Genomic DNA, 56402 nt, shown 5'->3' with positions numbered 1-56402 from the left:
ACGATGACGACCGCGGGCCACACCAGCGTGCCGAGCCACTTCTCCCCGACCGTCCACGCCCGGCCGGTCCAGAGCATCACCACCCCGGCCAGCCAGCCGACGAACGGCAGCACGAAGCCGCCGAGCATCAGCATTAGGACGGTCAGTACGGGGTACGCGTCCGGGTCGCCCGCGCTGCGCGGTGCCGGGCCGTTCGGGTCGACGGTCATCGTGGTCATCTCCTGCTCCTCCGCTCTGCGCCGGGTCCCGGCGCCGTACCCACAGGTTGCCCCGGAGCAGGGGTGCGGAGCATCGGAGCACGGGCGGATCTTGGGCGTCGGACCGTGGTCGGACATCCCGGCCCGGGAGGTCAGCCCCGGTCGTCGAGCGCACCGCCGAGCACCGTGTCGAGCAACGCGGCCAGCTCGGCGGCGAGATCGAACGGCGCCGGCTCGACGTGGATCCAGCGCACCACGGCCGAGTAGTAGCCCAGCGAGAGCAGGCGCCCGACCTGGGTCGGGTCCGCCGACGGACGCAGTCGCGCCCCGGTGGCCGCGACCAGGTCGGCGAGCTCGCCACCCAGGTCGTGCCCGAGCAGGGTGTTGCCGTTGCGCAGCGCCACCTCCATCAGCGCCGCGGTCTCGACCCGGGTCGAGACGTTGAGCCCGGCGAGCGCGGCCAGGTAGCCACCGAGCAGCTCACGCAGCCGGCGCCCGGCGAGATCGGCGTCGTCCAGCGAGCGGGCCGCGGACTCCCGGCGCCGGCGGGCCCACTCGTCGAGGAACAGCGCCTTGCGCGGGAAATGGTTGAACACCGTCGTGCGGGCCACCCCGGACCGGAGAGCGATCTCGTCCATCGAGGTGGCCTCGAAGCCCTGCTCGACGAACAGCTCGACCGCTGCGGCGTAGACCCGGTCCCGGCGCTCGTTGCGCTTGCGGGTGCGCCGGGTCAGCGGCGGCGGGACGTGCACCGCGGTCGACTCCATCCGGACCAGTACAGCACAGCACATCGCACGAAGTTGTACTCGGGTCTTGCTTCGTCGGCGAACCGGCCCTACCTTCGGCGGCATCGAATCTGTACTCGGGTACGGGTTCATCGACGAGCGTCGAGGACGGTGCACCGTGGCATCAGCAACGACCACCCGGGCCGGGACCGCCCCGCCGGCCCACCGGCGGGTGAGCGCATGAGATGGGTGACCTACGACGCCGGCTCCGGGCCCAGGGCCGGCCTGCTGGACGGCGGGACGGTGCGCGGTCTGCCCGCCGACATCACCCTCGTCTCGCTGCTCGGCGACGACGGTGAGCAGCTCGCCGACGCCGCCGCCACAGCCCGGTCGCGGCCCGCCGAGGTGCATCCGCTGACCGGGGTCCGGCTGCTCGCCCCGATCCCCCGTCCGCCGTCGATCCGCGACGGCCTGTGCTTCCTGGACCATCTGCGCGGCTGCTACCGGGCGATCGGCCGCACCGAGGAGCTGCACCCGGCCTGGTCGCAGACCCCGGCCTTCTACTTCGGCAACCCGGCCGCGGTGATCGGGCCGCACGACGACGTGCCGATCGCCCCCGGATCACGCTGGTTCGACTTCGAGCTGGAGGTCGGCGCCGTCATCGGGCGGGGTGGCCGGGACCTGCACCCGGACACCGCTGCGCGGCACATCGTCGGCTACACCTTCTTCAACGACTGGACCGCCCGTGACCACCAGCTGCGCGACATGGCGCAGGGCATCGGGATGGGCAAGTCGAAGGACAGCGCGATCACCCTCGGCCCGGCACTGGTCACCGCCGACGAGATCGAACCCGGGTTCGAGGTCGCCGCCGCCGTCAACGGCCGGGAGATCGCCCGCGGCTCGCTGTCCGGGATGGACTGGAGCTGGGGCGAGCTGCTCGCCTTCCTCTCCCGCGGCACCGACCTGGTGCCCGGCGACGTGATCGGTTCCGGCACCGTGCCCGGTGGCTGCCTGCTCGAACACGTCGACACCCCCGATCCGGGGGCGTTCACCGGCTGGCTCGCCCCCGGCGACGAGGTCGTTCTCTCCTCGACGGCGCTGGGTGAGACCCGGCAGACCGTCCACCCCTCCGCATCACCGGTGCCACTGCGCACCGGGCACTGAGTCTCACCACCCGACGAATCCCACCACCCGACGTCAACGAAGACGGAGGACCCCGTGTCCGTCGTACCCCCCGCCGGCTCCGCCGCCCCGCAGGCGCCCGGACCCGTGGAGTCACTGTTCCTGGGCCGGCTCGCCGATCCGTACCCGGTCTACGCCGAGCTGCGTGAGACCGGCGACGGCGTCCACTGGTCCGATGTGCTGGGCGCCTACATCGTCACCCGCTACGCCGACGTCCGGCAGATCGGGACCGACCCGAAGCTCTTCTCCAGCGACGTCTTCCACGACTCCGCGCCGAGCACCCACGACCCGTCCGATCCCGAGCACCTGCGGTTCCTCGACGCCGCGTCGCGGCTGTTCATGTTCGCCGATCCGCCGGTGCACACCCGGATCCGGTCGACCTTCCGGCACGTCTTCACGGTGCAGGCCACGCAGCGCTGGCGCCCGCTGGTCGAGCGGGTCACCGCCGAGCTCATCGACCGCTACCCGCGCGGCGAGGAGTTCGACATCATGCCCGGCTTCGCCGCGGACGTGCCGGTCGCCGTGATCGCCGCGATCCTCGGCGTGCCCGACGAGATGCGCCCGCGGTTCCGGGACTGGTCCTACGCCTACGCGTCCACCTTCGATCCGGTCGTCCAGGGCCCGCGCCGGGACCAGGCGATCGCCACCTCGCTGGAGCTGTTCGACTACCTCGGTGAGCTGGTCGCGGCCCGCCGCGCCGAACCGCGCGACGACCTGATCAGCACCCTTGTCCGGACCGAGACGATCGACGGCGACACCCTCGGCGACATCGAGCTGCTCGCCCAGCTGGCCCTGCTGCTGGTCGCCGGCAACGAGACCACCACGACGCTGATCGGCGCCGGCCTGACCCTGCTGTTCGACCATCCCGGTACCCGCCGGCGGATCGAGGCGGACATGTCGCTGCTGCCCGCGGCGATCGAGGAGATGCTGCGGATCGACCCTCCGCTGCACCTGGTGATCCGCAAGGCCACCGCCGACGTCGAGATCGGCGACCACACGATCCCGGCCGGGAGCCTGCTGTTCCCCTGCCCGGCCGCGGCGAACCGGGACCCGCGCCGGTTCACCGAGCCGGACACCTTCCTGGTCCCCCGCGAGGACAACAAGCATCTGGCCTTCTACCACGGGGTGCACTTCTGCGTGGGCGCCCCGCTGGCCCGGCTGGAGGGCCAGGTCGTGTTCGAGAACATCCTGCGGTCGTTCCCGGACGCGCGTCCCGGAGCCGTCCCGGCGGTGCGCCGCACCACCAACTCCGTCGCCCGCGGCTGGGAGAGCCGGCCGGTGATCCTGTGATCGCGCCCGCCACCCACCCGAGAGGAATCGCCCGATGAGCACAACGGACTACCGCCGCGGCCTGCACGACCTGGGTCAGGGCTGCCACGCCTGGCTGCAGCCGGACGGCAGCTGGGGCTGGAGCAACGCCGGCCTGATCACCGGCTCGGGGACGTCGCTGCTGGTCGACACCCTGTTCGACCTCAAGCTCACCCGGGAGATGCTCGACGGCATCGCCCCGGTCGTCGACGAGTTCCCGCTGCGAACCCTGGTCAACACCCACCATGATCCCGACCACACCTTCGGCAACGAGCTGCTCGCCGCCCGCGACGTCGAGATCGTCGCGACCGCCGCGGCCGCCGAGCTGATGACCCAGGAGGCGGCCGACGCCATCACCGCGGTGAAGCGGCTCGACGGGACACTCGGCGAGTTCGCCCGGCACATCTTCGGTCCCTTCGATCTCGAGGGCATCACGATGACCGGCCCGGACCGCACCTTCAGCGGGCAGGAGAGCCTCGACGTCGGCGGGCGCGAGGTCCGGCTGATCCAGGTCGGCCCGGCGCACACCCCCGGCGACGCGCTGGTGCACGTGCCGGACGCCCGGCTGCTCTACGCCGGCGACGTCGTCTTCGTCGGCGGCACCCCGATCGCCTGGGCCGGTCCGATCGAGCGCTGGGTCGCCGCGCTCGACCTGGTCCTGGACATGGACGTCGACACCATCGTGCCCGGGCACGGGCCGGTCAGCGGCAAGCCCGAGGTCGCCGAGATGCGTGAGTACCTGGTGTTCGTCGAGGCGGAGGCCCGCAAGCGGTACGAGGACGGACTCGGCGTGGACGAGGCCGTCGCCTCGATCGACCTCGGCCGGTTCGCCGAGCTGCCCGAGTCCGGGCGGCTCGCGCAGAACGTGCTGAACACCTACCAGCACATCGACCCGACCGTGGCCCGGCCGGACCGGCTCACCGTGTTCACCAAGATCGCCGCGCTGGAGGGCTTTCCGGGCACCCTGTGACCCGGATGCCCGAGCTGCGACGAACGGAGCCACCCATGGCGCACGACGCCTACGACCTGCTGAGCGCGACCGCCACCACCCGTCCGGACGCGCCGTTCCTGCTGTTCGACGGCGACGACGCGCTCGTCCGGATCGGCTACGCCGAGCAGGTCCGGCGGGCCGACGCGACCGCGGGGCTGCTCGCCGGTCTCGGGATCGGCGCCGGCGACCGGGTGCACCTGATGACGGCCAACCGGCCGGAGTTCCTGGACGTCTGGTTCGCCTGCGCCCGGCTCGGCGCCGTCGTGGTTCCGGTGAACCCGCTGTCCACCACGGCCGAGGTCACCCACCAGCTCGACGACTCCGGCGCGGCGCTCTCGGTCGTCGATCCGCAGCTGTGGGAGACGGTCACCGCCGCGGCCGGCGACCGGACCGTGCTCGACGCCGACGAGCTGGTCGCCGCACGGGCCGATGCGCCACCGCCACCGCCGCACCGGCGCGCCGCGATCGCGGCGATCATGTTCACCTCCGGCACCACCAGCGCCCCGAAGGGCGTGCAGGTCACCCCGGCGAACTACCTGCGGTCCGGACGGGCCGTCGCCGAGCACCTGGGGGTCACCGGGGCCGACCGGTGGCTGGTCACGCTGCCGCTGTTCCACGGCAACGCCCAGTACTACTGTCTGATGTCCGCGCTGGTCGCGGGCGGCTCGATCGCGCTCACCCCGCGCTTCTCCGCGACCGGCTGGCCGCGCCAGGCCAGGATGCTGGAACCGACCCTGGCCAGCCTGTTCGCCGCGCCGATCCGGATGCTGCTGGCCCGCTCCGAGCCCGATCCGGCCGATTCGGACAACGCGCTGCGGCTGGTGCTCTTCGCGCAGAACCTGACCGATACTCAGGCCGCCACGTTCGAGGAGCGCTTCGGGGCACCACTGGTCCAGCTGTACGGGATGACCGAGACCGTCGTCCCACCGCTGGTGAACCCGCTCGACGAGCGGCGCCGATGGGATTCGGTCGGGCTGCCGCTGGCCGGCGTGCGGATCCGGGTCGTCGGCCCGGACGGCAGCCCGGTCCCCCGCGGCACCCCCGGCGAGCTGCAGATCGGCGGTACCCCCGGCGTCGATGTGACACCCGGCTACCACGGCCGGCCCGAGGCCACCGTCGCACTGTTCGACGACGGCTGGTTGCGCACCGGCGATCTCGTTCGGCAGGACGGGGCCGGCCGGGTCCACTTCGTCGACCGGGCCGGGGACCTGGTCAAGCGGGCCGGGGAGAACGTCTCGACCGGCGAGGTCGAGCAGGCGATCGGGGCGCATCCGGCGGTACTGGAGAGCGCCGTGCACGGGATGCCCGATCCGCTGTACGACGAGACCGTCGTCGCGCACGTCGTGCTGCGCGACGGCCACGCCGCCACACCGGAGGAGCTGATCGCCTGGTGCCGGGAGCGGTTGTCCCGGTTCAAGGTCCCGGAGCGGGTGCTCGTGCGCTCCGAGCTGCCCCGCACCACGATCGGGAAGATCCGCAAGGACGTGCTGCGGGCCGAGCTCGCGCCGGAGGGATGAGGCAGGCGCGTCGCGCCGGATCACGGCCGCTGCGGATCAGGCGATCGACCGCGAGATCCCCAGCGCGGCCGTCCGCACCGCAGGGGCCAACCGGTCCACCACGGTGTGCGAGTGCGCAACGATCCCCAGCGCGGCACACACCCCGCTACCGAGCAGCGTGACCGGGGCCGCCACCGAGACCGCACCGAGGGTCATCTCCTCGTAGGAGTAAGCGACGCCGGCCGTGCGCACCTCGCGCAGCGCCCGCGCGAGCCGGCCGGGCTCGGTGATCGTCTGCGGGGTGAGCCGCGCCAGCCCCGGCGCCACGACCTCCGCCAGCAGCTCGTGCGGGGAGAACGCCAGGATCGCCTTGCCGACACCGGTGGCGTGCAGCGGCAACCGGCCACCGACCTCGGTCCGCGTGGGCACCGCCCGGGAGCTCGAGATCTTCTCGATGCACAGCGCCCGCCCACCCTCCTCGACCACGAGCTGGACGTTCTCCTTGGTGGCCTGAAAGAGGTCGTGCATGTAGGGCAACGCGGCCTCTCGCAGGTCCCGCTGCCGGGGCGCCAGGCTGCCGATGGTCCAGAGGCGCATCCCGATCCGGTACCGCCCGTCGGCCGTCCGCTCCAGCCCGCCCCACGCGCAGAGCTCGCCGATCAGCCGGCGCGCGGTCGACACCGGCAGGCCGCTGTGCCGGGCCACCTCGCTGAGGGTCAACGCGGGACGCGCGACCGAGAAACAGTCCAGGACGGACAGCAGGCGGCCGGAGACCGTCTGCCCCGGGGAGTTCGTGCGACCGGCCATGCCTCGCAGAATAGACCCGAGATTGCCACTGGACGGCAACAATGCCTGGTCCCGGGAGTTCGCACGGTCCAAGCTCGGTTCCGGCCGCAGGGCGACACGCCCACGGTCGACGTTACCGGGCGATCCTGTCGCCGTACGAGACGAGGAGGTCAGACACGCTGCCACAGCGGTACGAGGATGCACTTGCTCTGCGTAACCTGATCGACAACTGGGCACTCTGGCGGGACGCCGGTGACTGGGAACGGTTTGCCACTGTGTGGACACCGGACGGCTGGATGACCGCGACCTGGTTCCAGGGGTCGGCCCGCGAGTTCATCGCGGCCAGCCGCGACGGCTTCGAGCACGGGGTGAACATCCTGCACTTCCTGGGCGGGCACACGGCCGACGTCGCCGGTGACCGCGCGACGACCCAGACGAAAATGTCGATCAGCCAGCGGGCCGTCGTCGAGGGGATCGAGGTCGACGTGGTGTGCACGGGCCGGTTCTACGACTTCTGCCTGCGCGACGACGAGGGATGGCGGATCGCCCGCCGGCAGCCGATCTACGAGAAGGACCGGCTGGATCCGGTCGATCCGTCGGCCTCGCTCCGGCTCGACCGGGAGCTGCTGGACCGCTTCCCGGCCGGGTACCGCCACCTCGGCTACGTCCAGACCCGCTCCGGGTTCACCGTCGCCGACGGGCTCCCGGGGCTCACCGGCGAGGCCGTCCACCGCCTGTACGCCGAGGGTGCGGCCTGGCTGTCCGGATCCGCCACACCGGGTGACCCGCGACGGACGGCCGTGTCCGCATGAGCACCGGATCGCCGTCGCTGGCCTGCAGCGCCAACACCCTTCGCCGTGCCGACCTGGACACCCGCGTCCGTGCGGCGGCCGCCGCCGGGTTCACCGGCATCGGTCTGCGCGTCTCCGACTACCGCGACGCCGGGCGCGAGGACGCCGCGATCCGGGACCTGCTCGCGGAGCACGAGCTCCGGGTCCTCGAGCTGGAGCACACCTGGGACTGGTCCGGGGCCGGTGATCCGGTCGAGGACGTCGTGTTCCGGTTCGCCGACCGGATCGGGGTCCGCCAGCTGAACGTCCCGATGTTCGTCGACCATCCGGTCGCCACCCTCGTCCGCGGGTTCGCGGGCCTGTGTGACCGGGCCGCGGCGCACGGCCTGCTGATCGGCCTGGAGTTCCTGCCCTACGCGCACGTCCGGACCCTCCCCGCAGCCGCCGAGATCGTCGGCTCCGCCGACCGGCCCAACGGAGGGCTGGTGATCGACCTGTGGCACTGGTTCCGCTCCGGTGCCACCCCGGCGGACCTGCAGCACGTGCCGGCCGACACGATCCACTCGGTCCAGCTGTGCGACGTGGCCCCCCGTGCCGAGGCCGATCTGATGAACGAGGCCCGCCACCGGCGGCTGCTGCCCGGCCAGGGGGCGGGCGACACCACCGCCGTGCTCGATGCACTGGCCGCGCACGGTGTCCGGTCGCCGGCGTCGGTGGAGGTCTTCTCCGACGTACTCGACTCCTCCCCCGCCGAGACCGCCGCCCGCCTCGCGTTCCGCGCGGGCGCGGCTGTCCTGGAACGGTCGTCGTTCACCCCCACCGACCGGAGCCCGGCCGACGAGGAGCGGACCGGATGAGCGCCACCGGCTTCTCGGAGGCGCACTCGGCGGAGATCGTGGACGCGAGCTTCGCCGGCACGGCCGATCCCCGGCTGCGCAGCGTGCTCACCGCACTCGTCACACACCTGCACGACTTCGTGAAGGAGATCGAACCGACCCACGACGAGTGGCAGCGCGCCGTCGACTTCCTCACCGCGGTCGGGCGGATGTGCAACGACACCCGCCAGGAGTTCGTCCTGCTGTCCGACGTCCTCGGCGTGTCCATGCTGGTCGACGCGATCGGGAACCGGACCTCGGTGGCCGCCACCGACTCCACCGTCCTCGGGCCGTTCCACATGGTCGAGTCGCCGGAACGTGAGCTGGGAGCCGACATCTCGCTCGACGGCGACGGAGAGCCGTGCGTGCTCGCCGGTCGGGTGTGCTCGGCCGACGGGACCCCGCTGGCCGGCGCACGGGTCGACGTCTGGCAGGCGAACGGATCGGGGTTCTACGACGTCCAGCAGCCGGACTCGACACCCGAGTCCAACCTTCGCGGGCTGTTCCGTACCGACGGCGCCGGCCGCTACCGGCTGCGCTCCGTCGTGCCCCGCCACTACCCGATACCCGACGACGGCCCGGTCGGGCAGCTGCTCGCCGCCACCGGCCGTCATCCGAACCGGCCGGCCCACGTGCACCTGATCGTCGAGGCCGAGGGCCACCGACCGCTCACCACACATGTGTTCGTCGCGGACAGCCCGTACCTGGACTCGGACGCCGTGTTCGGCGTCAAGGAGTCGCTGATCCGGCCGGTGCGGCTCGTCGACGACCCGGACCTCGCCCGGCAGCACGGGACGGCGAACCCGTTCCGGCTCCTCGAGTTCGACGTCGTCCTGGCCCCACTGCCCGAACAGGACCGGCGGTGAACCGCGACTTCGTCCACGAATCCGCACCGGGACGGGTGAGGTTCGCGGTCGGGGCGCTCGACCGGCTCCCGGCCGAGATCGACCGGCTCGGGCTGCGACGCGTCATCGTGGTGTGCTCGCCGGACCGGCCCGCTGCCGCCGACGCCGTGACGGAGTCGCTCGGCACCCGGAGTGCCGGGCTGCACCCGCACGCCGAGATGCACGTCCCGGCCGGGATCGCGGACCGTGCGGTCGCGCGATGCCGCGAGCTGGACGCCGACGGCTGTGTCGCCGTGGGCGGGGGCTCCGCGATCGGGCTCGCGAAGGTCATCGCCCTGCGGACCGGGCTGCCGGTCGTCGCCGTACCGACCACCTACTCGGGCTCGGAGATGACGCCGGTGTGGGGGCTCACCACCGACGGCCGGAAGATCACCGGCCGGGATCCGCGGGTGCGCCCGGTGAGCGTCGTGTACGACCCGGCCCTGACCGTCGGGCTGCCGCCCGCCGTCTCGTCGACCAGCGCCGTGAACGCCGTCGCGCACGCGGCGGAGGCCCTCTACGCCCCCGATGCCACGCCGGTCACCTCACTGCTCGCCGCCGAGTCGGTACGAGTACTGGCGCGCGTATTGCCCTCGCTCGCCTCCGGCCGGGCGGACATCGACGACCGGGCCGACGCCCTCTACGGCTCCTGGCTGGCGGGCACCGTTCTCGGCGCCACCACGATGTCGTTGCACCACAAGCTCTGCCACGTGCTCGGGGGTGCGTTCGACCTGCCACACGCCCCGACCCACACGGCGGTACTGCCGCACGTGCTCGCCCTCAACCTGCGGGCACACGCCGAGGCCCGGACGGCGTTGGTCTCGGCGCTCGGCACCCCCGATCCGGCCGGCACGCTCCATCGGCTCGCGCTGGACACAGGTGCCGAGATGTCGCTGGCAGCGCTCGGTCTGCCGGCGGACGGGATCGGCTCCGTGGTCGACGCCGTCCTGGACGCCCCCTACGCGAATCCCGTTCCGGTGACCCGGGAGGCCGTGCGCCGCGTGCTCGACGCGGCCTTCGCCGGGGTGCCGCCGACCTGACGCCGTCCCGGGAGCACCGCCGCCGGGCACCCGCCCGGCCCGGCGCGACCGCCGCACGCTCCGAATCACGGTAGATGTCCAAAGGAGGACACGATGGGCGCACCGCCCGCGATCGACCTGCAAGGCCTGATCGACAAGCATCCTGTCGGCCCTTACCAGCGCCGCGTCCTGTTGCTCTGCCTCGGAGTGCTCGTCCTGGACGGGCTCGACGTCGCGATGGTCAGCTTCATCGCACCGTCGCTGATCGCGGACTGGGGCCTGGACAAGGCCGAGGTCGGCCCGATCGTCACCGGCGGGCTGCTGGGCCTGGCACTCGGCTCCCTGATCGGCGGGCCGCTCGCCGACCGGTTCGGCCGGCGGCGGGTGATCATCGCCTCGATGGTCTTCTTCGGCCTGACCTGCGCCGCGACGGCACTGGCACCCGACGTGTTCTGGTTCACCGTGCTCCGGGTGATCACCGGTCTCGGGCTCGGCGCGGCACTCCCCAGCGCGACCACCCTGGTCTCCGAGTTCGCCCCCGCCCGACGGCGGGCGGCCCTGATGGCGATCACCTACTGCGGAATGACCCTGGGCGCCGCACTCGCCGGATACGTGACCAGCGTTGCCGTCCAGGTCGCGACGTGGCACTGGGCGCTCGTCGTGGGCGGGGCCCTCCCGCTGCTCTACGTCGTGCTCGTGGCCAGGACCCTGCCGGAGTCGCCCAAGTACCTGGCCCGCGACGACCGGCGGCGCGCCGAGCTCGCCGCCCTGATGGACCGCGTGGTGCCCGAGCCCGTGCCGGCCGATGCCCGGTTCTTCCTCGACGAGCAGGCGACCGGATCCCGGACGCGGGTCACCGGGCTGGTGAACGAGCCGTTCCGGCTCGGCACCGCCACCATCTGGATCGGGTTCATCTCCGCCTTCTTCATCGTCTACCTGATGAACAGCTGGCTGCCGATCCTCATGACCGACGTCGGCTTCTCGCTCACCGCCGCCGCCACCATCGGCCTGCTGCTGCAGCTCGGCGGTACCGTCGGCAACGTGGGGATCGGCTGGTTGATGGACCGGTTCGGGCTGCACCGCACGATGGCGATCGGGATGAGCTGCGCCGCGGTCATGCTGGTCCTGATCGCCGTATCGCCCCGGGAGGTCGTCGTCCTCGGCGCGTTGATCTTCGTGCTGGGGATGTTCACCAACTCGGTCGCGACCGGCTTTCCGATCCTCTCCGCCTCCTACTACCCCACCGCCATCCGGGCGACCGGCACCAGCTGGGCCACCGGTATCGCCCGGTTCGGGGCGATCGGCGGTGCTGCCGCCGGCACCGCGCTCGTGGCGATCGGCCTCGGGTACGAGCAGGTCTTCCTGGTGCTGCTGCTTCCGGCCGCGCTCGCCGTCGTCGCCGTGACGGTCAAGGGCAGGTTCGCCCGCGGGAACGAGCCGTCCGCCCGCCCGCCCGGCCGGCCCGAACCGGACACCGCGACGACCTCCGGGCGACCGGCGACCGACTGATCGGAGACGACCATCATGAGACTGCAGGACAAGATCGCACTGATCACCGGCGCCGCTGCCGGCATGGGGCGGGCCACCGCTCTCACCTTCGCCCGGGAGGGCGCCACCGTCGTCCTCGCCGACATCGAGGACACCGGGCCGGTGGCCGCCGAGATCCACGCCACCGGCGGGTCCGCGCAGGCCGTCCGCCTCGATGTGGGGGACGAGCAGGCCTGGGAGGAGGTTGTCGCCGGGGTCCTGGAGCGACACCGCCGGCTCGACGTGCTGGTCAACAACGCGGGGATCAGCGGCACCTTCGATCCGGACATCACCAGCACCGTCCACTTCGACCGGATGATGCGGGTGAACGCCCGGGGGACATTCCTCGGCATCAAGCACGGGTCCGCGGCGATGTCGCGCTCCGGTGGCGGGGCGATCGTCAACATGTCGTCGACCTCGGCCTCCATCGGCCAGTTCGGCATGCACATGGGCTACGGCGCGACCAAGGCGGCGATCCGCTCGATGACCAGGACGGCCGCCGCGCAGACGGCCGCCGACGGCATCCGGGTGAACGCCGTCGCCCCGGGCATGCTGCCCCCGATGCAGACCTCGCGGGGCTCGGCCGATCCGGCCTGGCGGGCCGCGCAGATCGACGGGGTCCCGATGAAGCGCGGCGGCGAGGTGCAGGAGGTGGCGGACGTCGTGCTGTTCCTCGCCTGCGCCGAGTCGTCGTACGTGACCGGTGTGGAGATCCTCGTCGACGGCGGCCAGACCGCCGTCTGACGAGCCCCCCCCGGGGGCGGCCTGCGGGCCCGCCCCCGGTTCGCGCGGTCACCGACCGGTGCCGCGCAGCCCGATTCGTACCCACAGAGGAGAAAGACCGACTCATGCACTGGGATCGAGTGCACACTCTCGAGCTCGACGATGTCGACATCGCGTACCGGACCTTCGGTACCGGGTCCGAGCTGGTGGTGCTGGTGCACGGCTGGCCACAGACCGGGCGGTGCTGGCGCCGGATCGCCGGTCCGCTCGCCGAGCGCCGGACCGTGCTGGTCCCCGACCTGCGCGGGTACGGCGACTCCGGCCTGGCACGCAGCGGTGCCTACACCAAGCGCGACGCCGCCGGGGACGTGGCGGCGCTGATCGAGCGCCTCGGGCACGACTCGGCCATCGTGGTCGGCCACGACCGCGGGGCACGGGTGTCGCACCGTCTCGCCCTCGACCACCCGGACCGGGTGTCCGCGCTCGCGCTGCTGGACATCGTGCCGACCCGCACCGTGATGAACACGTTCGACCGCAGCTCGGCGGCAGCGATGTGGCACTGGTTCTTCCACCTGCAGCCGGACCTGCCCGAGCTCCTGCTGGCCGGCAACGCCGAGCCCTACCTGAGGCACTTCATGCGCGGGGTGCTGGCGACCGGAGCGGTCGACGAGGAGACCTTCGGGCACTACGTCCGTGCCTTCTCCGAGCCCGGCCACCTGGCCGCCGGGCTCGCGGACTACCGGGCGGGGTTCACCACGGACCTGGAGCTCGACGAGCTCGACCACGCCGGTGGCAAACGGATCACGAGCCCGCTGCTCGTGCTGTGGGGCGCCGAGGGTGGGCTGGGCGGGACCGACGTCGTCGACACCTGGCGGCGGCACCATGCGGATTCCGACGCGGTCGTCGGACACGCCGTGCCCGGTGGGCACTACGTGCCGGAGGAGGCGCCGGAGGCCGTGCTCACGGCTCTGCGCGGCTTCCTGCCCTGACGGTCGCACCCCGCGGGAGCCCGGCCCGCCGGGCTCCCGCGGGCCCCTACCCTCCGGTCACCGCGCGATCCGGGTGATCAGCTCGGCGAGCTGCGCCGGGCGTGTGATGAACGGGGAGTGGCCTCCGGCCAGGGAGTGGACCTCGCACGGTCGCTCCGGGGCCACCCGGTCCGCCTCGTCGATCATCAGCTGCTGGGTGGCCGCGGGAAGTGCCCGGTCGTCCTCGAGCCGGATGTAGGAGCGGGGAACCCGGCCCCACCGCCGGGCTGTCACCGTGACGGGGGCGGAGAGGGTCGCGAACGGCTCGTCGGGGTGCAGCAGCAGTCGCCAGCCCTCCGTCGCCCCGGGCGCCTGCTCGTCGAGGAACGCCAGGCGGAGCGGTTCGGTAACGGCCGGATCGGGCGAGAGCGGGTTGATCCGGTGCGCACCCAGGTCCGCCGCATCGCCCACGGTCGGGATCCGGACCGCTCCGGCGTTCACCGGATCGGTGATGAAGTCGGTGAACCGCGGCCGTCCCGCCGGGATGAACGCCGAGAGGTAGACGATGCGGTCGAGGAGATCCGGCGCCTGCTCCGCGGCGAGCGAGACCGCCCCTCCCCCGGCGCTGTGTGCCACCACGACGGTCCGGCTGTGGTTCCGCCGCGCCGCCGACAACGCACCCACCACGACGTCCGCACCGTCCGCGACCGTGATCGCGGCCAGTGCCGACCGCTCCTCGCCGAGCCCCGGCTGTCCCGGCCGGAGATAGCCCGAGGGGATCGGGCTGCCGGGCCCGTGGCCGGGAAGGTCGAGAGCCAGACTGGCGATCCCTCGCTCGGTGAGCTCACGCTGCAGGAGCGCCCAGTGCAGCGAGGAGTGCCACGCACCGTGCACCAGCAGGACGATCGTTCCCCCTGCGGACGCGGGGGTCCGGCGGGCTGCTGCGGACATGGGTGTGCCTCGATTCTCGTGCCGGGCGACCCGGCGACGCCGGGTGCAGCAGGGATCCTGCGCGTCCGGGGTACGGGTCGGCCACACCCGCTTGCCACTCAGTGGACGCCGAACCGTCTGCGCCCGGATCGCGACGACGGTCCCGGCGCCACCGCCCCTCTGCACTCGGTCCGAGGAGCGGGCCGCCCGGAGGTACTCGACGACCGGTTCACGGCGAATCCAGGCCGCGAACGGCCGCTTGTCCCAGTTATGTGAACTGTGATTAGCTCAAACCGGTCGCGTTCAGCCAGATGAACGCCCCTTCGCGGAGGGGTCGACCGGACAAGGAGGGATTCCCATGAGCCGCAGCGCACACGTCGCCGGGGTCGGGATGGTGCCGTTCACCAAGCCGCGCGAGACGCAGGGCTACGAGGTGATGGGCGCCCGGGCCGCCCGGGAGGCGCTGCAGGACGCGGGCGTGGACTACGACCTCGTCCAGCAGGCCTACGTCGGCTACGTCTACGGCGACTCCACCTCGGGCCAGGCCGCGCTCTACCCGGTCGGGCTGACCGGCATCCCGGTCGTCAACGTCAACAACAACTGCTCGACCGGCTCGTCGGCACTGTTCCTGGCCCGCCAGGCGGTCGCCTCCGGCGCGGTGGAGTGCGCGCTCGCGCTGGGCTTCGAGCAGATGGTCAACGGCGCGCTGGCCATGGGCTACTCCGACCGGACCTCGCCGTTCGCAATCTTCGACGAAGCAGCCCGCCCGATGCAGGAGCGCGACGAGAAGGCCCCGTTCGCCGCCCAGTACTTCGGCGGCGCCGGTCGCGAGCACATGGAGCGCTACGGCACCGAGCAGGCCACGTTCGCCGCGATCGCGGTGAAGGCGCGCAAGCACGCCGCGAACAACCCGTACGCGGTGTTCCGCGAGCAGGTCACCGAGGAGGAGGTGCTCGCCTCCCCCGCCATCTACGGCCCGCTGACCCGGCTGATGTGCTGCCCGCCCACCTGCGGCGCCGCCGCGGCCGTGGTGTGCAGCGAGGACTTCGCCCGCCGGCACGGTCTCGACGCCTCGGTCGTGGTCCGTGCCCAGGCGATGACCACCGACACCGCCAGCACGTTCGAGGCCGGCGACATGCGCCGCATCGTCGGCTACGACCTCACCGCCTCCGCCGCGGCGCAGGTCTACGAGGCGTCCGGGGTGTCACCGGAGGACCTGCGGGTGGTGGAGCTGCACGACTGCTTCGCCACCAACGAGCTGATCACCTACGAGGGGCTCGGCCTGACCCCGGAGGGCTCGGCGGAGAAGTTCGTCCGGGCAGGCGACAACACCTACGGCGGGCGGGTGGTCACCAACCCCTCCGGCGGGCTGCTGTCCAAGGGCCACCCGCTCGGCGCGACCGGGCTGGCCCAGTGCGCCGAGCTGGTCTGGCAGCTGCGCGGCACCGCGGGCGCCCGCCAGGTCGACGGCGTCACGCTGGCGCTGCAGCACAATCTCGGTCTCGGCGGGGCCTGCGTGGTCACCCTCTACGAGCGGGTCGCGGCATGACCGCGACGATCGATCCCGCGATCGTCGGCACCGTCCATCCGACGATCGAGACCGAGATCGAGCGGGGCCGGCTGCGGGCGTTCGCCCACGCGATCGGCGAGACCGATCCCGTCTACTCCGATCTCGGTGCCGCCCGCGCGGCCGGGCACCCCGATCTGCCGGTGCCGCCGACGTTCCTGTTCGGCATCGGCTCGGACATGGCCTGGCTCGACACACTCGGCATCGACCTGGCCGCCGTCCTGCACGGCTCACAGCGGTTCACTTATCGCTCGATGGCGTACGCCGGGGACACGCTGCGATTCACGCCGCGGATCGTCGACACCTACGAGCGCAAGGGCGGGGCGCTGCAGTTCCTCGTCCGGGAGACGGCCGTGACTCGCATCGACGGGTCCGCGGTCGCCGACCTGCAGGAGACCATCGTCGTGCGGGAGGTCGCGCCGTGAGCACCGCACTCGAGCGGGCGGAGGTCGGCACCGAGCTGCCGCCGCTGGAGCTCGCCCCGATCAGCCGGACCACGCTGGCCCTGTTCGGGCCCGCGTCCGGCGATCTCAACCCCATCCACATCGATCTCGACGTCGCCCGATCGGCCGGGCTGGACGACGTGTTCGCGCACGGCATGCTGTCGATGGCCTATCTCGGACGGCTGCTGACCGGGTGGGCCGACCAGCGGGCGATCCGCTCCTACGGCGTCCGGTTCGCCGCGATCACCCCGGTGCACGCGCAGCCGACCTGCCGGGGCCGGGTCACCGCGATCGAGACCGTCGACGGTGAACGGCGCGCCACCCTGGAGCTCGCCGTCGTCCTCGCCGACGGCAGCACGACGCTGACCGGCAACGCCGTCGTCTCCCTCGCCCCAGCCCTCGACCCAGCACCCGCATCGGAGAACTCATGACCACGCCCCTGGCCGGCCGCGTCGCACTCGTCACCGGATCCGGTCGCGGCATCGGACGCGAGATCGCGCTCAAGCTCGCCGCCGCCGGCGCGTCCGTCGTGGTCAACGACCTCGACAAGGACGTCGCCGAGCAGACCGCCGCCGACATCGCCGCCGCCGGCGGGAAGGCGACCGCGTGCGCCGGGAGCGTCACCGATCCCGGCTTCGCGCAGCGCTTCGTCGACACCGCCACCGACACCTACGGCGGCCTGCACGTCGTCGTGAACAACGCCGGCTACACGTGGGACACGGTCGTCCAGAAGATGACCGACGAGCAGTGGGACGACATCCTCGACGTGCACCTCAAGGCACCGTTCCGGATCCTGCGCGCGGCCCAGCCGGTCATCTCGGCCGCGGTGAAGGCCGAGCGCGCGGCCGGGGTACCGCGGGTCACCCGCAAGGTCGTCAACATCTCCTCGGTCGCCGGGACCGCAGGCAACGCCGGCCAGATCAACTACAGCTCGGCCAAGGCCGGCGTCACCGGGCTGACCAGGACGCTGGCCAAGGAATGGGGCCGCTACGACGTCACCGTCAACTGCGTCGCGTTCGGCCTGATCCGCACCCGGCTCACCGAGGCACCCGCCGACGGCGACGCCAGCATCGACGTCGACGGCAGGCAGATCAAGGTCGGCGTCAATCCCGATCTGCTCGCCCGGCTCGAGACCGGCATCCCGCTCGGCCGGGCCGGAACCCCGGCCGAGGCGGCCGGCGCGGTCTACCTGTTCTGCCAGCCGGAGAGCGACTACGTCTCCGGACAGGTGGTGGTCTGCGGTGGCGGCTTCGACGGCTGAGGACGGTGAGGTCCGGGTCGACGTCGAGGCGGGCGTCGCCGTCGTCACCCTGGACCGGCCACCGCGCAACGCGCTGACGGTCGGGTTCACCCGGACCCTGATCAGCACGCTGGACGGCGTCGCCACCGACCGCCGGGTCCGTGCCGTGGTGCTGACCGGGGCCGGTGACACGTTCTGTGCCGGCGCCGATCTGCTGGACGGGCCGGACTCGGTGCGCCGCCTGCTCACCGACGACGGTGGCGGCCGGCCGGGCTACCGCGAACCCGCCGCACGTATCGGGGCGGCGATCGCCCGGCTCCCGGTGCCGGTGATCGCGGCGATCAACGGCGACGCCGCGGGCGGCGGCGCGACGATCCCGCTCGCCGCCGACGTGCGCTTCGCCGCCGGGCACGCCCGCTTCGTCTTCCCCTTCACCCGGCTCGGGCTCTGCCCGGAGGGCGCGTCCACCCATCACCTGCCACGGCTGGTCGGGCCCGGCCGCGCCGCGGACTGGCTGCTCTCCGGCAGGCGGATCGACGCCGACGAGGCACTCGCGGCCGGTCTGGTCTCCCGGGTCCTCCCGGCCGATCGGCTGCTCGACGAGGCGGTCGGCTGGGCACGGCAGGTGGCGACGAAATGCGCACCGACCGCGGTCGCCGCCACCCGGGCACTGCTGGCGGCGGCACCGGCCACCCCGGACGCCGCCGCCGAGGCGGAGAGCGCCACGATCGTCACTCTGGCCGCGGGGCCGGACTGCGCGGAGGGCGTGGCCGCGTTCGCCGAACGCCGCGCACCCCGTTTCGGGGCGGCCGACACTCCCGCCCGGACACCGTGAACTGCGACGAGGACGAGCGATGAGCGATGAGCACCGATACCCGGGCACGTGACACGGCTCCGCGGCGCCGTCCGCGTGACCGCAAGCAGCAGATCCTGGCCGCGGCGCGGGACCGCTTCTGGTCCCAGGGCTACCACCGGGTCGCGATGGCCGATCTCGCCGCCGCCGTCGACATCGGCGCCAGCGCGCTCTACCGGCACTTCCGCGGTAAGCAGGAGCTGCTGCTGGCCGTCCTCGACGACGACCTGACCCATCTCGAACGGGCCGCCCACGACCCGGACACCGACGTCGTGGACGGCATCGCCCGCGTCGGGCTGGAGCGCCGCGGCTTCGGGTTGATCTGGGAACGCGAGGCCGGGCACCTCCCCGAGCCCGAGCGGCGCGCGATCCGGCACCGCCTGCGCGCGCTGGCCGCGACCATCGGCACCGCGGCTCCGGACCGGCCGACCGCGGACATCCGCACCTGGGCGGCCCTGTCGGTGCTGGACAGCCCGTCGCACCATCGGACATCGCCCGATCCGGAACGCTTCCGGCAGCTGATCACCGGATCCGCCCGCGCCTGCCTCGCCGCCCCATTGCCGGCGCCGGCGTCGAGCGGCCCGGCCCCCCGGCACGATCCGCCGCTGCTGGTCCCGGCCTCCCGGCGGGAGGCGTTGCTCGCCGCCGCGGTGCGGCTGTTCGCCGAGCGCGGATACCCGTCCGTCGGGCTGATCGACATCGGCGCCGCAACCGGGATCGCAGGCCCGAGCGTCTACCACCACTTCCCCACCAAGAACGACCTGCTCGAAGCCGCGCTGCGCCGCGGTGAGGAGCGCCTCTGGCTCGGCCTGCACCACACCCTGACCCGTGCCGACGACGAGACGTCCGCCCTGCGCATGCTCGTCGAGGACTACACCGCGTTCGCCTCCACCGATCCGCAGCTCGTCGGCATCCTGCTCTCCGAGATCATCCATCTCCCCGCGGACCGCCGCACCGCCTTCCGGACCCGCCAGCTCGACTACGTGGCCGAGTGGGTCGCGTTGTTCCGCGCGATCCGTCCGGGGTCGGACGAGGGCGAGGCCCGCGTTCTCGTGCACGCCGCACTCGCCGTCGTCAACAGCCTCACCCGCATCCGGCACCTGCGCTCCCGGCCCGGCCTCGACGCCGAGATCGCGGCCCTCGCGCACGCCGTCCTGCGGCCCGATCAGTGACATCCCGGTAGGACCACACTTCAACGTGGAAGGTGTCTCATGCGACTGACCCAGGCCCTCGACCGAGCCGTACAGCAGACCCCCGACCTGGCCGCGACCGTGTTCGGCGACCGGACACGGAGCTGGGCGCAGTGCCGGGACCGGGTGGCCCGCTTCGCCGGAGCGCTGCGCGCGCTCGGGATCGGGGCCGGCGACCGGGTGGCGATGCTGGCGCTCAACCGCGACGACTACCACGAGTTCCAGCTCGCGGTGCCCTGGTCGGGTGGGGTGGGCGTCCCGGTGAACACCCGCTGGAGCGTCGAGGAGATCGCCTTCTCGCTCGCCGACTCCGGCACCCGGATCCTGCTCGTCGACGACACGTTCCTCGACCGGGTCGCGGCCGTCCGCGAACGCGCGCCCTCGGTCGAGACGGTGATCCACTGTGGTGACGGGCCCGCCCCCGAGGGGCTCCTCTCCTACGAGGAGCTGATCGCCGGCCACGATCCGGTGCCCGACGCCGGGCGCGGCGGTGACGATCTCGCCGCGATCTACTACACCGGCGGCACCACCGGACGCCCCAAGGGCGTGATGCTCACCCACGCCAACCTGCTCAGCTCCGCCCTGGGGACCTCCGCGACCGGGCACTTCCTCGTCCCCCGTGGCCGGCTGCTGCACGCGGCACCGATGTTCCACCTGGCCGACGGTGCGGCCTGGGTCGCGCGCAACGTCCTCGGCGGCACGCACGTGATCGTGCCCGGGTTCACCCCGGCCGGGGTGGCCACCGCGATCGCCGAGCACCAGGTGACCGACGCGCTGCTGGTCCCGACGATGGTGCAGATGCTGGTCGACTCCCCCGACACCGCGGACCACGACCTGTCGAGCCTGCGCCGGCTGCTCTACGGCGCGTCCCCGATCAGCGAGGCGGTCCTGGAGCGGGCCGCCAAGCGCCTCCCGGCCGCCGAGTTCACGCAGTTGTACGGGATGACGGAGCTGTCCCCGGTGTGCACGATCCTCACCCCGGACGACCACGGGCAGGACGGGCTGCGGCGTTCGGCCGGGCGGGCCGCTCCGCACAGCACCGTCCGGATCGTCGACGAGAACGACGAGGACGTCCCGGTGCGCACCGTCGGCGAGATCGTGTCCCGCGGACCGCACGTGATGCTCGGGTACTGGAACCGGCCCGAGGAGACCACCGCCGCGCTGCGCGGTGGGTGGATGCACACCGGCGACGGCGGCTACCTCGACGAGAACGGCTACCTGTTCGTCGTCGACCGGATCAAGGACATGATCGTCTCCGGCGGCGAGAACGTGTACTCCGCCGAGGTGGAGAACGCGCTCGCCCGCCATCCCGCCGTCGCCTCCTGCGCGGTGATCGGGGTTCCCGACGAGCAGTGGGGCGAGCGGGTGCACGCCGTGGTGGTGACCGCCTCGGGACACGAGGTCACCGCGGACGAGCTGCGCGAGCACTGCCGCGAACTGATCGCCGGCTACAAGTGCCCCCGCAGCGTCGAGTTGGTCGACGCCCTGCCGATGTCCGGTGCCGGGAAGATCCTCAAGCGGGAGCTGCGCGCGACATACTGGGAGAGCACCGACCGCGGCGTCTCCTGACCGCGGCGCCGCCGCGCCCTCCGCTGGGGCTGCGGCGCCTCGGCTCGTGTTCGCATGGGTTCGGCTCGTTCGCACGGGATCGGATCCCATGCGGATGCGACGAACCCGTGCGAACCGTGGCGGGCGGGCGCACGCGGCCGAGGCGCGGCCGGACCGCTCGGCCCGTGCCACATCGCGGCGCCGGGATGAGGCCGGCGCGAGGCTCCGGACCTCGGATCGAAGCTCGCACGGGTTCGACTCGTTCGCACGGGATCCGATCCCGTGCGAACGCGGCAAACCCGTGCGAACGGACGGCGGGGCGGCCGCAGCCGGGCGCGCCGCGTGCGGCTGCAGGGTGGCGCGCATCCGACGAAGGGCCGGATCTCCGACTCGGAGATCCGGCCCTTCGACCAGCGGTAGCGGTGGGATTTGAACCCACGGAGGCTATGAACCTCACGCGCTTTCGAGGCGCGCTCCTTCGGCCGCTCGGACACGCTACCGCCGAGAAGGCTACTAGACGGTCTCGCGCAGAACGGGCGGGGGGTCAGCCGCGGTGATCGGCGAAGAACGACTCGAGCAGAGCCGCCGCCTCGCGCTCGCGGACCCCGCCGACGACCTCGGGACGGTGGGTCAGTCTGCGGTCCCGCAGGACGTCCCACAGCGAGCCGGCGGCGCCCGTCTTCGGCTCCCAGGCGCCGAACACCACCCGCTCCACCCGGGCGAGCCCGATCGCGCCGGCGCACATCGTGCACGGTTCGACGGTCACCGCGAGTGTCGCGCCGGTGAGCCGCCAGCTGCCGACGACCCGGGCGGCGGCGCGCAGCGCGAGCACCTCGGCGTGCGCGGTGGGGTCGCCGAGCGCCTCACGGGCGTTGCACGCGGTGGCCAGCTCGGAGCCGTCGGCGGCGAGCACGACCGCGCCGATCGGGACATCGCCGGTCGCCGTCGCCTCCTGCGCCACCCGGAGCGCGCGGGCCACCGCGGCCTCGTCGGCGGGGCGGAACACGCTCAGGAGTTGACGAGCTCGTCCAGCTGGCCGGCGAAGCCGCAGCGGCGGGCGATCGTGTCGAGCTGCTCGTCCGGGTAGAGCTCCAGGTCGGAGACCAGGACCTCCAGCTCGTCGGCGGGCAGGCCGAGATCGGCCAGGATCCCGAGATCGCCCTCCGGCCAGGGGTCGTCGAGGGCGTCGTCGTCCGGCGGGAGCTCGACGCGCAACAGATCGAGGACATCGGCCGCGACGTCGTAGTCCAGCGCGGCGACCGCGTCGGAGATCAGCAGCCGCACCCCGCCCGCCGACGGGCGCAGCAGGACGAAGAACTCGTCGTCGACGTCGAGCAGCCCGAGCACCGCCCCGGTGGACCGCTGCGCGCGCAGCGCGGTGATCGCAGCGTCGAGGTCGACGAGCGCCTCGGCATCGAGCCGGACACAGCGCCACCGCCCCTCCTCGCGGATCGCGGCGACCGCGAATCCGGGCAGGGCGGCGCCACGGGTGTCCGGGGCTGCCTCGACGCTCTGGGTGGGCACGATGGCAACGGTACGTCCCGAACGGCGTGTGAGCCACGCCACGACCAGGTATGCGTGGTCACATCGGTCCGGTGGGTCGCCCGACGGACGACGGTGGACGACGATCGGTCCATGTCCATCACCCCTGCGTCGGTGTCCCACCTGCCCGACGGGCTGCTCGCCCGGGCCCGCGCGCTGCAGCCGCGGACCGTCGCACTGCGCCGCGAGCTGCACCGGGCCCCCGAGCTGGGCCTCGATCTGCCGCGCACCCGCGACGCCGTCCTGCGGTCGCTGCAGGACCTGCCGGTGTCGGTGCGGACCGGCCGGTCGTGCAGCTCGGTGGTCGCCGTCCTGGAGGGTGCGCGACCGGGGCCGACCGTGCTGCTGCGCGGTGACATGGACGCGCTGCCGCTGCAGGAGGACACCGGTCTCGACTTCAGCTCCGGGACCGACGGCGCGATGCACGCCTGCGGGCACGACACGCACACCGCGATGCTGGCGTCGGCGGCGCGCCTGCTGGCCGGGCACCGGGACCGGATCGCCGGCCGGGTGCTGCTGATGTTCCAGCCGGGCGAGGAGGGATTCCACGGGGCCCGGCACATGATCGACGACGGGCTGCTCGACGACGATCCGGCGCTCGCCTACGCCCTGCACATCTCCTCGACCGTCCCCAGCGGGGAGCTGCACCATCGGCCGGGGCCGATCATGGCCGCGGCCGACGTCCTGACGGTCACGGTGACCGGCCGGGGCGGACACGCGTCGGCACCGCAGGACGCCTGCGATCCGGTCCCGGCGGCAGCGGCGATGGTCGGCGGGCTGCAGACGATGCTCACCCGCCGGGTCGGCCCGCACGACGCGGCGGTGCTCACCGTGGCCCGGATCCAGGCCGGGACGACCGACAACATCATCCCCGAGACGGCCGAGCTGACCGGCACCCTGCGGACGCTGTCCGAGCCGGTGCGGGCGTTGCTGCACACCGAGATCGAGCAGCACTGCCGGCACATCGCGCTCGCCCACGGCTGCACCGCCGAGGTGCGGATCGTGCGCGGCTACCCGGTCACGGTGAACGACGGCCCGGCGACCGCGGCGCTGGTCCGGGTCGGCGAGCGGGTGCTCGGCGACGACGCCTGCGTGCCGATGGTGAACCCGCTGATGGGCGCCGAGGACTTCTCCTACGTGCTGGACCGGGTCCCGGGCGCGCTGGCGTTCCTGGGCGCCCGTCCACCGGGGACGGACCCGGCGACGGCACCGCCGAACCATTCGAACCGGGTGGTGTTCGACGAGGCCGCGTTCCCCGCGGGGGTCGCGGTCTACGCGGGTCTCGCGCTCGCCGCGCTCACCTGAGCCGGGGCGTCACCGGAAGGTCCGGTCACCGTCCGGCCTCGACGACGAGCTTTCCGACGACATCCGGGCTGGCATGGTCCGCGCGGCGGTCGACGCCCCGGGCGCCTCCGGGCCCGGAGTCCGGGGACGTCGGCATCGCGATCACCCGGACGGGTGCGGTTCAGACCGCCCCGGTGCCGCGGCGCGAGCCCTTCCAGTTCCGCTGCGCGTATGCGGCCAGGGCGGAGGTCACCGCCAGGCCCACTCCCGCACTCGCAACGATCGACATGAACACGGTCGCCATGACGGCTCCTCCTCACGACGGGCACGCGCCGCGACCGCGGTCCGGGTCCGGATGACCCGGGCGGTGCGACGGCGCTTGCGAATCCACGACGCCGTCTGCGCCCATCGGCGACGATCCCACGCGTGACACTCGCTGTCCCGGGCCCGGGAAATGCCGATCAGATGATTCGCGCCACAAGCCGGACAGCGCCCCGCCCGGCGACTCCGGCCTTGTTCGCCTAACGTTTTTCACGACCATCGAATAAATCGGACACATCGTCATGGACCGACAGTTACGTTACGAAACGATTGAGTCGGGACGATGCCGTCAGGGGGATCGACGTGGACGTGGACGCAGGTGGGACGCCCGAAGGCGTCACGGTGACCGATCCGGCAACCATGCGACGAGCGGTCGCCGCAGCAGCAGTCGGAAACATCACCGAATGGTTCGACTTCGGGGTGTACGGCTATCTGGCGACGACGATCGAGGCACAGTTCTTTCCGCCCGGACCGCTGGCCCAGGTCGCGGTGTTCGCGACGTTCGCCGTCGCCTTCTTCTTCCGGCCGTTGGGCGGGTTGTTCTTCGGACCGCTGGGTGACCGGATCGGCCGGACCAAGGTCCTGTCCATCACCGTGATCATGATGGCGTTCGGGACGTTCCTGATCGGACTGATCCCGTCGTACGCGACGATCGGTATCGCCGCGCCGATCCTGTTGGTCGCGGCCCGGGTGGTGCAGGGCTTCTCCACCGGCGGCGAGTACGCGGGTGCGATGACCTTCATCGCCGAGTACAGCCCGGACCGCCGGCGCGGGTACTTCGGCAGCTTCCTCGAGCTGGGGACGTTCATCGGCTACGCCTTCGGCGCCACCATCGCCTCGGTGCTCCCGCTGGTGTTCAGCGAGGAGTTCATGTCGAGCTGGGGCTGGCGGATCCCGTTCTTCGTCGCGCTGCCGCTGGGCATCGTCGGGGTCTACCTGCGGGTGCGGCTGGAGGAGACGCCGGCGTTCCAGACGCTGCTGTCGCAGTCCGAGGAGCGGGAGGGCACCGAGGTGCGCGACGGCCTCCGGCTGATCTTCACCAGGTATCTGCCGACGTTCGTGATGGTCGGCGGGATCGTGGTCGCCTGGAACGTCACGAACTACATGCTGACCAGTTACATGCCGACCTACCTGGAGAGCGACGTCGCCGCCAACGGCGGGACGGCGATCGACTCGCAGACCTCGGCCTGGCTGCAGATCGCGGTGTTGTGGGTGGCTGTGCTCGTCATTCCGTTCCTGGGGCGGCTGTCCGACCGGATCGGCCGCAAGCCGATCATGTGGGTGGGTGCGGGCGGCCTGATCGTGCTGGGCATCCCGATGATCCTGCTGCTGCGGACCGGGTCGGTGCCGACCGTCCTGCTCGGCCTGGTGCTGATGGGCGGGATCCTGATCTGCTTCTCGGCGACCGGCCCGTCGACACTGCCCGCCGTGTTCCCGACCGAGATCCGCTACGGCGGGCTCTCGATCGCGTTCAACATCTTCGTGTCCGCGTTCGCCGGGACCGTGTCGCTGGTGATGAGCGCACTCGTGCTGGCCACCGGGGACCTGCTGTGGCCGGGCTACTACCTGATCGGCGCCGGGGTCGTCGGCGTGATCACCCTGTGGTTCCTGCCGGAGACGAACGGGCGCCCGCTGCGCGGGTCGCAGCCCTCGGCGTCGAGCCCGGAGGAGGCACGCGAGCTGGCCCGCGCCGCGCGCTGAGGAGCTTGTCCGCACCGGGCGGGGAACGGCACGCTGGAGTCCGTGCTGCCGCTCCCCGCCCTGCTGCGTGCCCTGACCTCGGGGGAGCTCTCCCCCACCGACCACGTCGACGACGTCCTGGCCCGGCTGGAGCGCGACGAGACCGGCTGCGTGATCACCCTCGACGCCGACCGGGCGCGCGAGCGGGCCGCCGAGCTGACGGCGTCCGCGGCCCGCGGTGAGCGGATGGGCCCGCTGCACGGCGTCGCGGTCGGGATCAAGGACCTCATCGACGTGGCCGGGCTGCCGACCCGCTGCGGGTCGCGGCTGCTCGCCGATGCCCCGCCGGCGGCCGCCGATGCCGCGGTGGTCGCGTTGCTGCGTGCGGCCGGGGCCGTCGTCGTCGGGAAGCTGCACACGCACGAGTTCGCCTACGGCCCGGTCGGGGACACCGCGGCGACCGGGCCGTGCCGCAACCCGCACGACCTGTCCCGCATCACCGGCGGGTCGTCGTCGGGGTCGGCGGCGGCGGTCGCGGCCGGACACCTCCCCCTGGCGGTGGGCACCGACACCGGTGCGAGCGTGCGGACCCCGGCCGCGTTGTGCGGGGTCGCCGGGCTGAAGCCGCGGCGCGGCGCGATCCCCGGCGCCGGGGTCTTCCCGCTCGCCGAGTCGTTCGACACGGTCGGGCTGCTGGCCACGGACGCCGCGTCGCTGGCCGTAGCCCGGGCGGCACTGGGCGGGCCGGGCCCCGCCAATCCCGGCGCCGTCCGGGTCGGGATCGCCGGGGGCGGCTGGTGGCGCCCGCACGAACCGGTGCTCGCCGACGCCGTCCGGACGGCCGCCGACGCGCTGGCCGGCCTCGATCACACCGTGTCCGAGGTGGACACACCGGGGGTCGCCGAGCTGGCCGCGACCTATCCGGTGATCACCGGCGCGGAGGCCTACGCGACCCATCGGGACTGGTACGCCACGCGGCGCGACGAGTACCAGACCGCCACCGCGCAGCGCCTCGCCCCGCACGCGGAGGCCCCGGCCCACACCTACGTCGACGCCCGCCGCGCCCGTCGCCGGCTCGCGTCGGCGCTGGTGGAGCACCTGCGCGGCCGCGCCGACGTGCTGGTCTGCCCCACCACCCGGCTGCGTGCCACCCCGATCGGCGCGGACACCGTGCCCACCCCGGCCGGCGACGTCGCGGTGCGGCCGTCGCTGCTGGAGACGACCTCGCCGTTCAACCTGACCGACCTCCCGGTCGTGGCCCTGCCGGTGCCGGTGCCGGGCCTGCCCGCGGGGATCCAGCTGGTCGGGGTGACCGTCGGCGAGGCCGAGCTGCTCGGGCTGGCCGGTGCGCTCGAGCGGGCGCTCCGATGATGGTCCCGGTGGCCGTGGCCCGGGGCGTCGTCGACGGCTCGGTGGACCGGGCCTACCGGCGGTGGGCCCGCCCCCGGGTGCGGGCCGGGGCGACGCAACGCACCGCGGCCGGTGTCCTCGCGATCGTCGCGGTGACCGAGATCGACCCGGCGACGATCACCGACGCGGACGCCGTCGCTGCCGGGGCCGCCTCGGCCGACGCGCTCCGCCGGGCGTTCCGCGGGACCGCCGCGGACCCCGTCTTCCGGATCGACCTGCGCCCGGGCGGACCCGACCCGCGCACCGCCCTGTCCCGCGACGACGTGCTCTCCGGCGACGACCGGGCCGCGATCACCGCCCGCCTGGACCGGCTCGACCGGGCGAGCCGGAGCGGGCCGTGGACCCGCGCCACCTTGCACGTGATCGCGGAGCACCCGGGCCGTCGGGCCGCCGAGCTGGCGGACCTGCTGGGGCGCGAGCGCGACCCGTTCAAGCTCGACGTGCGCAAGCTGAAGAACCTGGGACTCACCGAGAGCCTGGAGGTCGGTTACCGGCTCTCCCCGCGCGGCGTCGCCTACCGGGACACCGGGGACCGCTCCACTCACCGATCCACTGCCCCGGGCGAGGCGACCGGCCCCGGATCGGCGGACGCCGGGGCGGGGTGAGCGGCGCCCCGGCTGGGACGCCGGCACGCTGCGCCGAGGTGCACAGAGCGACGGCGGTGCGGGTCACTACGCTCGGTCGGCATGCGAGCGGTGTGCGTGCTGGGGACCGGACTGATCGGCGGGTCGCTGATGCGCGCCGCGGCGCGCGCCGGTCGCGACGTCTGGGGCACCGCGGCCTCCGAGGCCACCGCCGCGGCGGCCGTCGCGGACGGCTTCGACGTCACCACCGACGCCGACGCCGCGCTGTCCCGGGCGGCCGATGCCGACGCGCTGGTCGTCGTCGCGGTCCCGTTGACCGCGCTCGAACCGGTGCTGCGCAGGATCGACGCGATCGCCCCGACCTGCCGGCTCACCGACGCGGTCAGCGTGAAGGTCGCGGTCGCCGACGCCGTCGCCGAGTTCGCGCCCCGCACCCGCTACGTGGGCGGTCACCCGATGGCGGGGACCGCGGAGTCCGGCTGGGCGGCAGGCGATCCGGACCTGTTCGACGAGGCCGCCTGGGTGGTCGCCGCGGACGACGGCCTGGACCTCGGTGTCTGGCGCGACGTCGCCGAGCTGGCCTGGGCCTGCGGTTCGCGGGTGGTCCCGGCCGCGGTCGACGAGCACGACATCGCGGTCGCCCGGATCTCGCACCTGCCGCACCTGTTCGCGGCCGTGCTCGCCTCGGTCGGGGCAGGCGATCAGGGTGACGATCTGGCGCTGGCGCTGTCCGCGAGCTCGTTCGCCGACGGGACCCGGGTCGCCGGGACGCGTCCGGAGCTGGTGCTGGCGATGTGCGAGGGCAACCGGGCCTCGCTGCTCGCCGCGGTCGACGACGCGCTGGGCAGGCTCGGCGCGATGCGCGGCGCGCTGGCGTCCACCGGTGGGCTCGCCGCGACCGTGCGGTCCGGGCACGAGGCGCGGATGCGCTGGGCCTCGACCCGCGAACCGCTGGAGCTGCCGGTGTCGCTGGACGGGGACCCGTCGGCGGTGCTGGCCGAGCTGCGCGAGCTGGGGCGCCGCGGCGACGTCGTCGAGCCCTGGAAGTAGCCCCCCGGAACAGCACCGGGGCAGCGCCGGGACAGCCCCGCGAGCAGCCCTGCGAAGCGGCCGCGGCAACAGCATCGCGAGCAGGGAGCGAGCCCGGCGAGACAGCCCGGCCGGCACTCAGCCTGCGGTCAGCTCCGTGCGGGTGGCGAGGCCCGGGTACCCGAGGACGAAACCGTCGGCGTCGACGGTCAGCTCCGCCGTCACCTCGCCCGCCTCGAACCCGACGACCGCCGGATCGGAACCGGTGCCGGCCCGCACCGTGCGGTAGGTCTGCTCGGTGGCCTCCACCCGCAGCGTGGGGAGGTCCACGAAGACCACCGGGACGACGTGCTCGCCCTTGTCCCGGTGCAGCCCGAGCCGCCGGATCGGCAGCGCGTTGAACACCGGGCTGAACGCGAGGTCGACGTCGCGGGCGCCGTGGAACTCGCCGCGGGTGCCGCCGGAGCCGTCGTCGACCAGCCAGACGCCGTCGGTGCTGCGGCTGATCGTCAGCTGCTGCTCGCCACCGGCGGTCGCGACGTCCACCGCGAGCCGGGACAGCGTGCCGTCACCGGCCACGACCAGCCGGTACGACGCGGTCAGCACGCCGCCCGAGACGTCCCGGGTGCCGCGGATCAACCGCCCGACCGCCCGGAAACCACCGCCGGACGTCGTGATCCGGGCGGACTCGAGCCCGTCCGCACCGTGCGTGTCCGGCTCGGAACGCCAACTGAGCATGATCGCCATGCACACCTCCGCCTCGGGATCGACGCCGCGGGACTGTCATTCCACACCGCCGCACCGCGTGCGCAGAAGCGTGGTGATCGTGTCATCATCCGGGCTCGCGGCGCACCTCGGCCGGGCCGACGTCGTCGCGCACCCCGCGGAACACCGGTTGCCGCAGCCGCCCCGCCTGCGTCCGCCCCAGGTGCGCCACCTCGACGACGACCGACGGGGTGCACCATCGGGCCCCGGTCGCGTCCGCCCGCGGGATCGCCGTCGCGAACGGGGACGTCGCGGACTCCAGCGGCCCGAGCCGCTCGGCGAGCACCTGCTGCACCGCGGTCCCGGCGAGACCGGACCCGACGCGTCCGGCGAACTCCAGTCCGTCCGGCCCGGGCACGCCGAGCAGCAGTGCACCGATCCGGTCCGCGCCGGACCGCTCCGGCCGCCAGCCGCCGACCAGGCAGCTCTGCGAGTGCCGGTGGGCGACCTTCACCCAGTCCGGGCTGCGCCGCCCCGGCCGGTACACCGACGTCTCCTTCTTCGCGACGACGCCCTCCAGCCCGCGCTGGGCGGTGACCGCCAGCAGCGCGGCGCCGTCCGGGTACAGCGGGGACATCTCGACGTGCGCGATGCGCGCCGGGGCCAGCCGGTCCAGCGTCGCGCGGCGCTCGGCCAGCGGACGGTCGAGCAGCGGCACCCCGTAGAGCCGCAGCACGTCGAACACCATGAACGTCACCGGGCGGCGCTGCGCGGCGGCCGGCCCCACCACCCCCTGCATACGGTGCGCGAGCGCGGCGAAGCTGGGGACGCCGTCGTCGAGCAGCACGACCTCGCCGTCCAGTACGACGTCCGGCGCCAGCTCCAGCAGCCCGGCCAGCTCGGGAAAGTTGGGGGTGACGTCGCGCCCGGAACGGGTACGCAGTTGCAGAACGGGCGCTGCGCCACCGGGGCCACCCTCGGTGACCGTCGCCAGCACGCGCATGCCGTCCCATTTGACCTCGAACGACCATCCCGGCCCGGTCGGGAGGGTTCCGGGGGTGGCGAGCATGGGCAACACACCGTCATGCTGTCACCGAACGCCGGGACGAGGGGGATGAGCCAGTGCGTGCCATCTGGAGCGGGGCCGTGTCGTTCGGCCTGGTCAGCGTCCCGATCAAGGTCTACTCGGCGACGTCCAACCACGACGTACGTTTCCACCAGGTACACGGTGAGGACGGCGGCCGGATCCGCTACAAGCGGACCTGCGAGGTGTGCGGCGAGGAGGTGTCCTATGCCGACATCGTCAAGGGCTTCGAGACCCCCGAGGGTGAGCTGATCACCCTCGACGAGAACGACCTGGCCTCGCTGCCGGTGTCCACCGGCCACGAGATCGACGTGGTCGAGTTCGTGCCGAACGACCAGATCGACCCGATGTTGTTCGACAAGACCTACTACCTCGAACCGGAGACGAAGGCCGCGAAGCCCTACGCGCTGCTGCGCGAGGCGCTCAACGAGACCGACCGGACCGCCGTGGTGAAGGTCGCGCTGCGCCAGCGCGAGACGCTGGCGCTGCTCCGGGTGCGCGGCAAGGTGATCGTGCTGCAGACCCTGATCTGGACCGACGAGGTGCGCGAACCCGACTTCGACGTGCTGGAGACCGACGTCGAGCTGCGCCCGCAGGAGCTGCAGATGGCGGCCTCGCTGGTGGAGAGCATGGGCGCTGACTTCGACCCGGCCGAGTTCCACGACGAGTACCGGGACGCGATGGTCGACCTGATCGACACGAAGCGCTCCGACGGCGACGCCCGCCCGGCCCCCGCCGCGGAACGCTCCGCCGACGGCCCCGACTCGATGAGCGACCTGCTCTCCGCACTGCAGGCCAGCGTGGACGCCGCCCGGTCGTCCAGCGGGAAGGCTGACTCAGGATCCGGCGAGTCCGGCGAGTCCGGAGCCGGTGACACCCCCGAGGCCGCCGACACCGCCGAATCCGACACCGGCGGGGCCGACGACGCCTCGGACGACTCCGGGACGACGACCGGGGCGAAGTCCGGAACGAAGACGGCCTCGAAGACCGGGACGAGGTCGGGCTCGAAGACCGCATCTACCTCCGGAGCGAAGTCCGGATCTGCCTCGGGAACCAAGTCCGGAACGGCGGCCGGGGCGAAGACCGGGAGCACCCGGAGCCGCCGATCCGGCACCGGATCGGAGAGCGCATCGGGCTCCGGCTCGTCCGGCCGGAAGACCGCATCGGGCGGCCGGTCCCGCAGCACGTCCACGGAGAAGGACGAGCCCGCCGCGACCGGCACCGACGACGCGAAGCCCAGCACCCGCCGCCGCGCCGGCCGCCGGACGGCCTGAGCTCAGGGGCCGAAGCTCGACTCCGGCGGGCGCTGGTCGTTCTGCAGCGCTCCGAACAGCGCCGAGGCCCGCTCCCGGTCCCAGCGCAGGTTCGAGCCGCCGGCGCTGCCACCGATCGGCACCGTCGTCTGCACCCCGTTGCTGCCGGACGCGCCGCGCATCGCCCAGGCCAGGCCGGCCACGTTCCACAGCCGGTCCGAGTCGTCGACTGTGATCGTGTCGGTGATCGCCGACGCCAGCGGGATCGTGCGGAACGGATTGAGCAGCGTCAACGGGCTGGTCGCCTGGCTCAGCAGCGCGGACAGGAACTCGCGCTGCCGCTGCACCCGGTCGAAGTCCGAGCCGGGCGTCGCCCTGGTCCGGACGTAGCCGAGCGCGGTCTGGCCGTCCATGTCCTGGCAGCCCGCCTCGATGTCCAGTCCGGCGAGCGGGTCGTTCATCGCCTCGTCGACGCACATCTCGACCCCGCCGACGGCGTCCACCGCGCCGACGAAGCCGCCGAACCCGACCTCCACGTAGTGGTCGATCTTCAGGCCGGTGGCCTGCTCGACGGTCTGCACGAGCAGTGGCGCGCCACCGAACGCGAACGCGGCGTTGATCTTGTTGCTGCCGCGGCCGGGGATCGGGACGTAGGAGTCGCGCGGCAGCGAGATCAGCACGTCGCCGGACCGTCCGCTGTGCAGCAGCATGATCGTGTCGGTGCGCTGGCCCGCCGCGTCGCCGGTCGCCAGGCGCTCCTCGTCCTCTGCGGAGAGGCCCTCGCGGCTGTCCGAACCGACGATCAGGTAGTTCGTGCCGGATCCGGCGCCCGCGCTCTCCGCGGGGAGCGCCTCGACCCGGGTCATGTTCTGGTCCAGGTAGACGCCGAAGCCGACGAACGCGACCAGCAGCACGACCAGGACGGCCTTCCAGCGGCCGCGCATCCCCCCGCGCATCCGCCGCCAGTCCGGCATCGTCGGGCCCTTGGTGATCCGGCCGTCCCGCGGGGCCAGCGAGGCCGGATGCACGCCCGGTCCCGGGCCGGCGGGCCCGGCCGGGCGGGGCATCGCGGTGCCGCGCGGCGGCGCACCGGACCGGGACGTCCGCCCGGGCGGCGGCGAGCGCAGCGGGCCACGACCGCGTGCCGGCGGTGACTGCCGGGGCTGCTGCGGTGGCGACGGCGGCGGCATCGGGCGCCCGCCCTGCCCGGGGAGCGGACGGGGACCGCGCGACGGCTGGTTCGCCCAGCCCGGACTGCCCGGGCGGCCACCCTGCGGCGGCGGACCACCACGCGGGGGCGGGCCGCGGAACTCTCCGGCCATGCCTGCTCCACCGTCCAACCGGGCCCGCGGTACGCGGCCCCTCACACCGTCCGACCATACTGCCCCGCGACCGATCACCCGTTCCGGCGCGGCACGGTCGCCCGCGGGCGCTGCACTCCGCAACGGGTGATCACCGGGCAGGATCTCCCCCGTGGACCTGCCGCTGACCGAGGACGACCTGGCCGACGAGGGCGTCATCCGCGCCGAGTCGATCGTGCGCCGACCACCGGACATGCCGGACACCGCGGTGCTCTGCTGGTTCCCGGAGGTCGTCGACGCGCTCGGCGCAGGCGACGCCCGCGCGCTCTCCGTGCTCCGCACCGAGCTGGGCCGCACCCCGATCTGGCGCGCGCACGGCCCGCGGGGGCGGCCGGTCGCGGTGCTGCACCCCGGCGTCGGGGCACCGCTTGCGGCGATGTTCCTGGAGAACCTGGTCGCGATGGGGGTGCGCAGGATCGTCGGCGTCGGTGGCGCCGGCGCGCTGCGCCACGAGCTGACGTTCGGGCACGCGGTGGTGCTCGGCAGCGTGCTGCGCGACGAGGGCACCTCGTTCCACTACCTGCCGCCCTCACGCACGCTGGACGCCGACCCGGCCGGGATCGCGGTGCTCGAACGGATGCTGAGCGACGCCGGCATCCCCTGGGTCCTCGGCCGCTGCTGGACCACCGACGCCGTCTACCGGGAGACCCCCGGCCGGATCGAGCGGCGCCGGGCCGAGGGCTGCGCGGTCGTCGACATGGAGGCGTCCGCGCTGGTCGCCGCCGCACGGCGGCTCGGGATCGGCTACGGCCAGGTGTTCCTGGCCGCCGACTCGCTGGCCGGTCCGGAATGGGACCACCGCGGATGGACGACGGCGCGCGAGGCCAGGGCCGGCCTGTTCGGCCTGGCACTGGCCGCGGCCGAGGCCTGGGAGCAGCCGTGAGCGGCCCGGTGTTCGACGAGCGCGACCAGCTCGACACGGTCGCCGCCGCGCTGCTGCCCGGCGAACGGATCGTCGCCGTCTACGACGCGACCGATCCCGGTGCCGGGTTCATCGGGCTGACCGACCTGCGGGTCCTGCTCCAGGACAACGCCTTCGCCGGACGACGCACGGCGCTCACCTCGATCCCGTACGCCCGGATCTGCTCGGTCTCGCTGCTGTCCGGCCGCACGTCCACCGGAGGCGTCGTCGCGTCCGGCCGGATCGCCGTCACCACCGGGCCGCACACCTACGAGTTGGCGCTGCGGGACGCCGGACGCGCCCGGCACGCACACGACGTCGTCCTGGAGCGGATGCTCCGGCCGTGATCGGGGGCACGCTCGGCGGCGAGCGCGGTGTCCGGGTTGCGACACTGGGGTCATGAGCCCCGCCCCGTCGCCCGCCGTCTCCGACACCCCGGCGCGCCCCGCGCCGGAGCGCACCGAGGTGCTGGTCGTCGGCGCCGGACCGGCCGGCTCCGCCGCTGCGGCCTGGGCCGCCCGGCACGGCCTCGACGTCGTCCTCGCCGACGCCGCGGAGTTCCCGCGGGACAAGGCCTGCGGCGACGGGCTGACCCCGCGGGCGATCGCCGAGCTGTCCCGGCTCGGGCTCGGCGACTGGATCGACGCGCACGGCACCAACCAGGGCCTGCGCGCGCACGGGTTCGGGCAGGTGCTGGAGCTGCCCTGGCCGGGCGGGTCGCTGCCGGCGCACGGATCCGCCATCCCGCGCACCGAACTCGACGCCGGGATCCGGCAGGCCGCGCTCGACTCCGGCGCCATCGGGATGGACGGCGCGAAGGCCGTCGACGTCGTGTTCTCCGGTGACCGCGTGGAGTCCGTGGTGTTCGCCGACGGCCGCACCGTCGCCTGCCGGCACCTGGTCGTCGCCGACGGGGCGCGCTCCACGCTGGGCCGGGTACTCGGCCGGGAGTGGCACCAGGACACCGCCTACGGCGTCGCCGCCCGCGGCTACATCTCCTCCGGACGGCACGACGACCCGTGGATCAGCTCGCACCTGGAGCTGCGCGGCGAGAACGACGAGGTGCTCGCCGGGTACGGGTGGCTGTTCCCGCTGAACGACGGCCGGGTCAACATCGGCGTCGGGACCCTCGCGACCGACCGGCGCCCGGCCAACATCAAGCTGCGTTCGCTGATCGAGCACTACGCGAACGCCCGCCGCGAGGACTGGCAGCTGCGCGGCAAGGTCGAGCTCCCGCGCTCGGCGCTGCTGCCGATGGGCGGTGCGGTGTCCGGCGTCGCCGGCCGCAACTGGGCGCTGATCGGCGACGCCGCGGGCTGCGTGAACCCGCTCAACGGCGAGGGCATCGACTACGGCCTGGAGACCGGGCGGCTGGTCGCCGAGCTGCTCACCGCGGGCGCCGATCTCGGCACCGCATGGCCGGCCACGCTGCGCTCGCACTACGGACTCGCGTTCTCGATCGCGCGGCGGCTCGCCGGGCTGATCACGATCCCGCGGCTGCTCCCGCTCGCCGGGCCGATCGGGATGCGCTCGCGCACCCTGATGACGGTCGCGCTGCGGGTGATGGGCAACCTGGTCACCGACGAGGACACCGATCTCACCGCACGGGCCTGGCGGGCCGCCGGGAAGCTGTCGGTCCGGCTCGACGACCGGCCCCCGTTCCCGGCCGCCGATCTGCGGACCCCCGCCGTCGCACGCTGAAATCCTGGCGTGCCCCGGCCGACGCGGGGCAGGATGGCCGATCGTGACTACCGGGGATCCGACCGTCGTACTGGTACACGGCATGGGGTGCAACGCCTCGTCCTGGAACGGCGTGGTGCGTGAGCTCGCACTGCGTGGGGTCCGGGCGCTCGCCGTCGATCTGCCGGGGCACGGTGCCGGCGCGCGGATACCGCGCGGCTACCTCGGTTCCCAGGACCGGACGCTGCTCGGCTCCGAGACCAGCGGGATGAAGGGCATCGGCACCCCGGACGACGTCGCCGCCATGGCCGACGTACTGCGCCGGGCGAAGGAGCACGGGCCGGTCGTGCTCGCCGGGGTCAGCCGCGGCGGGCTCACCCTCAACGCCGTCGGCAACAGCCACCCGGAGCTGGTGGACCGGCTCGTCTACATCTCCGCGCACTGCCCGGTGAACGCCGACTCCGGCGCCTATCAGATCGCCCCGGAGAACGCGGACAGCCTGCTGCACCGCACCACCGCACTGGTCGTCGCGAACCCGACGACGATCCGCGGACTGCGCCTGAACTGGCGCACCGACGACCCGGAGATGCTCGACCTGCTGCAGGAGGCACTGCTCGCCGACGGCACCCGCGACGAGCTGCTGGCCTACCTGCACGTGCAGGACCCGGACGAGTCGATCCTGATCGACGACTCGCTGGCGCAGGCCGGGGCGGAGCACTGGGGCCGGATCCCGCGGCACTACGTCCGGCTGCCCGCCGACCGTGCGCTGCCGGTCGCGCTGCAGGACCGCTACATCGCCGAGGCCGATGCGCTGACCCCGGGCAACACGTTCACGGTGCACGAGCTGGACGCCTCACACATCGGTGTCCAGGTCCACCCCGCCCCGACCGCCGACCTCCTCGCCCGGATCTCCGCGACCGTCTGATCACGGATCGGGAACCGGGACGGTCGCCCGGCGAACGCTCCGGTTCCCGATCCGTGATCACCCGGTCGTACCGCGGTCGCCCGCGCGCCGTCGCACCGCGCGACACCCGCGGGCCGGTAGCGTCGGCCCACGTTTCGTGCCGTCTCCGTCCCGGGGCCGGTGACCAGGAACATCGGGAGGGCCAGTGCAGCGCGGTGACGACCGGGACGCGGCTCGCCGCGGTGCCGATCCGGACGCGGCTCGCCGCGGTGCAGATCCGGACGCGACCCGTCAGGGCGCGCCCGACGCGTGGCGCACCGGCAACCGCCGCCGCGGCGGCGCCCGCCCCGCGGATCCCGGCCCCACCCGCCGCGCCGCGCCGCCACAGCAGGGCCCCGGCCCCCAGGACCCGGCCCGGTACGCCGCGGCACCACCGCCGGGCGGCAGCCGTCGCTCCGGACCGGACGCCACCCGCCGGGTCGGGCAGCCCGACGGCACCCGCCGGATGGACGCCGGTGACCCGACCCGCCGGGTCGGCCCGCCGCCCACCGCCGCCTACGGTGCCGCCCGCCCGCAGCGCCCGGACGCCACCCGGATGATGCCCGCGCCGGTCACCGAGCCCGAGCTGCTCGGCGGCCGGTACCGGCTGGAGGGCCTGATCGGCCAGGGCGGGATGGCCGACGTGCACCGCGCCACCGACACCCGGCTGAACCGCCCGGTCGCGGTGAAGATCTTCGGACCGGGCAACGACCCGACCGCCGACCAGCGCTTCGAGCAGGAGGCGCAGGTCATGGCGAACCTGCGCAATCCCGGCCTGGTCGCGGTGCACGACTTCGCCGTCGAGTCCGATCGCGCGTACCTGGTGATGGAGCTGGTCGACGGGCCGTCGCTGAAGGACGTGATCGCCGCCGAGGACCTGCCGCCCGACGACATCCGGCGGATCGGCACCGAGGTCGCGCAGACCCTCGCCTACGTGCACGGCCAGGGCGTCACGCACCGCGACGTGAAGCCGTCCAACATCCTCATCGACTCCGACGGCCGGGCCCGGCTCGCCGACTTCGGGATCGCCGCGCTGCTCGGCGCCGACGGCCACACCGCCGCCGGCGAGATCATCGGGACGCCCGCCTATCTCGCGCCGGAGCAGGTCCGCGGCACCGACGTCGGCCCGCCCGCCGACGTCTACGCGCTCGGGCTGGTGCTGCTCGAGGCGTGGACCGGCCGGCAGGAGTACCAGGGCGAGGGTCTGCAGGGCGCCGCCGAGCGGGTGAACCGGGCCCCGGTGGTGCCCGCCGACGTGCCGGAGCCGCTGCGCTCGACGATCTCCGCGGCCACCGCCACCGACCCACGCCGCCGCCCGGACGGCCACCGCGTCGCCGAGATGCTGACCGCAGCGAGCCCCGCCCCGGCCGCCCCGGTGCAGCCCGAGCCGGAACCCCGGAGCCAGGATCTCGGCTCGTCGAGCCCCGGGAAGTGGATCGCGATCGGCGCGTTCGTCGTCGCACTGCTGGTGCTGCTGATCGGGTTCCTGCTGTTCAGCGGCAACGATCAGGAGACCCCGGCGCCCGCGCCGACCGAGACCAGCGCCCCGGTGACGACGACCGAGGAGACCACCGAGCCGGCCCCGACCACCACCGAGGAGAGCGGCAACGGCGGGTTCCCGATCCCGACGAACATCCCCACCGAGCTGCCGACGATCCCGACGAACATCCCGACCGAGCTGCCGGACCTGCCCACGAACCTGCCGAACCCGGACGACATCACCGAGAGCGCGCAGGGCTTCTGGAACACCGTCCAGCAGTGGTGGCGCAACCTCACCGGCGACGGCGGGAACTGACCGCGGGACCCGCCCCGGGTGGCGTCCGCTACCCGGGGCGGCGGCGCCGGTGGGCCATCGGGGACCATCGTGGGTGAGACCGCGGGCTGCATCCGGAGGATCGGCCCGTCCGGCACGACCTGCGGAGGAACTCGGTGAGCGCGAGCACGGAGCCGGCTGCGGCCACAGCGCGACCGGACACCGGTGAGGGCACCGGCCGGCGCGGCCGCGATCTCCGTCCGTTCACGACGGCGATGACCCTGCTGCTCGTCGCGGTCTGCGGTGGCGTCGCGGTCGGCCTCACCCTCGGCGACGACGGCTACTGGGGCCAGGGCGGGCTGCCCGTCCCCGACGACGTGATCCGGATCGGCACCGTGCTGGCGCGGGTCGCGACCGTCGCCGGGATGGCGCTCGCCGCCGGATCGTTGCTGGTCGCCGGGTTCGTCGCGGCACCGCAGACGTCCGGGACCGTCGACGTGCACGGCTACCGGGCGCTGCGCCGCGGTGGCCTGGCCGCGCTGCTCGGCGGCGTCGCCGGGATCGTCGCGGGCTGGCTGTCGGTCGCCGACATGTCCGGCACCGCGCTCGGCGACCTGGCCTCCGCGGGCCCGTTCGGCTGGCTCGGCGCCGCCGCGACGCTGAACGAGCCGATGGGCTGGACGCTGGCCGGGCTCGTGCTGCTGCTGGTCGCCGCCGGCGCCGGGTACGTCCTGAACTGGAAGGCCACCGCCGCGCTCGGCGTACTCGCCGCGGCCTCCGCCCTGTTCCCGGCCGCGGTGCACCCGGCCGCCACCGGGATGGCGCACGACTGGAGCGGCGACGGCGTGATGCTCCGGACCGTCTCCGGGGTGGTGTTCCTCGGTGTCGCCGCCGCGCTGGCCGCGCACCGGATCCACGGCGGCCCGCTCACCGGCACGCCAGGACGCCGCGGCCGGGCCGTGCTCATCGGCGCCGGATCGGTGTACCTCGTCGGCGAGATCGTCTTCCAGGTCGTCGTCGTCTGGAACGGCCCGTGGGCCGGATCGGCGTACGCGACGACGGTGGCCGCGTCCGCGGTGCTGCTGGCCCTGCTCGTCGCCGGGACCGCGGTGCTTGCCCGGGCGCTCTCCTCGACCCGGCCGGACTCCGCCGGGCGACTGCTCCCGGTGCTCGCGGTGGCCGGGGCGCTGGTCGCCGCGCTGGGTGTCGCCGGGACCCGGCTGGTGCCGCCGCGCTTCCTGGTCCGGCCGGACTCCGCGCTCGAGACGCTGATCGGCTGGAACGTCGACCGGCCGTTCAGCGCGCTGACGCTGCTGGTCGAGTGGCGCTGGAACATCGTCTTCGGCACCGGTGCGCTGCTGCTCGCCGCGCTGTACGCGCTCGGGGTGCGACAGCTCGCGTCCCGCGGGGTCCGCTGGCCGGTGGGCCGCACCTGGGCCTGGATGCTGGGCTGCGCGGCGCTGCTGCTCGCGACATCGTCCGGTCTGGGCTTCTACTCCCCGGCCATGTTCAGCGTCCACATGATCAGCCACATGACGCTGAACATGCTCACCCCCATCCTGCTCAGCCTGGGCGGCGCGGTGACGCTGGCGCTGCGGGTGCTGCGCCCCGCCGGACGGGGCAACCCGCCCGGACCCCGCGAGTGGCTGCTCGCCCTGGTGCACTCCCGGGTCGCGCGGGTGCTGACCCACCCGGGCTGCGCCGCGGTGCTGTTCGTCGGCTCGTTCTACGTCCTGTACTTCACGTCGCTGTTCGACGGGGCGCTGCGGTTCCACTGGACCCACCAGCTGATGAACCTGCACTTCGTGCTGGTCGGCTACCTGTTCTTCTGGCCGCTGATCGGGGTCGACTCGGCTCCGCACAAGCTGCCGCACCTCGGCCGGCTCGCGGTGCTGCTCGCGACCATGCCGTTCCACGCGTTCTTCGGGATCGCCGTGATGAGCTCGTCGAACGTGCTCGGGCAGAACTTCTACGCCCAGGTCGGGCTGCCCTGGCTCGATCTGGCGGCCGACCAGAGCGTCGGCGGCGGGATCGCCTGGGCCACCGGCGAGCTGCCGATGCTGCTGGTGATGGTGACGCTGGTGGTCCAGTGGTCCCGGGACGACTCCCGGGAGGCGGTGCGCAAGGACCGGCAAGCCGTCCGGGACGACGACGCCGAGCTGAAGGCCTACAACGAGATGCTGGCGAAACTGCGCAAGGGCGACTGAGCGGTGCTCAGCCGCCGGTGCGGGTGACCTGCCCGGCCAGCCAGGACGCCCAGGCGGCCCGCTCCCGGTCGAGCACCTCGGGCCCGTCCTCGCCGTAGAGGGTCCAGCCGAACACCACCCAGGTGCCCTCATGCCGGAGCGTGGTGATCTCGGCGATGCCGGGGCACGGCTCCGCCGTGCGGACGACGACCGAGTCGTCGGTCCGCTGCTCGAGCGTCCCGCTCAGCGTCGGGGCCGGGGCGGCGGTGGCGGCCGGGGCGCCCACCCGGCCCTCGCGCAGCCCGGCGGCGGTGATCACGTCCGGTGCGCCGAGCGGGAGCTCGTGGCGGATCCACAGCGTCGTCACCGGCAGGCCGGCGAAGTGGGTCAGGTACAGACGCAGGTTGCGCAGCGCCCCCGACCAGCCGGCGAAGGTCCCGACGATGACATCGCTCCAGGCGTCGCCGCCCGCGAGGAAGCCCGAGGACAGCCGGACCACACAGATGCTCCCGGACACGGCCTCGACGACGATCTCGGTGTTCCACGTCGGCACCTCGGTGCCGGGCCCCTGCCAGTCGGGCTCGTCGTAGGCGATGCGATGCGGCGGCTCCCACGCGGTGATGACGCCCTCGGAGTCACCGAAGTCCCCGTGCCGGGTGAGGTAGCGGCCGCCGACCCCCGGCTCCACCTCAGCGGGGACGAACCAGGCCTCGACCCCCGGGCCGGTCGCGATGAGCTCCCAGACCTGCTCAGGGGTGCCGGACACCTCGATCTCGGCAACGGCGCGGTACCGGCCGTCCTCGTCGTCGATCGATGTGCGAACCTCAGACATCGGTGTGCTCCTCACTGTCCAGGGGGTAGGCACCGACGACGAGCCGGTGCGGCCGGCCGCCCGGTGCGCGGTCGTCGTGGTGGCGGGCGATGACGCCGGTGACGACGTCGGCCAGGTCGCGGGCGAACGCCGCCCGCGCGGCGGGTGTCGGGAAGGTGATCTGCACGTCGAGGGCGAAGGTCTCGGCCGGACCGCCGCCGGTCCGCGAGCGCCGAAGCAGGGCCCCGACCTCCCGGACGGCGCGGCCCGCCAGCGACACCAGGTACGCGGCGGACAGCCGGTCCGGTCGAAGTCCCGGGTCGGCGGCGCCCGCCGGCCCGAGCGCCTCCGACGACACCAGGTAGCCGCGCGCGGTCGCGACCAGCAGTCGCTCGGTGATCCCGCCCCAGCGGCGCTCTCCGGCCGCGGCGACCAGGGCGTGCTCCTCCAGCCGACGGACGTGGTAGTTCACCCGCTGCCGAGGCAGTTCCAGGATTCGCGCCAGCTCGCTCGACGAGCGCGGCTCTGCCAGCTCCGCGAGCAGCCGCGCACGGACGGGATCCAGCGCGGTGATCGCCGCGCCGGAGGTGGCGATGACGTCGACCGCGTCGGTGGGCACGCACCCAGGAGAGCATTGACAGATTATTTTGTCAATGCGGCCGACGAGAGCTCCGGACGGGCGATCGGCAGGATCAGGCGTAGGCCGGGGCGCCGGGGGGCGGGGCGGTCCGCAGCACCACTCCGCGGGCGCGCAGGCGGGCCGTGACGGCCGCAGGCAGGCCGGAGTCGGTCACCACGGCGTCGAATCCGGTGAGGTCGGCGACCCGGAAGGTGCCCACCTGTCCGTACTTGTCGGAGCCGGCCACCAGGTAGGACCGGGCGGCCACCTCCATCGCGGCCTGCTTCACCGGCACCTTGGCCTCGTGCGGCGTGGTGCTCCCCCGCTGCTCGTCCCAGGAGCTGGTCGAGATCAGTGCGACGTCGAGGTTCAGCTCGCGGACCGCACGCGCCGTCAGCTCCCCGACGGTGGACCGGTTGGCCCGGTCGACCCGCCCGCCGACATGGTAGAGCTCCAGCCCCGGGTGCTCGCTGAGCAGCACGGCCGTGGTCAGGTCGTTGGTCACCACGGTGAGCCCGGTGTGCGACCACAGCAACGGCGCGACCTGCCCGAGGGTGGTGCCGGCGTCGAGGTAGACGACCTGGTCGTTGCCGATGAGGCCGACCGCCTCCCGGGCGATCGCGCGCTTCTCGTCCAGCCGGACCGACGCCTTCGCGCGGTACGGCGGCTCGCTGTGCAGCTGATCGACCAGCCGGACCCCGCCCGGCACCGATGCGACCCGACCCTCGGCCTCGAGCGATGCGATGTCGCGGCGGACCGTCATGTGGGAGACCCCGAGCAGCTCGACGAGCTCGCGGACCGAGAGCACGCCCGCACCCCGGAGCTCGACGAGCAGCCGCTCACGACGCTGGTCGGGAATCACCCGGCCACCTCCGAAACACCTCGTCGCACGATCCCGGACGGTAGCGCACGGTACCGTCCATGTGCTGCTGCGTGAACATAGTTGACGGATATGTGAATTCTTGTGTTAGCTGTCGTCCGACCGGTGCTCGTCGACCACGCCGTGCTGTCGCCACCGGACGTCGTGAGGAGGCCCGATGAACCGTCCGGTCGCGCGCTACGCGCTCACCGGCGCGAAGGGCGGCTTCGGCCGCACCCTGCTCGCGCAGACCCGGCTCACCCCGAGGGTCGAGCCGGCGGTGCTGTGCGATCTCGACGTCGACGGCACCGTCACGATGTGCCGCGAACTCGGCTTCCGCGCCGACGAGCTCGCCGTCTGCCGCAGCACCGACGAGCTCGCCGCGCGTCCCCCGGGCACGGTCGCGGTGGTCCCCGACACCGGCCTGCTCGCCGGCGGCGACCACGACGTGCTCGTCGAGGCCACCGGCAGCCCCGCCGCCGGATACCGGGCCGCCGTCGACGCCCTGGAGCACGACCGGCACGTCGTCATGGTCTCCAAGGAGGTCGAGACCGTCGCCGGGGCCGATCTCGCCCGGCGCGCCGGTGACCGCGGGCTCGGTTACGTCCCCGGCGCCGGGGACCAGCCCGCCAACCTCGTCGAATGGTTCACCCGCACCCGCGAGGTCGGGCTGGAGGTGGTCGCCGTCGGCAAGTCCGGCGAGTACGACCTGGTCCTCGACCCGGCCACCGGGCGGCTGCGGCACCTCGAGCAGGAGATCTCGGTCGACGACCCCGAACGGCTGCTGAGCCGCACCGCGGCGATCGGCGACACGCTGCGGGCACGGGCCGAGGCGGTGGCCGAGATCGGTCGCAGTGCGGCCGCCGATCTCTGCGAGATGGCCGTCGTCGCCGATGCCACCGGCCTGACCCCGGACGTCGAGACCCTGCACTACCCGGTGGCCCGGACCGCCGAGCTCGCCGACGTCTACGCGCTGGCCGAGCACGGCGGGATCGTCTCCCGGCCCGGCGTCGTGGACGTGTTCACCGTCCTGCGCCGCCCGGACGAGGCGAGCTTCGCCGGCGGTGTGTTCGTCGTCGTCCGCACACACGACCCGGTGACCTGGCAGACCCTCGCCGGGAAGGGGCACGTGGTGAGCCGCGACGGCCGCTACGCCTGCCTGTACCTGCCCTACCACCTGATGGGCGTCGAGACCCCGCTGTCGATCCTCGACGTCGCCGCGCGCGGCGCGGCCGCCGCGCCCGCGAACCGGGGCCGGCACGTCGTGCTGGGCGGCCGCGCCCGGGCGGCGCTTGCGGCGGGCCGGACGCTCACGATGGGCGGGCACCACCACGACGTCGACGGCGTCGCCCCGGTGCTGCTCGACGTGCAGCGGGCCCCGGCCGGGGCCGCCCCGCTCTACCTCGCCGCACACACCACGCTCGCCCGCGACGTCGCCGCAGGCGAACCGGTCCGGATCGACGACCTCGCCGATCCCGATCCCGCACTGCTCGAGGCCTGGCGCGCCGGCGCGTCGAGCTGACCTTTCCGCTCCCCTTCCCACTCCCGATCGGATACATCGTCGTGTCGGACATCTACGTCCTGAGCGCGTTCCTGCTCGCGCTCGTCGTCCTCGTCGTCCTCATCGCCCGCTTCAAGGTCCACCCGGTCGCCACGCTGTTCGTGGTGGTCGTCGGACTCGGCCTGGCGCTGGGCATGGGTGGCGTGGGGACGATCGAACTGGTCACCGAGGGCTTCGGCAACACGCTGGCCAACGTGGGCCTGCTGGTGATCTTCGGCTGCGTGCTGGGGAAGATGCTGGAGCTCTCCGGCGCCGCGCAGACGATCACCGAGCGCTGCCTGCAACTGTTCTCCGAGAACAAGGTCCCCTGGGCGGTGGCGCTCGCATCGTCGATCGTGGGCATCCCACTGATCGCCGACTCGGTCGTGGTCATGCTCATCCCGATCGTGTCGGCACTGGCCGCACGCACCGGGATCTCGATGATGAAGCTCGGACCGATCCTCTACATCGGCGCGTACGTGATGACCTCGGTCATCCCGCCGGGACCGGGCCCGCTGGCGTCCGCCGCCCTGCTCGGTGTGCCGACCGGCGAGGCGATCCTGCTCGGCCTGGCCGTCGGCATCCCCGGCATCATCACCGCGACGCTCTACCTGTCGATGCTCAAGACCCACGTCGACCCGAAGCCCGAGTTCGTGGAGAACCTGGACACCACGGGCGGAAGCGGGGCCGGTGGCTCCGGGAACGCCGACGTCACCACCGAGGAGCGGACCGGTGTCCGCAGCCCCTCGCTCCTGGCCTGCCTGACCCCGATCGTCGCACCGATCGCCCTGATCAGCTCGGCGTCGCTGCTCGGCCCGCTGATGGCCGAGGAGAACCCGGTCCGGATGGTCCTGGAGTTCGTCGGCGAGCCCACCATGGCGCTGTTCCTGGCCTGCCTGCTGTCGCTGCCGCTGTTCGGCGGGCGCTGGAAGGACAAGGCGACGCTCAACGACCTGTTCGAGAGCGGCCTGCGGATCGCGGCCATGCCGCTCGCGCTGACCGGTGTCGGCGGCGCGCTCGCCCTCACGATCCGCGAGACCGGGGTCGCGGAGAACATCGCCGGCGGGGTGCAGGAGATCGGCATCTCACCGATCATCATCCCGTTCCTGGTCGCCGCCGCGGTGTGCACGATCACCGGGTCGAACATCCTCGGCGTGATGACCGCCGCCGCGATCATGCAGCCGCTGATCGAGACGCTGGGCCTGTCACCGATCGCGGTGTACCTGGCCTGCGCCACCGGGGCGCAGATCATGAAGCACGCGAACTCGTCGGGCTGGTGGGTCACCACCTCGCTGTCCAACATGACGGTGGGCCAGGGCATCCGGTCGATCGGCGTCGCGTCGATCATCTCCGGGGTCACCGGGTTCGCCGTGCTGTACCTGTTGCTCGTGACCGGCGTCGTCTGAGTCACCCCCACCACCCCAGGAGGAGACCGTGCCCCAGCTCGGCGCCATCGCCGACGACCTCACCGGCGCGACCGATCTCGCGATCGTCCTGACCGCGTCCGGGTTCCGCACCGCCGTCGTACCGGGCGAGGTGATGGCCGGCGGCCCGCCGTCGTCGGTCGACGACGCCGACGCGGTGGTCGTGGCGCTCAAGAGCCGCACCGCCCCGGTCGAGCAGGCCGTGGCGGAGTCGCTCGCGGCGCTCGACGGCCTGCGCGAGGCCGGATGCACCCGGTTCCTGTTCAAGTACTGCTCGACGTTCGACTCGACCCCGGCCGGCAACATCGGCCCCGTCGCCGACGCCCTGCAGGACGCGCTGGGGTCCCGCTGGACCGTGGTGGCGCCGGCGTTCCCGGCGAACGGCCGGACCGTCTACTCCGGACACCTATTCGTCGGTGCCGACCCGCTCGACGAGTCGCCGATGCGCGATCACCCGCTCACCCCGATGCGCGACTCCAGCCTGATGCGGCTGCTGGCACCCCAGGTCCGCGACGGCGCCGCGGCCGTCGGGCACGTCGGGCTCGGCCACGTCGAGGCGGGCCCGGAGGCGCTGCGCCGGGCGCTGGACGAGGCGGTGGCCGCCGGTGCGCGCTACCTCGTCGTCGACGCCGTGCGCGACGCCGACCTGGTGACGCTGGTCGAGGCCACCGCCGACCTGCGGCTGCTGACCGGCGGCAGCGCGGTCGCCCAGGGCCTGTCCGGGCCGCGGGAGGTCGCCGAGGTCGCCGTCGAGGTCGGGGACGGGCCGCGCGTGGTGCTGTCCGGCAGCGCCTCGCAGGCCACCCAGCGGCAGGTCCGCGCCGGCGTCGCCGCCGGGCGCGGGATCAAGCTGGACCCGGCCGCGCTGCGCGCCGACGCCGCGGCCGAGCACACCGCGCTGGCCGACCGGGTGCTCGACGCCGGCGCCGCCGACGGCCCGGTCGTGGTCTACGCGACCGCCGAGCCCGGCGACGTCGCCGACCCGGCGGACGCGCCGCTGTTCGAACAGGCGCTGGCCGCACTGGCCCGCGAGCTGGTCGACCGGGGCGTCCGCGCGATCGCCGTCGCGGGTGGCGAGACCTCCGGTGCCGTCGTCGCGGCCCTGGGGGTGCGGAGCCTTGCCGTCGGGCCACGGCTGGATCCGGGGGTCGCCTGGTCGCTCGCCGAGCGCGCCGGCACCGAGCCGCTGGCGCTGCTGCTCAAGTCCGGCAACTTCGGCGGCGAGGACCTGTTCGTGCGGGCGTGGACCGCCGGGGCGGGCCGGTGACCGGCGCCGTCCCGGGCCACCTGCTCCCGGTCGCGGAACGGCTGTGCGCAGCCGGGCACCGGCTGGCCGCGCTGGGGCTCAGCCCCGGCTCGTCGGGGAACCTCTCCGAGCGCTCCGGCGACGCCGTCGTGGTGACCCCGACCGGGATCGGCCTCGCCGACCTGCAGCCGCACCTGCTGAGCGTGACCGACGCCGTCGGCACCCACGTCGCGGGCGCACGACCGTCCAAGGAGGTACCGCTGCACCTGGCGATGTACCGCCGGGAGCCCGATCTCGCCGCGGTGGTGCACCTGCACTCGCCGCACGTGGTCGCCGCGTCGTGCCTTCCGCCGTTCTCCGCCGGGTCCGCGCTGCCGCCCGCGACGCCGTACCTGGTGATGCGGGTCGGGCAGGCTCCGCTCGCGCCGTACGCGGCGCCCGGCTCGCAGGAGCTGGCCGACGGGCTCACCGCGCTGCCCGGGAGGTTCACCGCGGCGCTGCTGGCCCACCACGGGTCACTGGCGGGCGGCACCGGCCTGGACCGGGCGGTCGACGCCGCGATCGAACTGGAGGAGGCGGCGCGGGTGGTGATGCTGCTGAGCGGGTCCCCGGCCCGCTGGCTGGGCGACGACGCGGTCCGCGAGCTGACCGAGCGGTACGGCACCCACTGGGACCTGCAGACCGCGGGATGAGCCGGATCAGGCCTCGACGTACTCGGTGTCCCGGTCCGGCTCACGGACCGCGCCGAGAGTCTCGTCGGCCCAGCTCGCGGCCTTGCGCAGGCGCAGGCTGTTCGTCACCACCAGGAACGACGAGACCGCCATCGCCGCACCCGCGAGCAGCGGGTTGAGCAGACCGGCCATCGCGACCGGGATCGCGGCCGTGTTGTAGCCGAACGCCCACCACAGGTTCCCGCGGATCGTGCTCATCGTGGCCCTGGCCAGCTCGACGGTCGCCGGGAGCACCCGCAGGTCGTCGCGCACCAGCACGACGTCGGCAGCCTCCAGCGCCACGTCGGTCCCCGAACCGACGGCGATACCCAGGTCGGCGGCCGCGAGCGCGGCGGCGTCGTTCACGCCGTCGCCGACCATCGCGACCGTCCGGCCCTGCGCCTGCAGCGCGCGGACGTGCTCGACCTTGTCGTCGGGCAGCGCACCGGCGACCACGTCGTCGATCCCGCAGGTCCGCGCGACGGCGTGCGCCGCGGCCGGCCGGTCACCGGTCAGCAGCACCGGCCGCAGCCCCATCGCGATCAGCTCGGCGACGGCGACCGGCGCGGACTCCTTCACCGGATCGGCCAGCGCGATCACCCCGGCGAGCTCACCGTGCACCTGCACCGCGACCACCGTGTGGCCGGACCCCTCCCAGCCGGTGATCCGCTCGGCCAGCGCGCCGGTGTCGGCGGGCGGGCGCCCGACCGTGATCTCGACGCCGTCGACGGTGCCGCGGGCGCCGAGTCCGGGCAGCGCGACGAAGTCCCCGACGTCGGGCACCGTCAGCTCCGCATCCCTGGCGTGCCGGCGGACGGCGGCGGCGATGGCGTGCTCCGAGCCGGACTCGACGGCCGCGGCCCTGGCCAGCAGCAGGTCGGCATCCACCCCGGGGGCGGCGGCGACATCGGTGACGGTCATCCGGCCGGTGGTCAGCGTGCCAGTCTTGTCGAGCACGACGGTGTCGGCGGCCCGGGTCGTCTCCAGCGCCCGGTAGCCCTTCACGAAGATCCCGAGCTCGGCGCCGCGGCCGGTGGCGACCATCAGTGCGGTCGGTGTGGCGAGCCCGAGCGCGCACGGGCAGGCGATGATCACGACGGCGATGGCCGGCCCGAACGCGCCCGCCCAGCCGGCGCCCGCGAGCAGCCAGCCGCCCAGCGTCAGCACGGCCAGCACCAGCACCACCGGGACGAACACCGACGACACCCGGTCGACCAGCCGCTGGGTGGCCGACTTCTCCACCTGGGCCCGCTCGACGGCGGCGATCATCCGGGCCAGCCGGGTGTCCGCGCCGACCTGCTCGGCGACGACCACCAGGCGTCCGCCGGCCGGGATGGTGCCGCCGGTGACCGCATCACCCGGGCCGACCTCGGCCGGGACCGGTTCGCCGGTCATCGCGCTGGTGTCGACGGCGGCACCGCCCTCGGCGACGACGCCGTCGGCGGCGATCCGCTCACCCGGCCGGACGAGGAAGCGGTCGCCGACCCGCAGGCGTCCCACCGGGATCCGGGTCTCCGTCCCATCGACGAGAAGCGTGACCTCGTCGGACTCCAGCGCGGCCAGCGAGCGCATCACGCGCCCGGCCGTGCGCCGGGCGCGGGCCTCGAAGTAGCGGCCGGCCAGCACGAACGTCGTGACGCCCGCCGCGACCTCCAGGTACAGCGGGCCCGACGGGTGCAGCACCGCGTCCCAGCCGGTCAGCGTGGTGCGGGTGTCGAGGAACGCCATCTCGCCCAGCGACCAGGCGGACGCCGAGATCACGCCGAGCGAGACGAGCGTGTCCATCGAGGTGGTGCCGTGCCGCAGGTTCACGAACGCCGTGCGGTGGAACGGCCAGGCCGCCCACACCACGACCGGCAGCGCCAGCGCGACGACCACCCACTGCCAGTACGGGAACCGCAGCGTCGGCACCAGCGACATCGCCAGCGACAGGTCGGCGAGCGGGATGAACAGCACCAGCGCGACGGCCATCCGGGTCCGGAGCCTGCGCAGCGCGGTGTCGTCCTCGGTGGCCGCGTCGCCGGTGTCGGTGACGCCGGGCCGCAGCTCGGTGGCGCCGTAGCCGGCCTTGCGGACGGTGCCCAGCAGCGTCTCGACGTCGGTGCCGGCCGGGTACTCGACCGTCGCACGCTCGGTCGCGAGGTTGACGGTCGCGCGGACGCCGTCGAGTTTGCCGAGCTTGCGCTCCACCCGTCCGACGCAGGCGGCACAGGTCATGCCGTCGATCCGCAGCTCGACCGTGCGGACGTCGGCCCCGGAGGGGGCACGCTCCACAGCGCTGCCGGTACTCACACCTCCATAGTTCTACACGAGGTCAAACCTCAGCCACCCGGGACCGCGGTACCCCGGGGCGTCGCCGAGCACAAGGGCCCAGTACAAACAGGGGTGTGACGACCACCCCCGAGGAGGACGGATGATGGCCGGAAAGAGGAGTGCGGGGAAGGGGAAGAACCCGCTCACCGCCAAGAAGGGGCCGTCCCAGGCGACGGTGCTCGGCATCATCGTGGTGGTCGCGTTCGCCGCTCTCGTCGGGTTCGGGGTGTACTGGAACAACAGCTCGTCCAGCACCCTGGTTCCGGCGAACGCGACGGCGGCCGGCGTGCCCACCGGCAACGCGGACGCACCGGCGACGGTCGACGTCTACCTCGACTTCCAGTGCCCGCACTGCAAGACCTTCGAGGAGCAGGCCGGCCCGACGCTGGAGGAGCTGCGCACCTCCGGGCAGGCCCAGGTCGTCTACCACCCGGTCGCCTTCCTGGACCGCGCGTCGAGCACCCAGTACTCGACCCGGGCCGCGGCCGCCGCCGGTTGCGCCGCGGAGGCGGGCGTCTTCCCGGAGTTCGAGCGGCTGCTCTACCAGAACCAGCCGACCGAGGGCGGCGCCGGACTGCCCAACGAGCAGCTCATCCAGCTCGGCCAGCAGGCCGGGGCCGGCCCGGACTTCGCCCCCTGCGTCGACGACCAGCGGTTCGCGCCGTGGAGCCAGCAGATCACCCAGCAGGCGCTGCGCGACAACGTTTCCGGCACGCCGTCGGTGAAGGTCAACGGCCAGGACGTCGAGGCCAGCCCGCAGGCCATCCAGCAGGCGGTCGCCGCGGGCTGAGCCCCACGGCGTGATCACGGACCGGGCCGCCGCGCCCGGTCCGTGATCGTTCCCCGGAGTGCCGCACGACCGGCACTCCTCCTCCGGCACGACGGGAAGGCGACGTGATGGCGGACCAGAGGGCCGGGGCGATCCTGGCGGGCCTCGGCGGAGCGACGAACGTCGTCGAGATCGAGGGCTGCATCACCCGGCTGCGGACCGAGGTCCGCGATCCCGCGCTGGTCGACCGCGCGGCGCTGCAGAAGCTCGCGCACGGCGTGGTCGTGTCCGGGACGGTCGTGCAGGTCGTCGTCGGGCCGGAAGCGGACATGATCGCCGACGACATCGCGGACCTGCTGTGACCCTGTACGTCGCCGCGCCCGTGGCCGGCCGGGTCGTGCCGCTCCCGGACGTTCCCGATCCGGTGTTCGCCGAACAGATGCTCGGTTCCGGTCTCGCGATCGAGCCGCCGAGCGGGTCGGTGCACGCCGTCGCCCCGATCGCCGGGACGCTGGCGAAGCTGCACCCGCACGCCTACGTGGTCGTCGGCGACGACGGTGCGGGCGTCCTGGTGCACCTCGGCATCGACACCGTCGGCCTGGCCGCCTTCACGCTGCACGCCGGGGAGGGCGACTCCGTCGGCGTCGGGCAGCCCGTCGTCACGATGGACGCGGACCTGGTGCGCGGGCACGGGCTGTCCGCGATCTGCCCGGTGGTGCTGATGGACTCCCTGCCGGACGGCACCCACGCGCACGCGACGGGCGACGTCCGGCCGGGTGATCCGCTCTTCAGCTGGGACGGCTGAGCGACCGCACCACCGTCGGCGACCAGCCACGCCTCACCTGCGCGGCGAGCACCGCGCCCGGCCCGCCTCACCTGCGCCGGCGGACAGTGCGCGGCTCACCTGCGCAGCGGGCAGTCGGCGCACAGGTCGTCGGGTTCGAGCGGGCGCCGTTCCCCCTGGCGCTCCTCCCGGGCGGCGCGGCGCTGCTCCGCCACCCGCCTCCACTCACGGCGCTGTCCCTCGGTGTCCAGGGACGTGCCGATCAGGAGGGCGAACCAGAGCATCAGGACGAGGCCGCCACCGGCGACGAGGTAGGTGGTCATCGGGACCACCCCCGCTCGCGGACGGACGGGCCATGGTGCCGGGAACTGACTGTGGTGCCGTCATGGTCGTGCATGGCGCACCCCCTTCAGCGGCTGTTGCCGCTGCTCAGGATCAGGAGCACAGTATGCGGTGCGAACGACCGCCTGCACCAGACCAGATGCAATTTCGAACCCATGCAATTGCACGGGGCTGGCCGGTACCATGATCCTAGGTCCGGGCGTGGAGGAGTGGACATGACCGTCACACACGGCCCCGTCGTGATCCGGCGGCGCCTCGGTCACGTCCTCAAGCGGCTGCGCAGCGACCGGAACCTGCAGCTCGCCGAGGTGGCGAGGCGCCTCGAGATCTCGCCGTCGAAGCTCAGCCGGATCGAGACCGGTGCGGTCGAGCCGAAGTTCCGGGACGTGCGGGACCTGCTCGACATCTACGAGGCACCCGTCGAGCAGCGGGACCGGGTGCTGGACTGGGCGACCGAGGCGAAGTCACCGGGGTGGTGGCAGCCGCTCAGCGCAGTGGTGGCCGGAGCGGATCTGGACCTGCTGCTCTCCCTGGAGACCGAGGCGCGCGCGAAACGCACCTTCTCGATCCCGGTCGCGGGCCTCCTGCAGACCGAGGCGTACGCCCGGGATCTGCTCGCCGTCACGCAGCCGAACCTGCCGGCCGGTGAGATCGAGCGTCTGGTCGAGATCAAGATGCGCCGCCAGGACGTGATCGAACCTGCCCGCACCGACGCGCCCCCGCTCGACGTCCATCTCGTACTCGACGAGGTCGCACTGCACCGCGTGACCGATCCGGAGATCGCCCGGGGCCAGATCCGCACTCTGCTGGCCCGCGCGGCGCAGCCGAACGTGACGCTGCAACTGCTCCCGTTCACGGCCGGATGGACGCGCGCGACGAGCACGTTCTCGATCTTCGACCCGCGCGATCCCGACAACGACTGGCCGGTGGTGAACGTCGAGAGCACGGAGAACGACATGTACTACGACACCGAGCCGACCGTGGCGAGCTACGAGGAGGTCTGGCGCAACGTGCTCGCGAACGCCCTCGATCCGGAGGCCACCCGGCAGGAGCTGCTGGACCGCCTCGCCGACTGAGGAGTCAGCCGCGCAGGCGCTGCACGTCGAACTCGCCGTTGCGCACGCCGGCGACGAAGGCAGCCCACTCGTCGTCGGTGAAGCTCACCTCGGCACCGCTCACGGTCGACCGGACGACCACACCGTCCGCGGGCGCCGCGACGGCAACGCATTCGCCGCCGTAGCAGAAGGAGCTGGTGACGAACCGGTTCTCGGACAACGACGACCTCGATCTCGCTGGACCTACGGGGAGCGGCGAAGTCCGGCCCGCACCCGACCCGAGCAGCGACGACGCTGCGGGACAGTGTGCTCCGGAACACCGGTGGCGGCACAGTAGTGCACCCCGATCGTGGGGCGATCAGGCACCCCGCGGGCCGGGTTCGCACCTCTTCGCTGCGCTTCACACCCCCCGCAGCGGGTGTGAAGCGCAGCGAAGGGGTGTGAAGCGGCGGCGAGTGCAGCCGGCACGAGGCCGGGGCGTCGCTCAGCCCTCCACCGCCACCTCGCTCGGTGTCGCGGCCGCCCGATTCTCCGCCCGCCGGATGAGCACGATCCCGCCGAGGATCAGCACGCCGCCCAGCAGCTGCATCAGCGTCGGCTGCTGCGCCACCAGCAGCCAGGCCGCGAGCACCCCGAACAGCACCTCGGACAGTCCCACGAACGACGCGACCCGGGTGTCGAGGCGCCGGATCGCCAGGATCCCGGTGACGTAGGGCAGCGCCGTCGCGAGCAGGACCAGCATCCCGAGCAGCAACACCCAGTCGAGCTCGGCACCACCGAGCGTCCCGACCGGGGCACCGGTCTTCCACGGGGTGATCCCGAGCAATCCGGTGACGGTCAGCGAGACCGCGCCGACGATCATGCCGCCGGAGATCATCAGCAGCGGCGGGACCTGGCCCTCGCGGTTCCCCCCGGGCAGCGCGAAGTAGACGCAGACGCACACCGCCGAGGCGAGGCCCCACAGGATCCCGACCAGCTCGACGCGCTGCGGCCCGAACGGGTCGACGACGAACACCAGCCCGGCGAGCGCGACCAGGCAACCGGCGAGGGTGATCGCCGACGGGGTGCGCCGGGTGGTGATCCAGGTCCAGCCGACCAGCAGCACCGGGGCGAGGAACTCCAGCAGCAGCGCCACCCCGACCGACAGGTACTCCAGGGCGTGGAAGAAGCAGAGCTGCACGCCGGCCACCGCGAACAGCCCGAAGATCACGATCTTGCGCCGGGCCGCCCGGTCCGGCCGGTGCCTGCGGGCCAGCACCACCGCCACCGGCAGGAGCAGCAGCGCGGCGCCGGCGATCCGCATCAGCGTGGTGAGGCCCGGCGACCAACCCGCTTCCAGGAAGGCGGACCCGAGCGGGCCGGAGAATCCGTACGCGGCCGCCGACACCAACGCCCACGCGAGTCCGCGGACCAGGTGGTCCCGTGTCACGACCGAAGTACTCATAGACTCCTGACACTAGGAACCGATGATGTCAGGGGTCAACATGGAATTCGCCCATGACACCCAGGTCGTACTCGCGGCGGCGGCGTCGCTGGTGAACACCGGGCTGACCGATCCGGACGTTCTGGGCGACGCGGCGCTGTTCGAGACCTGGATGGACGGGCAGCCCTACACCGGCGAGCGCGCAGGCACCGACGAGGAGCGGGCCGCCGTCCGGGCGCTCCGGGAGCGGCTCGTCGCACTCTGGCCGCCCGGCTCCGGCCCGGCCACCGACGCCGACGCAGCCACGACCGCCGCCACGGATACCGGCGCCGCAGACACAGACGCAGCCACAGAGGCGGCCACAGAGGCAGCCGCAGACACGGCCGCCGCCCGAGCCGCAGCCGCCGGCGCGGACACAGCCGCGACCGCCGAGGGACCCGATCGCGATCGCACCGTCGAGCTGGTCAACACGATCCTCGCCGAGACCGACGCCCGCCCCCGGCTGGCCCGGCACGACGGCTGGGACTGGCACCTGCACGTCACGCCGCGCGAGGCGCCGCTGGCCGACCGGATGGGCGCCGAGATCGCGATGTCGATCGTCGAGCTGGTCCGTGGCGACGACCTGTCCCGGCTGCGCCGGTGCGCCGGCGAGGACTGCGACGCCGTCCTGGTCGATCTGTCACGGAACCGCTCGAAGCGCTTCTGCGACACCGGCAACTGCGCGAACCGCGCGCACGTGGCCGCCTACCGGGCCCGGCGGGCGAGCCGCGCGTGAGCGCTCACCCGCGCGTCAGGTGCCGCTCGAGCAGCGCGTTCACCTCGTCGGGCCGCTCGTAGTTGAGCAGATGCGCCGAGTCGGCGACCTCGGCGTACTCGGCACCGGGAACCGCGTCGGCGATCTCGCGCAGCAGCGCCGGCGGCGTCGCCGGGTCGTCGGCACCGGCCACGACGAGCGCCGGGACCGACACCGAGGCCAGCTCGGCCCGGATGTCGAAGGCGCCGACCGCGGCGCAGCAGGCCGCGTAGCCGCCGGGCTCGGTGGCGCGCAGCATGTCGAGCAGCCGCTTCTCCCCCGCCGGGTCGCGGCGCGCCCAGTCCTCGACGTACCAGGTGCCGGGCCGGGACGCGACCATCGCCTCGGTGCCCTGCTCACGCACCGTCGCCGCGCGCTGCGGCCAGGCCTCCGGGTTCGGGAACCGGGCGGCCGTCGCCAGCACCGCAACACTGCGGACCCGCTCGCCGCCGTGCACGCCGAGCCACTGCCCGATCGCGCCGCCGATCGAGACGCCCACGTAGTGGAAGTCGGTGTCCCCGACGGCGGCCAGCGCGCCCCCGGCGAGATCGGCGATCGTCAGGTCGTCGGTGACGTCCGGTGATCCGCCGTGCCCCGGCAGGTCGAAGCGCACGCAACGGAACCGGTCGGACAGCGCAGCCACCTGGGCGTCGAACAGGTGCAGGTCGGTGCCCAGCGACGGACCGAACAGGACGACCGGTGCCGATTCGGGGCCGTCGGCGACGTGATGCAGTTCCAGTGCCATGCCCCCCATC

At 73.4% G+C, this 56402-nt stretch carries 57 protein-coding genes and 1 tRNA gene (1 of these 58 only partly in view); 39 read left to right on the top strand and 19 right to left on the bottom strand.

Annotation, left to right across the window (positions count from 1 at the left end; translation table 11 throughout):
* A protein-coding gene (locus Pdca_RS01950) for a hypothetical protein (RefSeq protein WP_085911808.1) crosses the window boundary here: on the bottom strand, positions 1-218 show its 5' portion. The gene continues 151 nt to the left of window position 1, outside the view; the window shows 218 of its 369 coding nt (coding positions 1-218); it begins with the start codon at positions 216-218; its stop codon lies off the left edge, out of view.
* A 131-nt stretch (positions 219-349) separates the two neighbouring features.
* A complete protein-coding gene (locus Pdca_RS01945; RefSeq protein WP_085911809.1) occupies positions 350-964 on the bottom strand; it encodes a TetR/AcrR family transcriptional regulator in 615 nt (204 codons plus the stop codon).
* 198 nt (positions 965-1162) lie between these two features.
* Here Pdca_RS01945 and Pdca_RS01940 point away from each other — a divergent pair, with 198 nt between their 5' ends.
* Genes Pdca_RS01940 through Pdca_RS01925 form a run of 4 tightly spaced genes read left to right on the top strand, consistent with a single transcriptional unit; the run spans position 1163 to position 5920 of the window.
* A complete protein-coding gene (locus tag Pdca_RS01940) occupies positions 1163-2086 on the top strand; it encodes a fumarylacetoacetate hydrolase family protein (RefSeq protein WP_085911998.1) in 924 nt (307 codons plus the stop codon).
* A gap of 54 nt (positions 2087-2140) precedes the next feature.
* A complete protein-coding gene (locus Pdca_RS01935; protein WP_085911810.1) occupies positions 2141-3394 on the top strand; it encodes a cytochrome P450 in 1254 nt (417 codons plus the stop codon).
* Between the two features lie 34 nt (positions 3395-3428).
* Positions 3429-4382, top strand: coding sequence for an MBL fold metallo-hydrolase (locus Pdca_RS01930; protein ID WP_085911811.1), 954 nt, complete (start codon positions 3429-3431; stop codon positions 4380-4382).
* A gap of 35 nt (positions 4383-4417) precedes the next feature.
* A complete protein-coding gene (locus Pdca_RS01925) occupies positions 4418-5920 on the top strand; it encodes a class I adenylate-forming enzyme family protein (protein WP_158092098.1) in 1503 nt (500 codons plus the stop codon).
* Positions 5921-5956: 36 nt separating this feature from the next.
* Here the strand turns inward: Pdca_RS01925 and Pdca_RS01920 are convergent, their stop codons facing one another.
* A complete protein-coding gene (locus tag Pdca_RS01920) occupies positions 5957-6706 on the bottom strand; it encodes an IclR family transcriptional regulator (protein WP_085911813.1) in 750 nt (249 codons plus the stop codon).
* A gap of 122 nt (positions 6707-6828) precedes the next feature.
* Between Pdca_RS01920 and Pdca_RS01915 the strand changes: the two genes are divergently transcribed.
* The 7 genes from Pdca_RS01915 to Pdca_RS01885 all read left to right on the top strand — a co-directional run bounded on the left by Pdca_RS01915 (position 6829) and on the right by Pdca_RS01885 (position 13493).
* Positions 6829-7497, top strand: a complete 669-nt coding sequence (locus tag Pdca_RS01915; RefSeq protein ID WP_331852689.1) for a nuclear transport factor 2 family protein — start codon at positions 6829-6831, stop codon at positions 7495-7497.
* Complete coding sequence (locus Pdca_RS01910; RefSeq protein WP_085911815.1) at positions 7494-8333, top strand: sugar phosphate isomerase/epimerase family protein; 840 nt, start codon at positions 7494-7496, stop codon at positions 8331-8333. The genes Pdca_RS01915 and Pdca_RS01910 overlap by 4 nt, the downstream gene beginning before the upstream one ends.
* Positions 8330-9217, top strand: coding sequence for a dioxygenase family protein (locus tag Pdca_RS01905; protein WP_085911816.1), 888 nt, complete (start codon positions 8330-8332; stop codon positions 9215-9217). Before Pdca_RS01910 ends, Pdca_RS01905 begins: the two co-directional genes overlap by 4 nt.
* Positions 9214-10275, top strand: coding sequence for a maleylacetate reductase (locus tag Pdca_RS01900; protein WP_085911817.1), 1062 nt, complete (start codon positions 9214-9216; stop codon positions 10273-10275). Before Pdca_RS01905 ends, Pdca_RS01900 begins: the two co-directional genes overlap by 4 nt.
* A gap of 93 nt (positions 10276-10368) precedes the next feature.
* Positions 10369-11763, top strand: coding sequence for an MFS transporter (locus Pdca_RS01895; protein WP_085911818.1), 1395 nt, complete (start codon positions 10369-10371; stop codon positions 11761-11763).
* A 15-nt stretch (positions 11764-11778) separates the two neighbouring features.
* Entirely contained in the window at positions 11779-12525 is a 747-nt protein-coding gene (locus Pdca_RS01890) for an SDR family NAD(P)-dependent oxidoreductase (protein WP_085911819.1), read from the top strand.
* A 119-nt stretch (positions 12526-12644) separates the two neighbouring features.
* Positions 12645-13493, top strand: a complete 849-nt coding sequence (locus Pdca_RS01885; protein WP_232021379.1) for an alpha/beta fold hydrolase — start codon at positions 12645-12647, stop codon at positions 13491-13493.
* Positions 13494-13550: 57 nt separating this feature from the next.
* On the opposite strand, the gene Pdca_RS01880 is transcribed toward Pdca_RS01885, so the two are convergent.
* Entirely contained in the window at positions 13551-14423 is an 873-nt protein-coding gene (locus Pdca_RS01880) for an alpha/beta fold hydrolase (protein ID WP_085911821.1), read from the bottom strand.
* A gap of 337 nt (positions 14424-14760) precedes the next feature.
* On the opposite strand from Pdca_RS01880, the gene Pdca_RS01875 reads away from it, so the two are divergent.
* The 7 genes from Pdca_RS01875 to Pdca_RS01845 are packed head-to-tail and all read left to right on the top strand — an operon-like array spanning position 14761 to position 21264.
* Positions 14761-15951, top strand: coding sequence for a lipid-transfer protein (locus Pdca_RS01875; RefSeq protein WP_085911822.1), 1191 nt, complete (start codon positions 14761-14763; stop codon positions 15949-15951).
* Positions 15948-16394, top strand: a complete 447-nt coding sequence (locus tag Pdca_RS01870; RefSeq protein ID WP_085911823.1) for a MaoC family dehydratase N-terminal domain-containing protein — start codon at positions 15948-15950, stop codon at positions 16392-16394. Before Pdca_RS01875 ends, Pdca_RS01870 begins: the two co-directional genes overlap by 4 nt.
* Entirely contained in the window at positions 16391-16843 is a 453-nt protein-coding gene (locus Pdca_RS01865) for a MaoC/PaaZ C-terminal domain-containing protein (protein WP_085911824.1), read from the top strand. The genes Pdca_RS01870 and Pdca_RS01865 overlap by 4 nt, the downstream gene beginning before the upstream one ends.
* The gene (locus Pdca_RS01860; protein ID WP_085911825.1) at positions 16840-17673 is read left to right on the top strand and encodes an SDR family NAD(P)-dependent oxidoreductase; all 834 of its coding nucleotides are present in this window, start codon (positions 16840-16842) and stop codon (positions 17671-17673) included. Before Pdca_RS01865 ends, Pdca_RS01860 begins: the two co-directional genes overlap by 4 nt.
* Positions 17654-18487 carry an enoyl-CoA hydratase/isomerase family protein gene (locus Pdca_RS01855; RefSeq protein WP_085911826.1) on the top strand — a complete coding sequence of 278 codons (834 nt, stop codon included), beginning with the start codon at positions 17654-17656 and terminating at the stop codon, positions 18485-18487. The genes Pdca_RS01860 and Pdca_RS01855 overlap by 20 nt, the downstream gene beginning before the upstream one ends.
* A 26-nt stretch (positions 18488-18513) precedes the next feature.
* Positions 18514-19677, top strand: coding sequence for a TetR/AcrR family transcriptional regulator (locus Pdca_RS01850; RefSeq protein WP_085911827.1), 1164 nt, complete (start codon positions 18514-18516; stop codon positions 19675-19677).
* 39 nt (positions 19678-19716) lie between these two features.
* Positions 19717-21264 carry an acyl-CoA synthetase gene (locus Pdca_RS01845; RefSeq protein WP_085911828.1) on the top strand — a complete coding sequence of 516 codons (1548 nt, stop codon included), beginning with the start codon at positions 19717-19719 and terminating at the stop codon, positions 21262-21264.
* 393 nt (positions 21265-21657) lie between these two features.
* Here Pdca_RS01845 and Pdca_RS35245 read toward each other — a convergent pair.
* The 3 genes from Pdca_RS35245 to Pdca_RS01835 form a co-directional block, all read right to left on the bottom strand.
* Positions 21658-21743, bottom strand: a tRNA-Ser gene (locus Pdca_RS35245).
* 44 nt (positions 21744-21787) lie between these two features.
* Positions 21788-22249 carry a nucleoside deaminase gene (locus Pdca_RS01840; protein WP_085911829.1) on the bottom strand — a complete coding sequence of 154 codons (462 nt, stop codon included), beginning with the start codon at positions 22247-22249 and terminating at the stop codon, positions 21788-21790.
* Positions 22250-22251: 2 nt separating this feature from the next.
* Positions 22252-22767 carry a tRNA adenosine deaminase-associated protein gene (locus Pdca_RS01835; RefSeq protein ID WP_085911830.1) on the bottom strand — a complete coding sequence of 172 codons (516 nt, stop codon included), beginning with the start codon at positions 22765-22767 and terminating at the stop codon, positions 22252-22254.
* A 111-nt stretch (positions 22768-22878) separates the two neighbouring features.
* On the opposite strand from Pdca_RS01835, the gene Pdca_RS01830 reads away from it, so the two are divergent.
* Positions 22879-24090, top strand: coding sequence for a M20 metallopeptidase family protein (locus Pdca_RS01830; protein ID WP_085911999.1), 1212 nt, complete (start codon positions 22879-22881; stop codon positions 24088-24090).
* 160 nt (positions 24091-24250) lie between these two features.
* Here the strand turns inward: Pdca_RS01830 and Pdca_RS37420 are convergent, their stop codons facing one another.
* Complete coding sequence (locus Pdca_RS37420; protein WP_269462831.1) at positions 24251-24373, bottom strand: hypothetical protein; 123 nt, start codon at positions 24371-24373, stop codon at positions 24251-24253.
* A 359-nt stretch (positions 24374-24732) separates the two neighbouring features.
* On the opposite strand from Pdca_RS37420, the gene Pdca_RS01825 reads away from it, so the two are divergent.
* From Pdca_RS01825 to Pdca_RS01810, 4 genes are all read left to right on the top strand, one after another.
* Entirely contained in the window at positions 24733-26091 is a 1359-nt protein-coding gene (locus Pdca_RS01825) for an MFS transporter (RefSeq protein WP_085912000.1), read from the top strand.
* 42 nt (positions 26092-26133) lie between these two features.
* Positions 26134-27441 carry an amidase gene (locus Pdca_RS01820; RefSeq protein ID WP_197719892.1) on the top strand — a complete coding sequence of 436 codons (1308 nt, stop codon included), beginning with the start codon at positions 26134-26136 and terminating at the stop codon, positions 27439-27441.
* The gene (locus Pdca_RS01815; protein ID WP_232021771.1) at positions 27441-28085 is read left to right on the top strand and encodes a hypothetical protein; all 645 of its coding nucleotides are present in this window, start codon (positions 27441-27443) and stop codon (positions 28083-28085) included. The genes Pdca_RS01820 and Pdca_RS01815 overlap by 1 nt, the downstream gene beginning before the upstream one ends.
* A gap of 81 nt (positions 28086-28166) precedes the next feature.
* The gene (locus Pdca_RS01810; RefSeq protein ID WP_232021378.1) at positions 28167-29114 is read left to right on the top strand and encodes a prephenate dehydrogenase; all 948 of its coding nucleotides are present in this window, start codon (positions 28167-28169) and stop codon (positions 29112-29114) included.
* 117 nt (positions 29115-29231) lie between these two features.
* Here Pdca_RS01810 and Pdca_RS01805 read toward each other — a convergent pair whose 3' ends face one another.
* A complete protein-coding gene (locus Pdca_RS01805) occupies positions 29232-29840 on the bottom strand; it encodes a putative glycolipid-binding domain-containing protein (protein WP_085911832.1) in 609 nt (202 codons plus the stop codon).
* A gap of 85 nt (positions 29841-29925) precedes the next feature.
* On the bottom strand, positions 29926-30867 hold the full coding sequence (ligD, locus tag Pdca_RS01800; RefSeq protein ID WP_085911833.1) for a non-homologous end-joining DNA ligase: 942 nt from the start codon (positions 30865-30867) through the stop codon (positions 29926-29928).
* Between the two features lie 53 nt (positions 30868-30920).
* Between ligD and ku the strand changes: the two genes are divergently transcribed.
* Complete coding sequence (ku, locus tag Pdca_RS01795; RefSeq protein WP_232021377.1) at positions 30921-32156, top strand: non-homologous end joining protein Ku; 1236 nt, start codon at positions 30921-30923, stop codon at positions 32154-32156.
* 2 nt (positions 32157-32158) lie between these two features.
* Here ku and Pdca_RS01790 read toward each other — a convergent pair whose 3' ends face one another.
* The gene (locus Pdca_RS01790; protein ID WP_232021376.1) at positions 32159-33163 is read right to left on the bottom strand and encodes an LCP family protein; all 1005 of its coding nucleotides are present in this window, start codon (positions 33161-33163) and stop codon (positions 32159-32161) included.
* A gap of 445 nt (positions 33164-33608) precedes the next feature.
* Between Pdca_RS01790 and Pdca_RS01785 the strand changes: the two genes are divergently transcribed.
* The 6 genes from Pdca_RS01785 (at position 33609) to Pdca_RS01760 (ending at position 40980) form a co-directional block, all read left to right on the top strand.
* A complete protein-coding gene (locus Pdca_RS01785; RefSeq protein WP_232021375.1) occupies positions 33609-34379 on the top strand; it encodes a nucleoside phosphorylase in 771 nt (256 codons plus the stop codon).
* A complete protein-coding gene (locus tag Pdca_RS01780) occupies positions 34376-34744 on the top strand; it encodes a PH domain-containing protein (protein WP_085911835.1) in 369 nt (122 codons plus the stop codon). The genes Pdca_RS01785 and Pdca_RS01780 overlap by 4 nt, the downstream gene beginning before the upstream one ends.
* A gap of 52 nt (positions 34745-34796) precedes the next feature.
* On the top strand, positions 34797-36098 hold the full coding sequence (locus tag Pdca_RS01775; protein WP_085911836.1) for a geranylgeranyl reductase family protein: 1302 nt from the start codon (positions 34797-34799) through the stop codon (positions 36096-36098).
* Between the two features lie 43 nt (positions 36099-36141).
* Positions 36142-37002 (top strand): alpha/beta hydrolase, encoded by an 861-nt coding sequence (locus tag Pdca_RS01770; RefSeq protein WP_085911837.1) that lies wholly within the window; start codon positions 36142-36144, stop codon positions 37000-37002.
* Positions 37003-37186: 184 nt separating this feature from the next.
* Positions 37187-38815 carry a serine/threonine-protein kinase gene (locus Pdca_RS01765; protein ID WP_085911838.1) on the top strand — a complete coding sequence of 543 codons (1629 nt, stop codon included), beginning with the start codon at positions 37187-37189 and terminating at the stop codon, positions 38813-38815.
* A 134-nt stretch (positions 38816-38949) separates the two neighbouring features.
* A complete protein-coding gene (locus tag Pdca_RS01760) occupies positions 38950-40980 on the top strand; it encodes a cytochrome c oxidase assembly protein (RefSeq protein ID WP_085911839.1) in 2031 nt (676 codons plus the stop codon).
* 7 nt (positions 40981-40987) lie between these two features.
* On the opposite strand, the gene Pdca_RS01755 is transcribed toward Pdca_RS01760, so the two are convergent.
* The 3 genes from Pdca_RS01755 to Pdca_RS01745 all read right to left on the bottom strand — a co-directional run bounded on the left by Pdca_RS01755 (position 40988) and on the right by Pdca_RS01745 (position 43251).
* Entirely contained in the window at positions 40988-41791 is an 804-nt protein-coding gene (locus tag Pdca_RS01755) for an SRPBCC family protein (protein ID WP_085911840.1), read from the bottom strand.
* A complete protein-coding gene (locus Pdca_RS01750) occupies positions 41784-42389 on the bottom strand; it encodes an ArsR/SmtB family transcription factor (protein WP_085911841.1) in 606 nt (201 codons plus the stop codon). The genes Pdca_RS01755 and Pdca_RS01750 overlap by 8 nt, the downstream gene beginning before the upstream one ends.
* Positions 42390-42462: 73 nt before the next feature.
* Positions 42463-43251 carry a DeoR/GlpR family DNA-binding transcription regulator gene (locus Pdca_RS01745; RefSeq protein ID WP_085911842.1) on the bottom strand — a complete coding sequence of 263 codons (789 nt, stop codon included), beginning with the start codon at positions 43249-43251 and terminating at the stop codon, positions 42463-42465.
* A gap of 175 nt (positions 43252-43426) precedes the next feature.
* Here Pdca_RS01745 and Pdca_RS01740 point away from each other — a divergent pair, with 175 nt between their 5' ends.
* From Pdca_RS01740 to Pdca_RS01725, 4 genes are read left to right on the top strand one after another with little or no spacing between them, the layout of a single operon-like run.
* Entirely contained in the window at positions 43427-44770 is a 1344-nt protein-coding gene (locus Pdca_RS01740) for a homoserine dehydrogenase (RefSeq protein ID WP_085911843.1), read from the top strand.
* A gap of 41 nt (positions 44771-44811) precedes the next feature.
* The gene (locus Pdca_RS01735; protein WP_085911844.1) at positions 44812-46194 is read left to right on the top strand and encodes a GntP family permease; all 1383 of its coding nucleotides are present in this window, start codon (positions 44812-44814) and stop codon (positions 46192-46194) included.
* 28 nt (positions 46195-46222) lie between these two features.
* Complete coding sequence (otnK, locus tag Pdca_RS01730; protein WP_085911845.1) at positions 46223-47479, top strand: 3-oxo-tetronate kinase; 1257 nt, start codon at positions 46223-46225, stop codon at positions 47477-47479.
* Positions 47476-48150 carry a class II aldolase/adducin family protein gene (locus Pdca_RS01725; protein ID WP_232021374.1) on the top strand — a complete coding sequence of 225 codons (675 nt, stop codon included), beginning with the start codon at positions 47476-47478 and terminating at the stop codon, positions 48148-48150. The genes otnK and Pdca_RS01725 overlap by 4 nt, the downstream gene beginning before the upstream one ends.
* A 6-nt stretch (positions 48151-48156) precedes the next feature.
* On the opposite strand, the gene Pdca_RS01720 is transcribed toward Pdca_RS01725, so the two are convergent.
* Positions 48157-50460 carry a heavy metal translocating P-type ATPase gene (locus Pdca_RS01720; RefSeq protein ID WP_232021373.1) on the bottom strand — a complete coding sequence of 768 codons (2304 nt, stop codon included), beginning with the start codon at positions 50458-50460 and terminating at the stop codon, positions 48157-48159.
* Between the two features lie 121 nt (positions 50461-50581).
* Here Pdca_RS01720 and Pdca_RS01715 point away from each other — a divergent pair, with 121 nt between their 5' ends.
* The 3 genes from Pdca_RS01715 (at position 50582) to Pdca_RS01705 (ending at position 52055) form a co-directional block, all read left to right on the top strand.
* Complete coding sequence (locus Pdca_RS01715; protein ID WP_085911846.1) at positions 50582-51271, top strand: DsbA family protein; 690 nt, start codon at positions 50582-50584, stop codon at positions 51269-51271.
* 107 nt (positions 51272-51378) lie between these two features.
* Positions 51379-51612 (top strand): PTS sugar transporter subunit IIB, encoded by a 234-nt coding sequence (locus tag Pdca_RS01710; protein WP_085911847.1) that lies wholly within the window; start codon positions 51379-51381, stop codon positions 51610-51612.
* Complete coding sequence (locus Pdca_RS01705) at positions 51609-52055, top strand: PTS sugar transporter subunit IIA (RefSeq protein WP_085911848.1); 447 nt, start codon at positions 51609-51611, stop codon at positions 52053-52055. The genes Pdca_RS01710 and Pdca_RS01705 overlap by 4 nt, the downstream gene beginning before the upstream one ends.
* A 95-nt stretch (positions 52056-52150) precedes the next feature.
* On the opposite strand, the gene Pdca_RS01700 is transcribed toward Pdca_RS01705, so the two are convergent.
* Positions 52151-52357 (bottom strand): hypothetical protein, encoded by a 207-nt coding sequence (locus Pdca_RS01700; RefSeq protein WP_125911201.1) that lies wholly within the window; start codon positions 52355-52357, stop codon positions 52151-52153.
* A 234-nt stretch (positions 52358-52591) separates the two neighbouring features.
* Here Pdca_RS01700 and Pdca_RS01695 point away from each other — a divergent pair, with 234 nt between their 5' ends.
* The gene (locus Pdca_RS01695) at positions 52592-53452 is read left to right on the top strand and encodes a helix-turn-helix domain-containing protein (RefSeq protein WP_158092099.1); all 861 of its coding nucleotides are present in this window, start codon (positions 52592-52594) and stop codon (positions 53450-53452) included.
* Between the two features lie 4 nt (positions 53453-53456).
* Here Pdca_RS01695 and Pdca_RS01690 read toward each other — a convergent pair whose 3' ends face one another.
* Both Pdca_RS01690 and Pdca_RS01685 read right to left on the bottom strand, forming a co-directional pair.
* The gene (locus Pdca_RS01690) at positions 53457-53651 is read right to left on the bottom strand and encodes a DUF397 domain-containing protein (protein WP_085911851.1); all 195 of its coding nucleotides are present in this window, start codon (positions 53649-53651) and stop codon (positions 53457-53459) included.
* A 264-nt stretch (positions 53652-53915) separates the two neighbouring features.
* Positions 53916-54875 carry an EamA family transporter gene (locus Pdca_RS01685; RefSeq protein WP_085911852.1) on the bottom strand — a complete coding sequence of 320 codons (960 nt, stop codon included), beginning with the start codon at positions 54873-54875 and terminating at the stop codon, positions 53916-53918.
* 40 nt (positions 54876-54915) lie between these two features.
* Between Pdca_RS01685 and Pdca_RS01680 the strand changes: the two genes are divergently transcribed.
* Complete coding sequence (locus Pdca_RS01680) at positions 54916-55629, top strand: CGNR zinc finger domain-containing protein (protein WP_232021372.1); 714 nt, start codon at positions 54916-54918, stop codon at positions 55627-55629.
* Between the two features lie 4 nt (positions 55630-55633).
* On the opposite strand, the gene Pdca_RS01675 is transcribed toward Pdca_RS01680, so the two are convergent.
* Entirely contained in the window at positions 55634-56392 is a 759-nt protein-coding gene (locus Pdca_RS01675; RefSeq protein ID WP_085911853.1) for an alpha/beta fold hydrolase, read from the bottom strand.
* Positions 56393-56402 lie beyond the last annotated feature (10 nt).

The organism is Pseudonocardia autotrophica (genome assembly GCF_003945385.1).
GTDB classification, from domain to species: Bacteria; Actinomycetota; Actinomycetes; order Mycobacteriales; family Pseudonocardiaceae; genus Pseudonocardia; species Pseudonocardia autotrophica.
Note: the sequence above shows the minus strand (reverse complement) of the source record. Positions and strands in the feature narration are given on the sequence as shown.

Bases quoted from the DNA above. Each gene is read 5' to 3' on its own strand.
- Pdca_RS01945 (WP_085911809.1), bottom strand. From the start codon at position 964: ATGGAGTCGACCGCGGTGCACGTCCCGCCGCCGCTGACCCGGCGCACC.
- Pdca_RS01940 (WP_085911998.1), top strand. From the start codon at position 1,163: ATGAGATGGGTGACCTACGACGCCGGCTCCGGGCCCAGGGCCGGCCTG.
- Pdca_RS01930 (WP_085911811.1), top strand. From the start codon at position 3,429: ATGAGCACAACGGACTACCGCCGCGGCCTGCACGACCTGGGTCAGGGC.
- Pdca_RS01925 (WP_158092098.1), top strand. From the start codon at position 4,418: ATGGCGCACGACGCCTACGACCTGCTGAGCGCGACCGCCACCACCCGT.
- Pdca_RS01920 (WP_085911813.1), bottom strand. From the start codon at position 6,706: ATGGCCGGTCGCACGAACTCCCCGGGGCAGACGGTCTCCGGCCGCCTG.
- Pdca_RS01910 (WP_085911815.1), top strand. From the start codon at position 7,494: ATGAGCACCGGATCGCCGTCGCTGGCCTGCAGCGCCAACACCCTTCGC.
- Pdca_RS01905 (WP_085911816.1), top strand. From the start codon at position 8,330: ATGAGCGCCACCGGCTTCTCGGAGGCGCACTCGGCGGAGATCGTGGAC.
- Pdca_RS01895 (WP_085911818.1), top strand. From the start codon at position 10,369: ATGGGCGCACCGCCCGCGATCGACCTGCAAGGCCTGATCGACAAGCAT.
- Pdca_RS01890 (WP_085911819.1), top strand. From the start codon at position 11,779: ATGAGACTGCAGGACAAGATCGCACTGATCACCGGCGCCGCTGCCGGC.
- Pdca_RS01880 (WP_085911821.1), bottom strand. From the start codon at position 14,423: ATGTCCGCAGCAGCCCGCCGGACCCCCGCGTCCGCAGGGGGAACGATC.
- Pdca_RS01875 (WP_085911822.1), top strand. From the start codon at position 14,761: ATGAGCCGCAGCGCACACGTCGCCGGGGTCGGGATGGTGCCGTTCACC.
- Pdca_RS01870 (WP_085911823.1), top strand. From the start codon at position 15,948: ATGACCGCGACGATCGATCCCGCGATCGTCGGCACCGTCCATCCGACG.
- Pdca_RS01860 (WP_085911825.1), top strand. From the start codon at position 16,840: ATGACCACGCCCCTGGCCGGCCGCGTCGCACTCGTCACCGGATCCGGT.
- Pdca_RS01850 (WP_085911827.1), top strand. From the start codon at position 18,514: ATGAGCACCGATACCCGGGCACGTGACACGGCTCCGCGGCGCCGTCCG.
- Pdca_RS01845 (WP_085911828.1), top strand. From the start codon at position 19,717: ATGCGACTGACCCAGGCCCTCGACCGAGCCGTACAGCAGACCCCCGAC.
- Pdca_RS01830 (WP_085911999.1), top strand. From the start codon at position 22,879: ATGTCCATCACCCCTGCGTCGGTGTCCCACCTGCCCGACGGGCTGCTC.
- Pdca_RS37420 (WP_269462831.1), bottom strand. From the start codon at position 24,373: ATGGCGACCGTGTTCATGTCGATCGTTGCGAGTGCGGGAGTGGGCCTG.
- Pdca_RS01815 (WP_232021771.1), top strand. From the start codon at position 27,441: ATGGTCCCGGTGGCCGTGGCCCGGGGCGTCGTCGACGGCTCGGTGGAC.
- Pdca_RS01810 (WP_232021378.1), top strand. From the start codon at position 28,167: ATGCGAGCGGTGTGCGTGCTGGGGACCGGACTGATCGGCGGGTCGCTG.
- Pdca_RS01805 (WP_085911832.1), bottom strand. From the start codon at position 29,840: ATGGCGATCATGCTCAGTTGGCGTTCCGAGCCGGACACGCACGGTGCG.
- ligD (WP_085911833.1), bottom strand. From the start codon at position 30,867: ATGCTCGCCACCCCCGGAACCCTCCCGACCGGGCCGGGATGGTCGTTC.
- Pdca_RS01775 (WP_085911836.1), top strand. From the start codon at position 34,797: ATGAGCCCCGCCCCGTCGCCCGCCGTCTCCGACACCCCGGCGCGCCCC.
- Pdca_RS01755 (WP_085911840.1), bottom strand. From the start codon at position 41,791: ATGTCTGAGGTTCGCACATCGATCGACGACGAGGACGGCCGGTACCGC.
- Pdca_RS01740 (WP_085911843.1), top strand. From the start codon at position 43,427: ATGAACCGTCCGGTCGCGCGCTACGCGCTCACCGGCGCGAAGGGCGGC.
- Pdca_RS01715 (WP_085911846.1), top strand. From the start codon at position 50,582: ATGATGGCCGGAAAGAGGAGTGCGGGGAAGGGGAAGAACCCGCTCACC.
- Pdca_RS01710 (WP_085911847.1), top strand. From the start codon at position 51,379: ATGGCGGACCAGAGGGCCGGGGCGATCCTGGCGGGCCTCGGCGGAGCG.
- Pdca_RS01700 (WP_125911201.1), bottom strand. From the start codon at position 52,357: ATGACCACCTACCTCGTCGCCGGTGGCGGCCTCGTCCTGATGCTCTGG.
- Pdca_RS01695 (WP_158092099.1), top strand. From the start codon at position 52,592: ATGACCGTCACACACGGCCCCGTCGTGATCCGGCGGCGCCTCGGTCAC.
- Pdca_RS01685 (WP_085911852.1), bottom strand. From the start codon at position 54,875: ATGAGTACTTCGGTCGTGACACGGGACCACCTGGTCCGCGGACTCGCG.
- Pdca_RS01680 (WP_232021372.1), top strand. From the start codon at position 54,916: ATGGAATTCGCCCATGACACCCAGGTCGTACTCGCGGCGGCGGCGTCG.
- Pdca_RS01675 (WP_085911853.1), bottom strand. From the start codon at position 56,392: ATGGCACTGGAACTGCATCACGTCGCCGACGGCCCCGAATCGGCACCG.